Below are 46,428 nucleotides of genomic sequence, written 5' to 3'. Positions count from 1 at the left end.
TAACCTGTATTTTAAATTCCTTTGAATATTTTGTTCGTTTCATGATGTTAGCCTCCTTGACACTAAATAGTATATTATAATTAACTCTTAGTGTCTAAGTTCATTTAGGGGCTTATGTGATATGACTAAAGAAGCAAGGGGAAGAAATTTTAAGGGATTTCTTCACCATATTTCTAAAGGAAAATCTTATCAAAAAAATATTTTAAAGCTTAGGATCAAAAAGAAACTTGTACAAGTATTAGAACACAAACAAGTTAAAGCAATAATTGATGCATGTCATACCAAAAGAGATAAGTTACTTATTATGCTTATGTATGAAGGAGGACTTCGGGTTGGGGAGGTATTATCTCTTCGTATCGAAGATATTTCTCCTTGGGATAATCTGATTAATATCACACCAAGAGATCATAATGGAAACGGGGCTTATATTAAGCTTAGAAAAGAACGAACAATCGATGTTAGCAAGGAATTAATGGCTTTATATACCGATTATTTAGTTCATGAATATGGAGAAGATTTAGAGCATGATTATATATTTATAAATCTCAAAGAATCTTATTTTGGGAAACCTTTAAAATATCAAAGTGTATTAGACCTTATTAGGCGATTGGTAAAACGGACAGGGATTACCTTCACTGCCCATATGTTACGTCATACGCATGCCACTGAACTCATTAGAAGTGGATGGGATGCTGCTTACGTACAAAAAAGGTTAGGTCATGCACATGTACAAACAACACTTGATACGTACGTTCATCTTTCAGATCAAGATATGAAAGATGAATATAAAGCGTATCTACAAGGGAGAGAAAAATAGAAATGAAATTTCCAAGCGTTGCAACAAATCGAAAGCTTGTCACTAGCACAGAGATTAATAAAAAAATAGCGGATATGACTAGTGTCTTACAAGGGTTTTGGGCAGCAGATAGATGGGATATAAGAATTTGCCCACATCCTAGTGCGATAGAGTTAAGTAAGAATCCTTCGTTAAAAAATCGTTGGGTAAACTTTGATAAAGTAGAAAACATCTGGTTAAAAACAGAATTAAAATATTTTTATTATGTTCACTTAAATAATGGAACTTGGAATGCAAAATCTGTTTGGATTAGAAAAGGAACAGTGATAAGCCGAATGTTGGGATTTTTAAATTTAAAATATCCTGACATTAGATCTATAACTGACGTACCTATAAAAAAAGCTTTGACAGAATACCGTACTTACTTAGCAGAACAAGGAGTAAAAACTACGACTACAAATTACAAGCTTGATATAAATCAAAAAAAAATTCCTGTATATGCGAACTCCTACTACGTTACTAATCTTAAACAGTTTATGGAGTTCTATGAGGATTTCTATTTTGACGGCGATGAATGGGAGAAAGATGTTTGGAATCGAAGAAAACTTTCATTATCGGAAGATAAGGTAAATCCAACATCCTATGAATACACAATCAATTTCAAGGGGTTTGAAAATGATTATTTTAAAGAATTAGTTAAGCGGTATTGTAAATTAATGTTAAATACACGTAGCTTTTCTCATGTTGTTGATACAGCATCAAGATTAAAAGAGTTTTTTAATTTTATAAACAAAAATTGTAAAGGCATACGAAGGATTCATCAATTAACTAGAAAAGAAGTTGAGCAATATTTAAATGAAATTAATTTAAAAGGTTTAAAACCAAGTACGGTAACTGGACGAATATCTACTTTAGATGTTTTTTTCTCTACTATTCAAAGGTTTGAATGGAATGATTCTCCTTCTAAGATCCTTATCTTTCAAGAAGATTATCCTAAAGTGCCGAAGGCACAACCACGTTATATTGATGAACATGTACTTGAACAATTAAACGGGAAATTAGATAAATTAGAACCTTATATAGCTACTATGGTTATGGTACTTCAAGAATGCGGAATGCGTATCAGTGAACTTTGTACGTTGAAAAAAGGTAGTGTTATTACGGATAAAGAAGGGGATTGCTTCTTGAAGTATTATCAGTGGAAAATGAAAAAAGAACATATCATTCCTATATCTAAAGAAATTGCTGCATTGATACTCGTTCAGGAACAAAGGGTAGCTGATGACTTTGATAATGGCTGTGAGTATTTATTTCCAAGAAAAGACGGCTCTCCATTAAAGCAGGATACCTTTAGAGTGAAATTAAATGAATTAGCTTATGAAGAAAAGATAACGGATAATAAGGGAGAAATTTTTCGATTTCATGCTCATGCCTTTCGGCATACTGTTGGTACTAGAATGATAAACAACGGAGTGCCACAGCATATTGTTCAAAAGTTTTTAGGTCACGAATCACCAGAAATGACCGCAAGGTATGCTCATATATTTGATGAAACTCTAAAAAAAGAGTTCACAAAATTCAAGGAGACTTTGGTGACGAATAACGGCAGCATTCTGGAGTTAAGCGAAGATAATAGTGAAGCTGACAATACAGATCTTCAATGGTTTAAAAAGAATATCAATGCACAAGCTCTTCCTAACGGTTACTGTCGCTTACCAGTAATTGCAGGACCTTGTCCTCATGCTAACGCTTGTTTAACTTGTACGAATTTCTGTACAAGTAAAAGTTTTTTAAATGAACATGAGGAGCACTTAGACCGAACTAAGGAAATACTAAATAGGGCTAAACAGAATCAATGGCAGCGTCAGATTGAAACTAACGAACGTGTTAAAAATAGGTTAGAGCAGATTATTCATTCCTTAAAGGAGACGAATTAGATGACAAAAAAGAGTAATACAACTGCTATAATTCAACTTTCAAAAGAGAAGTCAGAGAAAACAAGAATTAGAGTTGAAAAGACCATATCAGAGATGGTAATTAAAAAAGAGAAAATTAACTTTAATTCTGTTTCTGAAAAAGCAAATGTTTCAAAGTCGTGGCTTTACAAAAAGAAAGACATTAGAAATAGAATTGAGACTTTAAGAGGGATGCAAATAAGAGAATTAATTCCCCGTAAACAAAGCAAAAGCCCTCGTTCAGAGGAAGTGTTAATAAGGACACTAAAAAGTCGTATAAAGGCATTAGAGGACGAAAATAAACAATTAAAAGATCAAGTTCAAAAATTATATGGGAAGTTGTTTTAAGCTAGATTATACTTCTTATTTGTCCGTAATTGGAAATCTAACTCTCTTTCATTCAAGTGTTCACTTGAATATGATTTGTAGAAAGGGTACAATATAATCAAGTGGGGACTTGAATGGAAATGGAGTGAGAAAATGAATAATAAAGATGCTTGTGAAATTTATTGTTATGACGAAGAAAAAGTTAATCGAATACAAAGAGAATTAGAGAAAGAAGATATTTCTAGTGTTGCCCAATTATTTAAAGCTATTGCGGAAGAAAATAGGGCGAAAATTACCTTTGCCTTGTTAAAAGGTGAAGAGTTATGTGTTTGTGATATAGCAAATATTATTGATGTCACGGTCGCAAATGCTTCCCACCACTTACGCACGCTTCATACGCAAGGAGTTGTTAAGTTTAGAAAAGAAGGAAGATTAGCGTTTTATTCGCTGGATGATGACCATGTTGAACAGTTATTTGTTAATGCATTAAAACATGAGAAAGAAGGAAAAGTAAATGTCTGATCAACAAGCAAAATTATCGGAACAAGAAATGAAAGCTTATCGAGTTCAGGGATTTACCTGTACAAGCTGTGCAAATATCTTTGAAAATAACGTAAAAAAATTACAAGGAGTTGAAGATGCTAAAGTAAACTTTGGGGCATCTAAAATCTATGTTCACGGAAGTACAACGATTGAGGAATTAGAAAAAGCAGGTGCTTTTGAAAATTTAAAGATTCGAGATGAAAAAGAACAAAAAATAGAACGTGAATCGTTTTGGAAACAGAAAGCAAATATTAAAGTTTATATCTCAGCTATATTGCTTGTTATGAGTTGGTTGTTGGGCGAGCAATATGGGGAAGGTCATATTCTTCCAACGATTGGTTTTGCAGCAGCCATCTTAATTGGTGGATATTCATTATTTATTAAAGGATTTAAAAATTTAAGCAGATTTAAGTTCGATATGAATACGCTAATGACTATTGCCATTCTAGGAGCCGCGGTGATTGGTCAATGGGGAGAAGGGGCAATGGTTGTTATCCTGTTCGCTATAAGCGAAGCGTTAGAGCGCTATTCAGTAGACAAGGCTAGGCAATCCATTGAATCGTTAATGGATATCGCTCCAAAAGAAGCACTAATTCGTCGTGAAAATAAAGAAATGCAAGTACACGTTGAAGATATTCTAGTGGGCGATATTATGATCGTAAAACCTGGCCAAAAGTTAGCGATGGACGGAACAGTTATTCAGGGTATATCGACATTAAATCAGGCCGCCATTACAGGAGAAAGTGTTCCAGTAACCAAAACTGTTGGTGATGAAGTCTTTGCAGGAACATTGAATGAGGAAGGATTACTAGAAGTAAAAGTAACAAAAAAGGTAGAAGATACCACGATATCAAAAATCATTCATTTGGTAGAAGAAGCCCAAGCAGAACGAGCACCTTCTCAAGCGTTTGTCGATAGATTTGCACAGTACTATACACCAGCTATTGTCGTCTTGGCTCTTTTAATCGCTGTTGTTCCCCCTTTACTATTTGGAGCTGATTGGAGCATGTGGGTCTATCAAGGCTTGGCTGTGTTAGTAGTTGGTTGTCCTTGTGCTCTAGTTGTTTCAACACCTGTTGCTGTAGTTACTGCAATAGGAAATGCAGCTAAAAATGGTGTTTTAATTAAAGGTGGCATCCACTTGGAAGAAGCAGGAGCTCTAAAAGCAATTGCTTTCGATAAAACTGGAACATTAACAAAAGGTGTTCCAGCCGTAACGGACATTATAACGTATAGTGGAAATGAAAATGAATTAATGACTATTACAGCAGCTATTGAAAAGGGATCACAGCATCCACTTGCTTCAGCAATTATGAGAAAAGCAGAAGAAAACAGTTTGGACTTTAATGGAGTATTGGTTGAAGATTTTCAATCTATTACAGGTAAAGGCGTAAAAGCAAAAGTAAATAATGAATTATATTATGTAGGTAGTCCAAATCTTTTTGAAGAAGTACATGGAAGCATTGAAAGGAATCAAGAACGACAGATTATTGAAATGCAGACGCAGGGAAAAACAGTCATGGTGTTAGGAACGGAACAAGAAATCCTTTCTCTTATTGCAGTGGCAGATGAAATAAGAGAAACATCAAAAGATGTCATCAGTAAATTGAACAGCATTGGAATTGAAACAGTGATGCTGACAGGTGATAACCAAAGGACAGCAGTAGAGATTGGAAAACAAGTCGGTGTTTCAGATATTAAAGCAGATTTGCTTCCAGAAGATAAATTGAATTTCATTAAAGAACTTCGTGGAAAGCATAAAAGTGTGGGAATGGTTGGAGATGGCGTGAATGATGCACCTGCTCTTGCAACTTCCACTGTTGGTGTGGCAATGGGTGGTGTTGGAACTGATACAGCACTAGAAACAGCTGATATTGCTTTAATGTCAGATGATTTAAGACAATTACCATATACCATTAATTTAAGCCGTAAGGCTTTGACGATTATAAAACAAAATATTACCTTCTCATTGGTAATTAAATTAGTGGCATTGCTGTTAGTTATACCTGGTTGGTTAACGCTATGGATAGCGATATTTTCCGATATGGGAGCAACATTACTTGTAACACTAAACAGTTTAAGGTTATTGAAAAGTAAAGAATAACAATTTTGTTTAAAGAGGAAAGGGATAACATTTGTTATCCCTTTAAAATTTGAATAAATTTTCTTTTCATCGTTATATTTTCGATTTGATGAGTATGCGTTGAATCCATGTAGTTAAAGTAAAAGGTTTGTTTTTATAATGTTTTTTACACATTACTATTGATATGATCCTCCAAGTAAGAAAGAAGATAAATAAGACCCCTGCTCCCCAAACGTATAACGGGTAAGAAGGTGTGTGGACAAGCCTGTTTTAGCAGCAATATAGGCAAGTGCACCCGTATATAAACCAAGGATCAAATTTCCTACCAGCATGATTCCCATAAATTGTATAAAAGTTAAACCGTTCCCTAATGAGCCCCCAGCCCACATACTTGCTGAGAAAAATGTCAACCCCAGCATGACAGCAAGCATTTTCCAAAAACCATTTCTATGTGTTTGTGGCACAGCTTGTAATGCAAATTCAGAATCTATCTTTTTCATCCTCATTCCTCCATATCATTTTTAAAAATGACTGGTACCGAAGAAATACCCTTCGATTAAAACATCGTTCTTGGAGTTGGATGATAGATGAAAAAGGCTCCTTGTCAGAAATGACAAGAAGCCTTTTTTCATAGAATAAGCATGTATTTCACACACACCTATCCATTATTGCTATCCGACGTCCTTGTCAGCCTCACGGGACTGAATTAAAGGTACCAGTATTTATTTTCTAAGTTATTATCACAAAATCAAATCCAATTGTCAATAACGAAAGGCTATATCCAGAAACTGACAAGAACAGGTGTTAAGATGGAGACGAAAATAGCGCTAAGCACCATTGCAACCGTACTTATCGATCCCTCTAATTGGCTGTTCTCCATTGCTTTAGCTGTGCCAATTGCATGAGAGGCACTTCCTATTCCAACACCACGCCCCATATAATTAGTAATTCGACTCCATTTAAAAATAACCGAACTCAACACACTTCCTCCAATTCCTGCAATCATGACAAAAATGACTGCAAGCGGCGGCGCTCCGCCAAGTGTATCTGCGATATCCATAGCTACTGGCGTTGTGACCGATTTCGGGCTAAGTGAATAAATAATCAGCTCGCCAAATCCCGCCCACTTTGCAAATAAGACCCCCGTTGATATACCTACAAACGCTCCGATCAATACGCCGATAAAAATGGGCATTGCAATTTGTTTGATAATGTTCCGCTGCACATAAAGAGGATACGCCAATGCCACAACTGCTGGACCAAGCAATTGATTGAGCCACTCTCCTCCAATCATATACGTATCATAAGGGATATGAAAGAGAAGCAAAAGCAAAATAATAATAATCGTGGCTATTAAAATAGGAAGTGTAAATGGCGATGGTACTTTTTCATTTATTTTTTTTGCCAGCATATAAATGCCAACTGTAGATAGGATAGCTAGTAAACCAATGAAAAAATTAATCATGCTTTAAATCCTTTCGATTTCCGATCCATTGACTAACTGCACCAGAGATAATCATTACAAGCACTGTACTAAGAAGCACTATTCCAATTAGACGAAGACCTTTTCCAGCGAATAAGGAAAAATAATCAATAACCCCAACAGTAACAGGAATAAACAGTAATGATAAGTTTTTGATAAGAAATTGGGCTCCTTGTTCAATCCATGTAACTTTCAATATATTTGTCAAAAGTAAAATGAATAAAAGAATCATCCCAATAACACTTCCAGGTATAAAAAGATCAAGCGTATCCTGAACCCAGTTTCCAATGAAATAAAGACAATATAAAATAATGATATGAAAGATAATTTTCCCGATATTCAACATAAATGAACACTCCAATGAAAAATGGATAAAAAGGTTATTAATACATATTAAGTATAGCATATTCACAGCTTTCGTTAATTTATAGTATATGAAACAACTTTTTAGCTTCCCCCTCATTTATTCTTTAATTTCTCTAGTCTTCCTGTCATATTTTTGTTAATCTTAAAATAGGTGCGTACAAATGAATGAATTTGTTATGAAACGTTATATTTTATTATAGAGGAGATTTAATATGCGAAACTTAGTTATTTTAGGCGGTGGGTATGGAGGCTTTAGAATATTATATAAATTACTAGACCAGGACCTCCCAGATGATATAGAAATAACAGTGATCGATAAAAACCCATATCATTCTTTAAAGACAGAATTTTACACAATAGCAGCAGGAACTGTTGCAGACAAAGAAGTTCGAATAGACTTTCCAAAAAATGATCGCGTTACATATGTATTTGGTGAAGTGAATCAGATCGATGTAGAGCAGGAGGAAATTCGATTTGCAAATTGGAGCAAAGTTGTATCCTACGATTATTTAGTTATCGCACTGGGCTGTGTTGATAACTACCACGGTGTCCCAGGTGCCCCGGAATTTACTGAAAGTGTTCAAACTTTTTCTAAAGCGAGGCTCACAGGAACGGCTATTGGTAATTTGAAAGCATATGGAAAATTAACTGTTGTTGGTGCCGGATTAAGCGGAATCGAAGTTGCTTCAGAAGTCAGGGAAAGCAGACCAGATCTGAATATACGATTACTTGACCGCGGAGGCTCTGTATTAAGGCCATTTGATCCAAAAATCCAGGCCCATGTATCCGATTGGTTTTTAAAAAACGATGTAGAAGTTCTCCATCATGCAAATGTGGAATATGTTGAAAAAGACGGCGTCTGTAATAACGGAGTATGCTACGTCAATGACGTTACCGTTTGGACAGCAGGTGTTCAGCCTCATGAATTAGCGAGAACATTGCCATTTAAAAAAGATGAACAGGAAAAACTGATTGTAAACGACTATTATCAAGTACCAGAGCAAAATAATATTTATGTAGTTGGCGATTGCGCCTCATCTGTACACTCCCCAAGTGCACAATTAGCTGGAGAGCAGGGGGAACAAATTGGTGACGTATTAGCAGCTGTTTTAAATGGCCAAAAACCAAAGAAACCAAAAGAAGTTAAATTAAAAGGAACACTTGGCTCCTTAGGCAAATCAGACGGCTTTGGCAATATGATGCAGCAACCAATGACAGGTCTTTTGCCGCGCCTAGCTAAATCAGGTGTATTATGGCTAAGCAAACGCCATTAAAGCTAAATGAAACTGCTATTTTAAAAAGCAGTTTCATTTTTATTTCCATTCAAAAGGGGTTTGCTGATATACATAGTAATTAAGCCAGTTGGAAAACAGTAAATGTGTATGAGATCGCCAGGAATTGAGCGGTCTTTCGTTTATATCATCGTTCGGAAAATAATTTTCGGGTATGTCAGCATCTAGACCTTTGCTAAGGTCACGTTCATACTCTTCAGCAAGCGTTGTCGCATCATATTCTAAATGTCCCGTAATCATAATATGCTTTGCATCCTGTGACATAATAATAAAGGCCCCCACCTCATCAGAAGCAGAAAGTAATTCTAAGTCTGGATGATTTTTAATTTCTTCTACAGAAACCGCTGTATATCTTGAATGTGGCGCCTGGAATATATCATTAAATCCGCGCACAAGCTTCACAGTAGGATCAGCTACACGATGGTTATAAATCCCAGAAATTTTTTTAGGCAATTCATATTTTCCAATTCCATAATGATAATATAAAGCCGCTTGTGCACCCCAGCAAATATGCAGAACAGAAGTTACGTTTTCTTTCGTCCATTCCATGATCTCCGCTAACTCTTCCCAGTAATTCACTTCTTCAAAAGCTAAATGCTCAATGGGAGCCCCAGTAATAATCATGCCGTCAAAACGACGATCCTTTATATCGGCAAACTTCTCATAAAACGTATCCAAATGTGATTTATCAACATTTTTAGAGCGATGTGTGGTCATGCGCAGGAACGATATATTCACCTGAAGTGGTGTATTCCCGAGTAAACGCAAAAGTTGAAGCTCTGTCTTTTCCTTCTCAGGCATCAAATTTAAAATGATGATATTAAGTGGACGAATATCCTGCGTTCTTGCTCGATCCTCATCCATTACAAAGATTTTCTCCTCTTTTAACACCTCAATGGCAGGTAATTCTTTAGATATATTTATTGGCAATGGAACACAATCTCCTTTCTATTTTTTCATCAAAAGTAAAAAAGCCTCTCCGATAAAGAAGAGACTGTATTATTTGCATTGTCATCTCCCTATCTTTCAAGTAACAAAACTTGCTAGAATTAGCACCTTGTCTGCAATAGTGCGACAGGTTGCTGAGGTGTCATTGGACTAGTTCCTTAACCTCTCTTGATAAGAATCAAAATTATTTAATTATTCAAAAGTTGATATTTATCATCATAACAGTTTTCACAAAAAAAGCAAACCATTCGACCAGCTGGTTAGTGGATTTAATGGGCATCCATAGCCTGAATGCCCATTAAAAACTAAACTAAGCGCTTAATTCGCTCATCCAAATCTGGATGTGTCGAAAATATCATCGATTTTTTGCCTTTATTATTTATTTTTAACGTAGCAATTGCAGTTTGTTCTTCTCCTTTAATCCGGTTCGAATATACTTTAAGCATTTCTAAAGCATGCCTCATTTTATCTTTTCCTGCCAAATCTGCTCCACCTTTATCAGCATGGAACTCTCGATGTCTTGAGTAGGCAAAAACAACAAGACTTCCTAAAATGGAAAATAAAATTTGAAAAACAAGAATGGCTAAAAAATGTACGATTGGAGCGATTTCTTCTCGAACAAATTGAGAAACAACATAAGCAACAATACGAGCCAAGAAAACGACAAAGGTATTTACGACCCCCTGCAATAATGTCATCGTAACCATATCGCCATTCGCTATATGAGCCACCTCATGAGCAATTACACCCTCCACTGCATCGTCATCCATTTCGTTCAACAATCCAGTAGATACAGCTACCAATGAGCGTTTTTTCGATGGACCTGTAGCAAAGGCATTTACCTCCGGTGACCCGTAAATGCCCACCTCAGGCATATGCATTAACCCTGCAGTTCTTGCAAGGCGATGTACTTTTTCCACTACTTCTCTTTCAGCGTCAGATTTAGGCGCTTCAGGATTGATCACTTGAACCCCCATCACCCGTTTTGCCATCCAGCGTGATATTGCCAGGGAAATAAAGGACCCAGTGAAACCGACAACCGCACTGAATATAAGGAGTGCACCATAATTAATACCGTTCTGGCCAATGTAATTCCAACCGCCTGTAAGAGAAAGAATAATGCTAATTGTTGTTAAAACTAATACGTTCGTTAGCAAAAAATAAAATATACGCTTCCCCATTTTCTCATTCCTTTTTTAAATTCTTACAATTATTATATAGACTCTTGTATGTATTAACAAGCTCTCCATAAATAAAATATGTAAAATATTTATCATTCATTCATCTTTTTTAAAACATTTCTTATTTTAGATAGGATTGGGAGTCGAAAGTCCTTTTCAAGCCTATTTACGATAACACTTCTTTTCAAAAATTAATAGATAATTCACAATAATACACCACTTTTTTCCTAATGTAGTTGATATAACCATACTTTACCATCCCTATTTGAATAGTTTTTCCTAGTAGATTGTACCGTTGTTGTGGTAATTCTTCTTCGTTATACTTACATAAGTTTCATCTATTTTTGTAAGTCTATAAGATTAGTATTAACAGCAGTGCAGTACAGGGGACTTATTTCTACATAGGAATGATAACTTATACTCCATTTAAAACAGCATGATGAGAAAGAATGACCCTACTTGCGGGCGAAACGATTCTTCTAGTTCTGAATATTCATATGACTTGCATATTAGATGCAAATAAAAAAATAGGAGTGATTGTATGTTCAAAAAATTGTCCTTATTAGGCATGTCTTTTATGCTTGCCTTATATCCGACGGCTGTTCTTGCAGCTGAAAAGGATAGTGAATCGGACAAGGAACAACCTAAGAGTGAACGGAATGTGGCAAACGAGAATAATGCACCGCAGGAATCAGCTGATCAAGATCAATCTGATCAGAACAAGCAAAAGAACAACAAAGATGCAGATAAGACGAAACAGAAGGATGACAAGGCTTCAAAAGCCAATGAAGGTGATAAAGAAACCGAAACAGACAAAAACAAAAAAGATGGCGATGATAATCAGAAAGACGATAACAAGCCTACATCCGATAAAAATACCGATTCTAATAAAGAACAATCCGATGAAGCAAAGCAAAATGATGATCAGAAAGCAGATAATGAAGCTGACAGTCAAACAAAGGACCAAGAAACTTCTGTAAAAAATGATAAAGAAACCGAAGAAAAAGGAAATAAGGAAAATAAAATGAATACACAAACAGAAGATGACCAAGAAGAAAATGAAAAAGAAGAAGATAATGGAAATGATGATGAGGATTTAAATCTGAAAGAAATCCATGGAACTGCAAACGGAGATATTGCTTATGATTTTAATAAAGGATATTATGTCCTACATCTGCAAGCTGGGCTTTCAAATTATACCAATACACAGGATGTAAATAAGAAGTGGGTAGCTTTTGCATTGCCAAATGGTGTTGCTATTCCGGACGTTGGAGATGTGCCAAGTGGGATTTTACCAGTACAGCTAAACGATGGAGGCACAGGAGTTGCAGTAAAAGTACCAGATGTTAAAGGAATTGGAAATCAAACAATATTTCTGGATATCCCTTTACAAGGCGTTCCAGAGGATAATGATCCAAACAACAACCTTTACCTACTGAATGTAGATGGAAATGCAGGAACGTACGAGGAAATAGGACAAATCAAAAGTCAGCGTGATATTGATTTCTCCGTGATGGACGATAACCCGCAATTAGATCTTCATGGGTCCATTGATGGAAAAGCAACTTTTAATAATGAAAAAGGCTATTATGTAATGGATGTAACTGTGAAAGCACAAAACCAAACAGATTCAAGTGTTGATGAGCTATATGCAGGATTCGAAATTCCTGAAGGGGTTAGAGTGCTAAACAATGACAATACGCCTGCTAATATTCAACCAATACAGCTAGAGGATGGATCAAATGCGGTTGCAGTAAAATTACCGAAAATAACTTCGGATGACAAGCAAGAAGTAAGTTATCAAATCCCTATAATCGGCGTTTCCGACGAAAAAATGGAAGCTTCAACAATTAACGCATATAAAATCGAAAATAACAGCTATCATCCAGTTGGACAATATGAAGGCACAATTAGCGTTGACTTTTCAGAAATGACAGAGCAATGGGAATTCGATGCAAAAAGTCAAATTGTAAAAGACTTTCCTGGTCTAGACAACAATCAGTTTGGACTAAACTTTGCCTTCAACGCAAGTAATTTAACAATTGACAATATCGATAAAGTAAAAGTTGAATTCAATGTACCTGAGGATATTACCGTTCATGAACCAGATGAGTATACACAAGGGAATGTTCCAGATGCTTTAGATGATTTTCTAAGTGACGGTGGTCTGGGTGGAGACCTTGACATCGAATGGGATGGAAACACAGCAATCATTCACCTTGATTCTATTGACGGTGCTGCTGGTTATGAAGGTTTCTTCTCAGCTATTGGAGAAAGCACAAAAGCATTAAGTGAATTGGAAGGAATCAATGTACAAGTAACGCTTTACCAAAATGGGAATGAAGTCGTAGAAGAGATCGACGTACCATTCGAAATCGTTTCTTACGAAGGGGACGGCAAAGACCCTGGTGATGGCGAAGATGACAAAGACGATGGCAACAAGCCGGGCAACGACGAAGATAAAGATAAAAATGATAAGGACGATAATAGCAACAAACCTGGTAATGATAGTAACAAACCAGGAGATGAAAAAGACCCTGGCAAAGATAAGGACGATAACAAAGACGACGGCAACAAAGATAAAGACGAAAATAACAAGAAGGATAACAACAAAAAAGACAACAATAAAACAGAGGATGACAAAAAGAAAGATGCAGATAAAATTGATTCAGATGACGAGGATGATTCGGACGAATTAACTGTAACTGAAACCAATGATTCTGGATTAGACGGAATGACATTGCCTGATACAGCGACAAATCTGTATACATGGCTTTTAACTGGCGGAGTCCTAACTGTCGCTGGTGTAGGATTATTGCTCTTTAGAAAAAAGAAGCAAACGGACAGCTAAACGATTAAAAAGCAGCTACACATACAAATTCGTATGTTGTAGCTGCTTTTTTGATGTTAAGAAATCCGCCCCCAGTCAAACTGGGGAATACTTCTATTCTTCCTTTTTACTAATATACTCATTTGGCGTGCCGCCCTCAGCATTATGATTTTTAAATTGACTCTTGCGCCCATTTCGATGTTCCCCACTATTTTCATTTTCCTTAAACTGGTTGTTTCGCTTTTTATCTTTAGTAGACAATAACATACTCCTTTCCTTAAGTTGCGATTAGTTTTTGAATAATAAGTACTTTTATTCATGGCATATCATATTTTATAAAACAAATAAAAAATCGAATTAGTGAGGAAATTGGAAAAAAACTAAGTAAATTGACGTTGGACATAATTATTTGTTTGTGAATCCAATTTTTTATACAATATGTACAATTTATAAACTTTATATTGTATAAAGTATTCGTTACACTAAATACTGACAATAAACGGAGGTGTCATACATTTGTTGAAATTTGAAAATGTTACCAAGATGTATAAAAAAGGCGTAAAAGCGGTTAATGATATCTCTTTAAGTGTAAAAGAAGGAGAGTTCATTGTTTTTATTGGCCCCAGTGGTTGCGGCAAAACAACTACAATGAAAATGATTAACCGCTTAATCGAACCGACAGAGGGCAAAATTTCCATTAACGGGGAAAATATATTAGACAAAGATCCGGTAAAACTGAGACGCGAAATTGGTTATGTTATCCAGCAAATCGGGTTGTTTCCCCACATGACCATCGAAGAAAACATTTCACTGGTGCCAAGATTGCTTAAATGGTCTGAAGCGGACCGCAAGAATCGGGCCGCTGAGCTTCTGAAGCTGGTTCATATGGATCCTTCCTATTTAAAGCGTTATCCGCATGAATTAAGTGGCGGACAGCAACAGCGAATTGGAGTACTGCGGGCCTTAGCTGCTGAACCGCCACTTATTTTAATGGACGAACCGTTTGGCGCACTTGACCCAATTACCAGAGATGGTTTGCAAGAAGAATTTAAGAAATTGCAGAAATCATTAGGCAAAACAATTGTATTTGTCACACACGACATGGATGAGGCGATTAAATTAGCCGATCGTATTGTCATTTTAAAAGATGGAGCAATTGTACAGGTAGGTACACCTGATGAGATATTACGTGAACCTGCCAATGAATTTGTTGAAGAATTCATCGGAAAAGACCGCCTCGTTCAAGCGAAACCAAATGTGCAAACAGTTGAACAAATTATGAATGCAAACCCTATCACAATAACAGCAGACAGACCCATCAAAGAGGCAATTCAAATCATGAAACATCATCGAGTTGATACCCTTCTTGTTGTAGATGATTCACGTGTATTAAAAGGTTATATTGACGTTGAAATCATTGATCATACCTTTAAAAAATCCACTTATGTTGGAGATATTATCAAATCAGATATCTTTAAAGTGAAAAGAGATACCCTTGTACGCGATACGATCCACAGTATTTTAAAACGAGGTATTAAAAACGTTCCAATCATTAATGAGAAAGACCAGCTCGTTGGTATTGTAACGAGAGCCAGTTTAGTGGATATCGTGTACGATACGATTTGGGGCGAGGAAGAAAGTCTTGCAAAAACAATTTAGGAGGTGACAAACGTGCAAAGTATCATCGAATTTTTAAATGAGAATGGCGGGGAATTGCTATTGAAAACATGGGAGCACCTCTATATATCTCTCATAGCTGTTCTCCTAGGAATCATTGTTGCAGTACCGCTTGGTATTGCCCTTACCCGAATCCCTAAAATGGCAGAAGTTATTATGCGCATCGTCAGTACAATTCAGACTTTTCCCAGTTTGGCAATTCTAGCATTTTTCGTACCGATTTTAGGCGTAGGAAAAGTACCTGCAATTGTTGCATTGTTCTTTTACTCCGTACTGCCGATTTTACGAAACACCTATACAGGTGTGAAAGATGTAGATAAAAGCTTTTTGGAAGCAGGACGCGGTATGGGAATGAATAGCTGGGAAATTATTCGCCATGTAGAGATACCATTTGCAATTCCAATCATTATGGCTGGTATCCGTTTGTCTACCGTTTATTTAATTGGATGGGCAACGCTAGCTTCTTTTATCGGAGCAGGCGGCCTTGGATCTTATATTTTCGATGGGCTAAATCTCTACTTACCAGAATTTATCATCGCAGGAGCAATCCCTTCTATGATCATGGCTGTTGTCGTTGACCAGGTATTTGCCCGCATAGAACGATGGGTTACTCCAAAAGGAATGCGAATGAAGCAACAAGCAGCCTAGAAAGGAGGAAACAAAAACGGTGATGAAATTTTACTCAAAACGCATACTCACAATCACGGCAATATTGGCACTTTTACTTAGCGGCTGTTCTTTGCCAGGTTTAAGTGGTTCTTCCAAACAAACCGTTGCTATCGGAACATTGGGTACTGCTGAATCAAAAACAATGGGATATATCATAAGTCAAATGATTAAACACTATACAGATCTGGATACAACAATTGTTAGTAACCTGGGATCATCCGTTGTGCAGCATAAGGCTATGACCGAGGGAGAAGTAGATGTTACATCCACACGATATACAGGGACAGACTTAGCCATCATCGGTCATGACCCGGTCAAAGATCCTGATAAAGCATTGGAAATCGTACAGGAGGAATTTGAAAAGCAATTTGATCAAACATGGTTCGGTTCCTATGGTTTCGCCAATTCCTATGCATTTACGGTCACAAGTGAATTAGCTGAAAAGGAAAATATTACCAAAGTGTCCGATTTGGAAAAGCTATCTTCAGAAATTAGTCTAGGAGTAGATAATGGCTGGATTAAACGAAAAGGTGACGGTTATGAAGGATTTACAGAAGAATACGGGTTCGAATTTAACCGCCTCTATCCAATGGCGATCGGTTTAGTTTATAAAGCAGTAGCCAGTGAAAAAATGGATGTTGTTTTAGCCTATACAACCGATGGGCGGATCAAAGCATATGATTTAAAGGTTTTAGAAGATGATAAACAATTTTTCCCACCTTACGATGCCTCACCAGTAGTACGTAATGATTTGCTAAAAAGGCATCCGGAGTTATCTTCTATCTTTAAAAAATTAGAAAAAACCATTACAACAGAAAAAATGCAAGAATTAAATTATGAAGTAGATGTAAAAATGAAAGAACCAGCTACAGTTGCCAGAGAGTTTTTAAAGGAACATAATTATTTTGAATAAAAAGGGGTGATCTTCGTTGGATACAATAAGCGATTTATTTACTTATTATAGTAATAATATGCCCTATGTATGGGAGCAAATTATTCGCCATGCCTTGGTTTCCTTTTATGGTGTTTTATTTGCCGCTATTGTGGCTATTCCGCTCGGCATTATTATTGCCCGCTATCATCGATTAAGCGGTTTTGTTATTTCACTTGCTAACATTATTCAGACAATACCGGCATTAGCCTTACTGGCAGTACTCATGTTAGCGATGGGACTTGGGCCAAATACAGTCGTTACCACGCTATTTCTCTATTCGCTTTTACCAATTCTCAAGAATACGTATGCAGGAATCCGCCAAGTCGATAAAACGCTGCTAGAATCAGGAAAAGCAATGGGTATGACAAAATTTCAAATTCTGCGCATGGTCGAGATTCCATTGGCTATGTCTGTCATCATGGCTGGACTTCGAACTGCTTTAGTAATTGGAATTAGTGTCGCTACAATTGGGACATTCATCGGGGCCGGAGGTTTAGGTGATATCATTATTCGAGGAACAAACGCCTCAAATGGTGCATCTATTATTCTGGCAGGAGCGATTCCAGCTGCTCTTATGGCTATTATTGCTGACTTCGGAATGGGAAAACTTGAATTTTGGCTTTCCCCTGCAAATGAAAAAGTTGCGAAGAAATGAAAAGCGTAGAAATTTTTCCTAAGAAGAAAGGGATTTATGATGAAACGTAATTATATTTTGGAAGAAAATGTAGAATGCAAACTATCCGATGGGACCATTTTACGCAGTGATGTTTATCGTCCAAATGATGATCATCGTTACCCAGTCCTTATGCTCCGTCTTCCTTATGATAAAAAAACACCGCGTTATTTTAATGAATATGTAGAAGTGCCACGAATGGTAGATGCTGGATATATTGTTATTCTTCAGGATGTACGCGGTCGCTTTGCTTCAGACGGAGCGTTTTATCCATTTGTAAACGAGAGAAAAGACGGGTATGAATCAGTGGAATGGGCTGCTTCCCTCCCCTGCTCCAATGGCAAGGTCGGCCTTTTTGGAATGTCCTACCACGGATATACACAGTTTGCAGCAGCTGCCGAAATGCCGCCTTCATTGAAGGCTATTGCTCCGGTGATGTCAATGACAGATCCATGGACTGGTATGTTACACAATGAAAACGCCTTGGTTGAGATTGGATCCTTCGCTACTTGGACACTGGAATCCATCTTGCCGAATATGCTCAAGCGACGTGGAGAAAAAAGAAATGTCCAGCAATACACCGATGATCTTCCCGATTGGATCTCTTATGCTCCCTCAAATACATGGCCACCATTAAAAGAGCTCGATCCGAATTCATTTTTCTTTGATTTCATTAATAAAAATATGAACCAAGAAATGATAGAATATATCTCTTTATACGATCATCTGCAAGAAATGAAGGTTCCTGCACTATTTATTGGCGGCTGGTTCGATTCATTACTGAAATCAACAATCAAGGCATACCAAAATTACACTGGGCCATCTATGCTTTGGATTGGTCCGTGGACACATACTGAAATGACGGGACGAGCCGGGGAATGTTACTTTGAAGACAGCGCTACCTCCATCGGGATGGATAAAATACAGGATCCAACAGAACTCCATATCCGATGGTTTGATCATTGGCTAAAAGATAAACCCCTTGCCATTGATAAATCTGTCCATTTGTACAAAATGGGACAAAAAACATGGGAGGCTCTCGATCGTTTACCTGCTTCTGTGCATGTGCAGCATTTCTATCTTGAAAGTAATGGAGATGCTCGTACACTGCATGGGGATGGACGCTTGATGATGGAGCCAACGACAATCGATTCTTTGAATAAGCTGTTGCTCGATCCTAAAAACCCAGTCCCTTCTTATGGTGGCAATTCGATTGTTGCCGGTCAGGAAGCAGGCATGTTTGATCAGCGAAAAATCCAAAGCCGAAAAGATGTCCTTGTTTATACGAGCAGACCGCTGGAAACCCCTTTAAACATCTATGGATTAGTACAAGCAGATATATGGGCATCCAGTCCGTCATCGCTCCTGGATATTTTTATTCGAGTCTCTGATGTCAATCCAGATGGAAGAGCTTATAATATCGTTGATTCTTTTCACAGAGAGGTTGTGAACAAGGATCAACCTGCACGTATCCAAATGGGTGTCAATTACACCGCTTATCAAGTAAAAGCAGGACATTCCATACGAATAGAAATCGCAGCATCGAATGCCCCACAATATGACGTGAATCAAAATAATGGACAAACATCAATCACTGCCTCAAACGGCCTTCCTGCCTATGAAACGATTTATCATAGTAAAAGATATCCTTCTAACATTATCTTACCACTGGAAAACACGTAAAATGAAAAGACGTGAGCTCAGGCAGCTTGGCGTCTTTTATCATGATGAAAAGTATTGACATTTGATAGCGGAATCTGTAATATTAACAAGAATAAGTTAATTGAATCTGTTACCTTTAAAACAGTCCTGTGAGGCTGGCAAGGAACAAGCGTATACATATGCATTTTTTGATGCATTATGATGGTTGATGTCAATCCATCTATTTATACAGCATCTTGCCGTTCATCAGGCAGGGTGCTTTTTTAATGTAAAATAATCATCCAGGGGGAGAGAAGATGGAGGCACGTGAAATTCAAGTGCATGAACGTTTACCATTTTTACAGAGTTTACCATTAAGTTTACAGCATTTATTTGCCATGTTTGGATCAACAGTACTTGTGCCTATTTTATTTGGAGTGAACCCAGCAACGATTTTGCTGATGAACGGGATCGGTACACTCATTTACCTGTTTGTTACAAAGGGAAAAATACCCGCCTATTTAGGATCAAGTTTTGCCTTTATTTCGCCGGTTACGGTAGTGTTAGGTCACTACAGCGGAATAGAGGGCTTTGGCTATGCATTAGGCGGATTCTTTATCGTCGGGGCAACACTTATCATCATTTCAATAATAGTTAAAATAGCAGGAACCTCCTGGATTGATATCATCTTTCCTCCTGCCGCGATGGGGGCCATTGTAGCGGTTATTGGGCTTGAGCTTGTGCCAACTGCAGCAGAAATGGCAGGTTTAATTAAACCGGCAGATGCAGGAGAAAATTGGGCCGCTGATTCATCTGTTTTAGCCGTTTCATTGCTCACACTTGGACTTACCATTATATTTTGGGTGACAATGCGCGGTTTCTTAAAAATCATCCCTATTTTGCTCGGAATCATTTCCGGTTATGTAATTGCCTATTTTTATGGACTCGTAGATTTTACTGCTGTACAGGAAGCAAAGTGGATCTCCATGCCGACTTATTATCAAATAAAGTTTAATCTATCGGATATATTGATTATTCTTCCTGCTGCGCTTGTTTTAATCCCGGAACATATTGGACACTTAGTCGTAACGGGAAACATTGTAAGAAAAGATCTTATCAAAGATCCAGGCCTGGACCGCTCCTTATTCGGAAACGGGATCTCAACCATGATTTCAAGTTTATTTGGTTCGACGCCAAATACAACCTACGGTGAAAATATTGGTGTGCTGGCGATTACGCGGGTTTATTCTACTTGGATTATAGGCGGGGCTGCTATACTTGCGATTATTTTATCTTTTTGCGGAAAATTGGCAGCATTAATTTCTTCTATTCCAACGCCTGTCATGGGCGGTATTTCCTTGCTCTTATTTGGAATTATTGCAGCAAGTGGAATTCGCATGCTTGTAGAAGCAAAAGTAGACTATAGCAATTCACAAAACTTAATTTTAACATGTGTTGTTCTAGGTATAGGGATTAGTGGCGCAACCATTAAACTTGGAACAGTTGACTTACAAGGAATGGGACTTGCTACAGTTGTAGCTGTTATCCTGAGCCTATTCTTCAAACTCCTTGATATACTTAAACTATCTAATGAATAAAAGATAGGGACAGTCCTCCATCGCTTTAAAGCGGTCGGAGACTGTCCTTTTTTACTCTTTTATTGATACCTACGGTGGACTTTATTTCCGTCGTAGGAATAAAGAATTTTTTTATTTTCGACATAAGTTTCGACATGAACCGTTCTACCCCACAATTGATAAATATATTGGATGACATTTTCCAAATAATGAAGATCAAGCTCTATTCCTTCATATGAATGGACCAAATAAAGTTCTCCATTACGCTGATAATCTCCGTTATCTACCGTAATATACGGAAAACCTCCATTGACTCTCATGGATATAAGCTGATCTCGCACCTGTTCATGATCTTTATCTGTAATTCGATAATCACTGCCCTGCTTTTCAAATAAATACATATCTTCCCTTTGAACCATTTCTTTTGTTAAATAATTTCGAATAAAAGAAATATCCGAATCAATCTCTCTTACTTCAAATATCTTTTCTCTGCCTGTGTTTGGTTGTATTCCCATCTTTTTCATTTCTTCCGTTGGATTATTATAGCGTTCCTCAATATCTTCAAAAATTTTTATTCCCAAGTAGTATGGATTAATCTGATGTCTTGAAGGCTGGACAACACCAGCATTTAAGGTAGCAAACTCAATGGTTTCATCCGTTGTAAGATCCATCTCCCTTAAGATTCGCTGATGCCAATAAGAAGCCCATCCTTCATTCATAATTTTTGTCTCCAGCTGTGGCCAAAAATAAAGCATTTCTTCACGCATCATGGTCAAAATATCTCTTTGCCAATCTTCCAACTCACGGCTATGCTGTTCAATAAACAATAAAAGATCTTTTTCTGGATGAGGCGGGAACTTCTTGCGCCTTCTCATCTTTGTTACTTTCTTATCCTCCGGTTTTTCATCGATACTCCATAAATCATCATAAGGTGTTTTTACACGAGATGGGGCTTCCTCTTCTTCCTCCAACTCCTCATAAGACGCTAGTGTAGGTCTTACAAGCGATGGATCTATATGCTCTTGAATGGATAAAACAGCATCCAAAAAGCGCTCTACCTCATCTTTGCCATAAATCATCTCATAATGTTCAATCCGCTCCGCTGTAGCTGTCATACTTTCTACCATATCTCGCCTTGTATTGGAAAAACGGACATTATTTTTGAAAAAGTCACAATGGGCAAGTACATGGGCTACAATGAGCTTATTTTGAATAAGGCTATTCGTATCAAGTAAAAAGGCGTAACAAGGATTGGAGTTAATAACAAGCTCATAGATTTGGCTCAAACCGAGGTCATAATGTAATTTCATTTTATAAAACTGTTTTCCGAAGCTCCAATGGGTAAATCTTGTTGGCATACCATATGCACCGAACGTATAAATAATATCAGCAGGACATATTTCATATCGCATCGGATAAAAATCAAGTCCGAATCCAGACGCAATTTCTGTAATCTCATCGATCGCACGATAAAGTGGCTTTGTGTCTGTCAATTAGTATCCCTCCAAACGTTGCTTTTTATAGTTTATGAAGCAAAAGGAGGAATAATGATAGACACTTCTTAAACAATGAAGTGTATGTTAAAAAACACTTTTTGTACCTCAATTATTTCTGTATGTTTACATCAATCAAGGAAAGTATAAGATCAGGAGGGATGAACATGAATCATCATTTTATAACCGTTGAGGAATTTAACCGATTAATCCACCAATGGACCGGACATACGATTAAAATTATGAAGCATGAACTGGATGATGTTGACGAGACATGTCTACATTTAGACCATATTTCCTATGCAACCAACACAAGAAGGATCGATGATTATGAAGCAATGCATGCACTTCATTTAAATGGAGGTGGGGCCATTCAAACAGACAAGGATCCATACACTTTGCCAGACGATCTCTATAAGATACCACTTCAGGATACGACATTATATGAGTACGACGGCTATCAATTTCTAATAAGTACGGATCGCGGCGTTTATAAAATAGAACTGGTAGAATGAACCAAGTAAGAGGCCCTTATAAAGTCAAAAAAATTCCCCAGCTAAGGGGAGATTCTAAGCCGTTGCTGTTTCTTTTCTAAAAAAGCTTTTCATTGCATGGTATACATCACGTTTTTCTTTTAGAATATAATGACGAAATTTAGGATTTTCAAATGTCTTATAGGCATTCATTAGAGTGGACCTGCGATTATACGCATTTACCTCCCCGTAGCCAAACATACTCGAAACATCCATGATCTCATTTACCAATTTGATACAGTTTGGATTATCCGATGTGATATTTTCACCGTCTGAAAAATGAAAAGGGTATATATTATAGCTGGACGGATGATATCTTTCATCGATTAGCTCTAAAGCTTTGTGATAAGCGGATGAACAGATCGTTCCACCGCTTTCTCCTTTTGAGAAAAAGGCTTCTTCTGATACGACTTTCGCTTCTGTATGATGTGCAATAAATGCAATTTCAACGGTTTCATATTTTGAACGTAAAAACTTTGTCATCCAGAAAAAGAAACTTCTCGCTATATACTTCTCAAAATTACCCATGGATGCACTCGTATCCATCATTGCTAGAACAACAGCTTTTGATTCGGGTTTAATGACGTCATTCCACGTTTTAAAGCGTAAATCATCATTATGGATAGGAGTTATTTTCGGTTTTCCCTCTTGTGCATTTCTTTTTAAAGCAGTTAAAATCGTCCGCTTTTTATCCACATTTCCCATAAGTCCTTTCTTGCGTACATCATTAAATTCCACATCATCTGTTATGATTTCTGCTTTATCCTTTTCCTGCAAATTAGGCAGCTCCAATTCTTTAAATAGAGCGTCTTCCAATTCCGCTAGTGATACTTCCGCTTCATAATAATCCTCACCTGGCTGATCTCCCGCCTTTTTTCCGCCTCCAACACCCTCTTTTCCATTTGGGTCACGAGCAACAAGATCACCGATTTCACTATCCCCATCACCTTGGCCCACATGCTTTGATTTATTATGATTATAACGTATTTTATATTCGTCTAACGAACGAATCGGAATTTTTACCTTTTCCCGACCATTCGACATGATAATACTTTCTTCACTGACTAAGTCGGGCAAATTATTTTGAATGGCATCTTTCACCTTTTCTATATGACGCTGTTGATCTTGATAGCCTTTACGATGGAGAGACCAGTTTTCCTTGGAGACGGCGAAACTACTTTTTTCTTCTTCCTGCATTCTATCCCCACCTAACTATTTTAAGAAAATTTTGTACTTTATTTATCCTATGCAAGCACAAACAAGTTATTGCATTTTTAGAGAACTTTGGGTAAAAAAATAACAAGACTCACGCGAAGATAAGTCTTGTTATTTTTTGTATCCTTTTTTAACTACCGATTGAGCAGACTTCCTACATAACGCAATAATTCATTCGCTGAAACAGAATTATAGCCATATTCATCAATTAATCTGGCAATCACTTCATTAATCTTCTTCAGCTGCGATTCATCTGGGGTTTGTGTGGATGTTGTAATCTTAACAACATCTTTTAAATCCGCAAAAAGCTTCTTTTGAATCGCTTCTCGCAAACGCTCGTGCGAATTATAGTCGAATCGTTTTCCTTTTCTGGCGAAAGCTGAGATGCGGATAAGAATTTCCTCTCGAAAAGCTCTTTTAGCATTTTCCGAAATACCAATTTGTTCCTCAATCGAACGCATTAATTTCTCATCTGGATTCATTTCCTCGCCAGTCAGCGGATCCTTTAGCTTGTTTTTATTACAAAACGCTTCCACATTATCAAGATAATTATCCATTAATGTTTTGGCAGACTCTTCATAGGAATAAACAAACGCTTTTTGAACTTCTTTCTTCGCAATTTCATCATATTCCCTTCTGGCAACTGCGATATAATTCATATACTTTTCCTTGCCTTCATCTGAAATAGACGCATGCTGATCAAGCCCCTCTTTTAGAGAACGCAAAACATCCAGTGCGTTTATCGAAGGAACTTCCTTGCGGATAATCGTTGAGGAAATCCGGTTAATGACATAGCGAGGGTCAATCCCATCCATTCCTTCTTCAGGAAACTCCTTCCTTAATTCATCTACATCAACCTGATTATATCCCTCCACACTTTCTCCATCATATAAGCGCATTTTCTTAATAAGATCAACGCCTTGTTTTTTGCTGTCATTTAGCCTTGTTAAAATGGAAAAGATAGCAGCAACTCGAAGTGCATGAGGGGCGATATGAACATGAGCCATATCACTCTCATTAATCATTTTTTGATAAATACGCTCTTCTTCACTTACTCGCAAATTATATGGAATAGGCATAACGATAATACGGGAATGCAGCGCTTCATTCTTTTTATTGGATATAAATGACCGGTATTCTGCCTCGTTCGTATGAGCAACAATGAGTTCATCGGCACTAATTAACGCAAAACGACCGGCCTTGAAATTCCCCTCCTGTGTTAAAGAAAGCAAATGCCAGAGAAACTTCTCATCACACTTCAGCATTTCCTGAAACTCCATCATTCCCCGGTTCGCCTTGTTTAACTCACCATCAAACCGATATGCACGCGGGTCCGATTCAGACCCATATTCAGCAATGGTTGAAAAATCAATACTTCCTGTTAAATCAGCAATATCCTGTGATTTGGGATCAGAAGGACTAAATGTTCCAATGCCAACTCGCCTATCCTCTGATAAAAAGATGCGCTCTACCTCAACATCTTCAATTCTCCCTCCATATTCTTTCTCAAGCCGCATGGCATTCAGCGGAGATAAGCTTCCCTCTATTCGCACCCCATATTCTTTATAGAAATCTCCCCTAAGATGATTGGGGATCAAATGAAGTGGATCTTCATGCATCGGACAACCCTTAATGGCATAAACCGCTCCTTCATCTGTTCTGGAAAACTGCTCAAGGCCGCGCTTAAGCATGGTGACTACGGTAGACTTTCCCCCACTGACTGGTCCCATTAATAATAAAATACGCTTACGAACATCCAAGCGTTTCGCCGCAGGGTGTAAATACTCTTCCACAAGTTTCTCAATCGCATCTTCTAATCCAAATATCTCTTTTCCAAAAAATTGATACATTTTTCTTCCATCTCGTTCCAACACGCCAGCATGCTTAATCATATTATAAATTCGTGAATGAGCTGTTTGTGCCACTTCTGGCCGCTCCTTCACTATATCTAAATATTCCGCGAATGTCCCTTCCCATTTTAACCGTTCTTCTTCTTCTCGGTGATTCCTAACCTTGTTCAGAATATCCATTTATATTCCCCTCCATATATGTCACGGTTTATACATCGTATGCAGGGGCAAGCCATATCATGCTGACAAAGTAATTTTACGAAAGGAGTACAGCCAGTTACTGCTCCCAGATGATTTGGCCAATCCCATGACAATCATAACCTAGAGATTGAAGCTCTTCCTTGAAATCAGCGTTATTTAAAACTTCCAATACATCGGAAATAAGCGACTGGTTCTTCCCGCTTTTCAGCATAACCAGGTCATAACTTTCATCAATCATCGGTATAAAATCGATAGCTGTTATTTTTGCGATCTGTTCAATCCCCACTCCCACGTCCGCTTTTCCATTTGCCACAGCAGAAGCGACAGCAAGATGACTCGTTTCTTCATTGTTATATCCCTTCAGCTCATCTTTAGAAATGTTATGTATTCGTAGTTGTTCATCCAAAAGGACGCGAGCCCCCGCCCCTTTTTCCCTATTGATCATTCTTATTTTATTGCTTTTGAGATCCTCCCAGCTACTTAGTTTATGCGGATTTCCCTTCGCTGTGTAAAGTCCTGCCCGCCGCTTTACGAATTGAACAACGATAAAGGAGTGGCTTACAAGGAACTTTCTTATATAAGGAATGTTATATTCGTTTGTGTCCCCGTCAAACAGGTGGGTACTGATAATATCAGCCCTCCCCTGATACATCGCAATTAAATTGTCTAAACTGCCGGCATAAGAACGAAGCGGACGATACTTGCTTGATTGCGCCTCCATTTTCTTCCCTAATATATCTAAGCTACTGTCCTGCCCGCTGATAACGATAGAGCTTGATGATTGCTGACTTTCTTTAGCAGGTGCAGCAAGTCTAGTTTCCTTCCCTCGGCTTTTATAATTCTCTAGCTCCTCCTGATCCACTCTCATTTGCCTTCCAACGCGATAGGCTTGCAACTCTCCCTTTTTTATTAAGTCATATACCGTGAGTTTGGAGACCTTAAGTAATTTTGAAATTTCCTCCGGCGTATACGATTCATTTTGCAGCATATGTTAAACACCCCTGAATATTGTTACTATTCTTATGTTATCATTTACTATTCATAGACTCCAAGTTATAATTAGATATATCTAGTTATAACTAATTATAACTTGGAGGGATACAATTGAATAAGGTAAAAATCATTTTATTCTTATTGTTGTTTGTTGTACTAGCTATCGGTTGTTCCAATAACAGTGAGAATACAGAAACAAAAAGTAATCGCACAGAATCAGAAAACAGTGAGGAAATGAATTTAACCATTTCCGCAGCGGCTAGTCTTACCGATGCACTTGATGAGATTAAATCAATCTATGAAAAGGAAAATCAAGTGAAACTCACTTTTAATTTTGGCGGATCCGGCAGCTTAGCTCAACAAATTCAACAAGGAGCTCCTGCTGATGTATTTATTTCCGCTAACCAGGACTGGATGGACACGCTTGAGGAAGAAGAGAAGATCATCGTAGATACAAGGTCGGATATAACCGGCAACAACCTCGTCTTAATTACTGGAAAATCATCAACGCTGGATTATGAAAAAGTGGAAGATATGAACGATAAAGATGTAGAGCAAATTGCAATCGGTAACCCCGAAAGTGTACCAGCAGGAAAATATACCGAACAATCCTTGAAAAACATGAAAATATGGGACAAACTCGAGGATAGCATTATATTAGCCAAAGACGTTCGTCAAGTGTTAACATATGTTGAAACTGGGAATGTCGATATTGGTTTCGTCTATGAAAGTGATGCAGAAACTTCAGACAAAATAAATAAACTCACCACCGTTGATAAGGATGTACATGATCCGATTATCTATCCTGGAGCGGTTATCGCTGATACAGAACATGAGCAAGAAGCAAAAGACTTTTTGAATTATATGGAAACTGATCAAGCCCAAGAGATCTTGGAAAAATACGGCTTTCAAAAGTAATAGGTGATTGTTTATGGATACGGTTAATTTATCGCCATTATGGTTATCTTTTAAAACCGCTGCTATCGCTACTGTTATTGTATTTATCACAGGTGTGATACTAGCCCGCATCATCGCACGCAATTCATTTCCAGGAAAGGGAATCCTCGAAGCGATCATTATGTTGCCACTTGTTCTACCTCCGACGGTTGTAGGATTTGGTTTACTTTGGCTCTTTGGTAAAAATAGTTTCCTCGGACGCCTTTTAATGGATTGGTTCGATTTTCAAGTTGTCTTTACATGGTATGCTGTGATCATTGCAGCAGTGGTTGTTTCCTTCCCATTAATGTATCAAAGTGCAGCAGCTGCATTTAAACAATATGATAAAAACGTAGAGAATGCTGCCTATACAATGGGAGCATCCAAATGGCGTGTCTTTTGGACAATCTCTTTTCCACTCGCATGGCCTGGGTTATTAGCAGGACTTGTTTTAGCCTTTGCCCGTGCATTAGGTGAGTTTGGGGCTACGCTTATGTTAGCAGGCTATATTCCTAATGTCACAGATACGATTCCATTAGCTATCTATTTTGAAGTAGAATCAGGAAATATGGAAATGGCTACGTTCTGGGTTATTCTTATTATCGCACTCGGATTCAGTGCTATTTTATGGTTAAACTGGTGGAGTAAACGAAATATGATGCGTTACTCCAGGCAGCGTAACAATGAATAAAGGGGTTTAAATCATGCTAAATGTGCATATCCGAAAAAGCCTTTTCCATTTTGAATTAGATGTGGAATTTGTTGTGAGAAATGAAATTGTTGTTTTATTTGGGGCCTCAGGGTCAGGAAAAACAACAATCCTTAACTGTATTGCCGGATTAAGCAAGGCAAACGAAGGCCTTATCTCGTTAAATGATAAAATCTTTTTTAAAGGGAAAAAATCACACGTTCCCATGCAGCAAAGAAAAATCGGCTATTTATTCCAAGATTACGCATTGTTTCCACATATGACGGTTTGGAAAAACATTTCCTACGGGATGAAATCAGAAAAATTAGCAAAAGATTTGATGGAAGAGCTAAATATCGGACATCTGATCCAGCAATATCCGCATGAAATCTCCGGAGGGGAAAAACAGCGCGTTGCTATCGCCCGTGCGCTAGCAACCGAACCACAGTTATTACTTCTAGACGAACCATTTTCAGCTCTGGATGATGAGACTCGAGCGAAAGGGCATCATGAATTAATACGCCTCCAAAAACTTTGGGGAATTCCTGTTATTATGGTTACACATAGCCATGAAGAGGCAAAAAAACTAGGTGATCGTATTATCTATATAAAGCGCGGGAAATTTCAAAGTACGAATGAAACTCAACAAAGCAAGGTATAGTCGCCTTGTTTTTTGCATTTTTATATAAAATATGTCATTTTTGAAAAGGATTTTTTGTTTTTTTCAAAATTTACGTTTATCATTAGTATAGACCCATATTTTTGGAAGGATTGCGTAACTATGTCTATGGAAACATTAATCTTCTTATTTTCTATTATGCTTATCATCGGAGTACTTACCACAAAATTTTCTAATCGTTTAGGCCTCCCTGCACTAGTTCTATTCCTATTAGTAGGTATGGGCCTCAACCAGTTTATATTCTTTGAAAATGTACATCTGACACAGCTTATTGGAATTATGGCACTGATCATCATCTTGTTTGATGGCGGTGCAAATACAAGATGGCATCATGTTCGTCCCATCCTTGCCCCAGCAGGCGTGCTGGCAACATTTGGTGTACTAATCACTTCCATAATTGTTGGGCTGGCAGCCAAGTATATTCTGGACTTTACCCTGCTTGAAGGAATGCTTTTTGGTGCTATTGTCGGCTCAACCGATGCAGCAGCTGTATTTTCTGTATTAGGCAATAAAAATATTAACAAGCGACTGACTTCTACACTCGAAGCAGAATCAGGTTCCAATGATCCAATGGCTGTTTTTTTAACGGTTGCCTTTATTGAATTGATTCAGATCCCTGAAAGTACGATTTGGTCTGCAATTGGTAGCTTCTTTTTACAAATGGGACTAGGATTGATCCTCGGTTTAGCCCTCGGGAAACTCATCGTTCTTATTATTAATAATATTAAGCTGGATACAGCTGGACTCTATCCCATTCTTGCAATGGGGATGGCTACTTCTACATATGTTATTACCGATACCGTTGGAGGAAGTGGTTTGCTTGCCGTTTATGTGATGGCTGTCTTTGTTGGTAATAGTGATTTAATGTACCGATTTACGATATTGCGTTTTAATGAAGGTTTTGCCATTATGATGCAAATTATTATGTTTATTTTGCTTGGATTGCTCGTTTTCCCAAGCCACTTGCCGGCCGTAGCCTGGGACAGTATCTTATTAACTGTTATTTTAATGTTTATCGCCCGTCCGGCTGCAGTATTTATCTGTATGCTATTCATGAAGTACAGCTTTAAAGAGAAGGTATTTATTTCTTGGTCTGGCTTAAAGGGCGCTGTTCCTATCGTGCTTGCCACCTACCCGATTATTGCTGATGTCGAAAATAGCCAATTGATTTTTAATGCTGTCTTTTTCGTCGTTTTAATTTCCGCGTTAGTTCAGGGAAGCACCTTATCCTGGCTTGCTACAAAACTCAATCTAACAGGCAATGGCGGAGCAGGAGTAAAACCAAGCCTGGAATTAATTACACTTGGACATACTGATTCTGAAATCATGGAAGTATCAATCACCGATCTCTCTCCTGCAGTAAATACTTCTTTAATTGATCTGGAATTACCAGATAATACGCTAATTATAGGGATTGTCCGTGACAAAGAGCTAATCACCCCAACAGGAAACTCTATTATCAAAAATGGAGATACATTGTATGTACTTGGCAACAAAAAAGACCGGGAAAAAGCAAAAGTCTCACTTATAGGAAAACCAAAGAAAAAAATGATGGGCATGGAATAAAGTCATCTTGCTTCCCTTCCACGCCTCCCATTTGTTTTTTCGAAAATTCCCACTTGACAATCAATAGGCAAACGCTTACATTTGTATGTAGAAGAAAATTAAAATCCATGGATATCTATGCGTTTATCGCTCTAATATCCTCCTATTTGGCAATCGGTATCATGCGTTCTGTTTAACGGAAGGAGTTTGAACCGCAGTTAGCCTCTAATTGATCAGAGGCTAACTGTGGTTTTTTTATTTTAATTCATGGTCCATTGTTATATCTTTATTATATCTCTGCATCTACGACTCAGCAGAAAAGCAACAAAAATCTTACAAGGGAGGATAAAGAATGGATGAAAAGCTAGGATTTTGGAAGTTGGGGGCATTTGGACTACAGCATGTATTAGCGATGTACGGCGGTGCAGTAGTTGTTCCTTTAATTGTTGGACCAGCAATTGGCCTCAACGAAGCAGAAGTTGCTTATTTGATTTCTGTTGATTTGTTTGCATGTGGAATTGCAACCTTTTTACAAGTAGTCGGTAATAAATTTTTTGGAATTAAAATGCCAATTGTGATGGGGGTTGCCTTTCAAGCAGTAGGACCGATGATAGCTATCGGAACCACGCAAGGAGTACCGTCCATTTTCGGTGCTATAATAGCAGCGGGTGCTATTATCATATTTTTAGCACAGTTTATGGATAAAATGATTCGTTTTTTTCCGCCAGTTGTTACCGGTACCGTTGTTGTCATTATTGGTACCTCACTTATTGGAGCAGCCATGGGCAATATTACCGGAGATCCAGATTCAGCTGGGTATGCTAGTTTAACAAACCTAACGCTGGCTACTATTACTCTTATCATTATTGTATTATTAAATCGATTTTTTGAAGGGTTTATGAAAGCAATTTCCATTTTAGCCTCTCTTGTAGCAGGTACAATTATTGCATCATTTATGGGATTAGTAGACTTCTCATCTGTTGGCGATGCTTCTTGGTTTCATATGGTAGAACCATTCCGATTCGGAGCCCCGGAATTTCACTTCAATGCAATTCTTAGTATGACGTTAGTTGGGATCGTTACGATGATGGAAGCTACAGGCGTTTATTTTGCACTTGCTGATGTTATTGAAAAAAAATTAGATGGAAGTGATATAAAGAAAGGATTACGGGCCGAAGGTTTAGCACAAATCGTCGGGGGTATTTTTCAAGCATTTCCTTATTCTACATTCTCACAAAACGTTGGTATCATCGCACTAACAGGAGTAAAACAAAGAAAAGTAGTTATTGCTTCTGGTGTTATTCTAGTAGGATTTGGCCTTTTACCTAAAATAGCTGCATTAACTTTGATTATTCCTGAACCTGTACTTGGCGGTGCAATGATTGCAATGTTTGGTATGGTGATGGCTTCGGGGATTCGTCAACTGTCTGTCGTAGACTTCAGACGTACAGAAAACTCTCTTGTTGTAGCACTTTCTATTGGACTAGGTTTGGGTGTGTCGATTGCTCCGGAAGTTTTCTCCAATGTCCCACAAGGCGTTCGGATTCTTCTCGAAAATGGAATTGTCACAGGCGGTTTTGCTGCAGTTATTCTTAATATTATATTAAATGGCGCTAAAAAACCGCAAAATGTAGGATCAGAAGCAGAACAACGTGCAGAAAGTGTAGGATAAAAAAACAATGAATCTAGTATCTAAGCAGAAAAGACCGAGTAATGAATACTCGGTCTTTTCTAGAGATATGAGAAATTTATTTTTCAAGGCCCATAATGGCTTTTGGTTCAAGATATTCTTCAATACCATAGAGTCCCCACTCACGGCCAATTCCTGATTTTTTAAAGCCGCCAAACGGAGCTCCGAAATCTTGAGGTGCATTATTAACCGTAATTTGACCAGCTCGAATTCCTAATGCAACCTTTTGAAGTGCTTCCGAATCTTCACCGACTACATAGCCAGATAAGCCGAATTCAGTATCATTTGCGATCTCGATTGCTTCATCAAGTGTATCGTAATAAATGACACATGAAACAGGACCAAAGATCTCTTCTTGAGCAATGACCATATCATTTTTAACGTCAGTAAATACCGTTGGCTTAGCAAAATAACCTTTATCTAATCCTTCCGGCTTGCCAGTACCACCTGTTAGAAGTGTTGCACCTTCACTAATACCCTTTTCAATATATCCTTGTACGGTATCCCATTGTTTTTGAGAAACGAGTGGTCCAGTAAACACTTCGCCTTGTGGATCACCTACTGGGAATTTTTTCAGATTATTTAATACAGCTTCTTCAAATTGCTCTTTTAGTTTACGCGGAACGAGCACACGTGTACCTGCAGAACATACTTGCCCTGTATTCATAGCAATATTAGAAAGTGCTGCTTTTGCTGCTTTGTTCATATCAGCATCTTCTAACACAACAACCGGTGATTTACCGCCAAGTTCAAGTGCAACTTTCTTGATTGTCTTCGCTGCTTTCTCCATAACAGTTTGTCCAACACCATCTGAACCTGTAAAGGAAACAAAGTCAATGTCAGGATGTTCACTAATGCCATTACCAATGACACTTCCAGATCCATTCACTAAGTTAAACACGCCTTTAGGAAGTCCAGCTGCTTCGAAAACTTCAGCAAGCAGCATTGCTGCAAATGGTGTCATGGAAGCAGGTTTTAAAACTACTGTGCTTCCCGCTGCAAATGCACTTGCAATTTTAGTAACTGTTTGGTTTGTCGGGAAGTTCCATGGCGTAATTAAACCACTTACACCAATTGAATCTTTCACGATGGTCGTTTTTCCGCGTTTTTCAGTAAAAGAAAAATCTTTTAATTCCTTTGCAGCTTGCTTAAAGTGAGCGTAGCCCATATTATAATGAACATTTTTAGAAATTTTACGAGGAGAACCAAGCTCTTCTGTAATAATTTCAATTAGTTCATCTTTTCGTTTTGCATACTCCTCAGCAATTTTCTCTAGTAATTCAATACGATATTCTTTCGTAGTTTGAGAGAAAGAAGGAAAAGCTGCACGTGCTGCTTTTACTGCACGGTCTAAATCTTCCTTTGTTCCCGCACTAATATGACCAATCACTTCTTCTGTCGCAGGATTAATGACTTCCATTGTTTCTGAGCCAGTTGATTCAACCCACTCACCATTAATATAATGTTTAAGATAATCACGCATAGCGATAAAACTCCTTTTCTAAAAAGTAGTATTGGTTGAAGTATTCGTGCTTTTCATATTATATTTTTGTTACGATTAATAAATGTGGCAGATCATGACAGTTAATCGCTTTCATTTACCCCAACCAAATCATTCCTGTCTAAATCATATCAAAAATTTCAAATAACGCAATAAAAACGCAATAAATAATTTTATCATACATTTGGAAAATAATGTTACTTCTATTTTAAATATAGTACCCAAAAAATAGATTGATAGCATTTATTTCGGAATTAAACCCTAAATCCTATTTTTAAGCGTATTTTCATAAACATCATAGTCTTCCTCAGAAAACAGCACCATCGCTACTTCTTTAAATTTATTTTGGTTCAGGAAGTTCCCAATTTCCCTGAGGGCTACCCTTGCCGCTAGATGTACGGGAAATCGGTATACCCCTGTTGAGATAGATGGAAAAGATATACTTTTTAACCCTCTCTCTTTGGCAAGTTTTAAAGCATTTTTATAACAATTTGCTAAAAGCTTCTCTTCATCCTCATCTTGTTTCCATACGGGCCCCACCGTATGAATGACATATTTTGCAGGTAAGTGATAGCCGCTCGTAACAACTGCTTCCCCTGCAGGTAAGTAAGCTCCATGTAATGTATCCTGACGAATTCTTTTGCATTCCTCCAGAAAACCACCACCCGCCACACGATGAATTGCACCATCTACACCTCCACCACCTAAGAGCGAACCATTGGCAGCATTGACGATTGCGTCTGTTTGCTGTTTTGTGATATCTCCCATCAGCAACTCTACATAATTACCATTCATCTCCACTCGCATACGATCACCTCCGATCGATTTCAACCTATCAATCCATACATTACTGTAAAAAGTGACTCCCCCTTTCTTTTGGAGAGCCACTTTAGCTACCCTTCTAAAATCATATGTTTTGCATGTTCGATATCCGATGTTGGCTGATGACAAGAGAAGTTTTCACAAACATAAATCGTTGTTTTTTGATCGATTTGTTTATACGCTGCTGCAAATGGCGCTATACCTGAAAAATGATCTGCCTGATCCGATACAATTGCTGTAACATTTGGCAAAAACTTCTCGTGCAGCATTTCCAGGAGCTGTTTTCTTTCCGGCGCATCTGCCGCTCCTAGGACAACAACTTCTTTTGTCGGATTTTCAGTCAGCAATAAACTTTGCATGAAATAGGCACTAGCTAGGCCATACCCATCCAAATCCTTAAAAAAGGTATAATACATTTCTTCTACTTTATCAAGATATTTAAGTTCACCCGTTAAATATCCTAAACGCATGAGCATGACTGCAGCAACACTGTTGCCTGAGGGAAGTGCACCATCATAGATTTCCTTTTCCCGGGAAATTAATACCTCACTGTCATCTCCGCTGAAATAAAAACCCCCATCTGTTTCATCCCAGAATAAACCGATCATTTGATCAGCAAGCTCTTTACCTTTTCGCAAATAATCTATGCTAAAAGATGTGTTATACAGCTCAACGTATGCCCACAGCAAAAATGCGTAATCATCGATATAGGCATTGTACTTCGTCTCACCATCCCGATAACGGGCCATTAAACGCTTTCCATGATAAAGGTTTTCTTCAATAAATTGCATCGCTTCTTTTGCCGCCTTGATCGAATGATTATCTTTGAAAACCCTTCCTGCCTTTGCAAATGCTGCGATCATTAATCCATTCCAGCTTGTTAATATCTTGTCATCCACATGTGGATAAACTCTTTCTTCGCGGGCTTCTAGAAGCTTTTCTTGCGCATCTTTTAATTTTTGCCTTAATTTTTCCTCGGTCAGTTTATTTTTCTGAGCAATTTTCCTTAAATTGTTTCTTAACAAATTCGGGATGTTTTTTCCTTCAAAATTTCCATCCGGTGTAATGTCATAGACTTTTGTATATAATTCGCCAAGTTCTTCACCAAGTACACGGAAGATTTCTTCATAGCCCCATACGTAATATTTACCTTCTACTCCTTCTGAATCGGCATCAATAGCGGAATAAAATGCATCCTCCGAACTTTTCATTTCTCTTAGAACAAAGGCAATAATCTCTTTACTTATTTTTTCATAAATCGGTTTCTTTGTAATCTGATAACACTCCGTATATGCCATTAGGAGCAGTGCATTGTCATAAAGCATTTTTTCAAAGTGCGGAACCAGCCATTCTTGATCTGTTGCATACCTTGCAAATCCGAATCCAACATGGTCGTAAATACCACCAGCAGCCATGGATTGTAATGTTACTTCAGCCATTTGCAGTGCACCACTTTTTCCTGTGAAATGATAATACCTGAGCAAAAAAAGAATATTTTGTGGCTGTGGAAATTTCGGCGCACTACCAAAGCCACCATTTGTATCATCAAAACTTTTCTTAAGCTGCTCATATGTTTCATCCACAGCTTCTTTCGTCAATCGTTCACCACTCTTTGATTGTACGGTCTGTTTCAAGGCAGCTGTCACACTGTCTGTCACTTCATCGATATGGTCTGGGTCGTTGACAAATCTAGCGTAAAGCTGTGTGAGTGCTTCTTTGATACCTGGCAGACCGTACTTACTTTCTTTTGGAAAATAGGTGCCCGCATAAAAAGGAATTTTATCCGGCGTCATAAATATCGTAAGTGGCCAGCCACCGTGACCTGTCATCATCTGACAGACTTTCATATATACAGCGTCAATATCCGGACGCTCTTCCCGGTCTACTTTGATGGAAATAAAGTTCTCATTTAAAATTGCTGCTACATCTTCGTCTTCAAATGATTCATGCGCCATCACATGACACCAATGGCAAGTCGAATAGCCAATGGAAAGAAAAATAGGCTTGTTTTCCTGCTTTGCTTTTTGAAATGCTTCTGTACTCCAAGCGTACCAATCGACAGGATTGTAGGCATGCTGAAGCAGATATGGAGATTTTTCGTTGATTAATCGATTGGGCGCATTTTGATTAGCCGGCATATGATCACTCCCTCATCTTTACTTTATATAATTATCGTACCCAATTGAGCAGGTGGGATACAAATCCTTGGGCTTATGTTGATTAGAAACAGGGACGAACTTCGTGCTAGGGAGTCCATTCATAGGTGGGTGAAGCTAAGTAATAGACGGGTCTGCAAATGCATATGCACCTGCGTAAGGTAAAGTTGATGGGTGATATGGAAGTAACTTGGGTGGGTTTAGATGGAGATTGCGCGAGTGGCAGGCGTTATTGCTCGACTTTGCATGAGGGTTGCGCGAGTGTCTTCCCCTATTGCACGACCGCCCATGGATATTGCACAAGTCGCTCTCCTTATTGCGCGTCTTCACCCGGGCACCGCGCGAGTGGATGTATATCCCAATATCACACCGTATACCTGTTAGTCTCCATTATCTACAAATATGGTCAACACTTTTGCTCCCTGATTATCAACGGGGATAAATAAGTGGGTATTCGTTCCTTTAAAATAGGCTGTGTCTCCTGTTTCCATATAATGTTTTTGACCATCGTAATGAAGATAAATGGATCCTTCCAAAATATAAATAAATTCATCTTGTGAATGGGTATATGGATCATGCCGTAAATTGGTGTCTTTTGGTGTAACATGTACAATGGTTGGTTCAATGCTGGAAAACTTGGATCTGTTTGCGAGCAATTCATATGTATAACCCATGTTCTCATTGCCTAAGCTAATCTGTCTTTTTGATTGCGGCAAGATCATAATATCTGTTTCTGGATTATCATCGAGCACCCAGGAGAGCTGGATATCAAGTGCGTCACTGATTTTTGATAATGTGGCGACAGCTGATGATGTTTGGCCGTTTTCTATTTTTGATAACAAGCTTTTGGAAATACCGCATTGATCCGCTACTTGCTGTTGTGTTTTCTTCTTTCGGAGACGTACTTGTTTTATTTTTTTACCGATACTATCTAGTTTAATGGTGCTTCTCCCCTTTCATCCTTGTGGCATTGCTTAAACATACAGGTTCTGTTTTTATTTTATTTAAAATCGGGTATAATGAATACAGAAACGCACATAGGATAGTAAATGACCGTTGGCGAAATTGCACCAACGGCCAAGTACAATAACCCTTAAAGGGGCGGCTCGCGTTTTAAGAGGGAAAATAACCACTCTAACTGCTTACCCGGCTTATAGAGTGGTTATTTTTTAGTTTGCGACAGTATTGTCACGACCAATGTCCCGAATGAGATCATCAGGAAAAGCGTTTCAAATACTGTCATGAGGCATCACCCCCTTTTCAGAAAGGGAGCGAGCCACCACCCGTAAAGCCTTATTGTACATTTCTTATGTTAACAGAAAAGTGAAACAAGAAACAGAGGAATCCATTTCCGGGTTTGTGTCAAGCTTTTCTCGGTACCCTTATAATACCAATATTTCTGGCGCTTTTTTTTACACTTTCCAACTGCCGCGCGATTGTCATCACTTGGTAGCCTGGCATTTTGAGTTACGTTCTATAAACCAAGAACCTAACACAAAATGTCAAGGGGATTAACTAAAGCTCTTAGCTAGTTTTCCAATGGCGGGTGAGAAAGATGCATACACGGCAATCGAACCTTGTTTCGCGCCGATGGACGGACGAATGGTTGATGTAGATAAGCGGACATTCGAACCACCTTTTTAATCTCTCTCTGCTTTCTTGCGCTTCGATTTCTCTAGCGCTTGTTCCATAGATATTGTTACAAATGCCATCTTAGATAAGCTAAATATCATGGAATTCTCAAGTGATTTTGTATATGAAGAACATTAGGAGGCTTGTTTCATTAAGAGTTAACTTTTCTTGATTGATTTTATCGCATAACCAATTCGTCGTATACATATAAAAGTAGTTAATCTGTTATTTAAGCCAAATTCCGTTACATTCGGGTCTTTGGCTTTTTTATATTTAATTTCACTTAATATACAACTTATTTCTTTTAAATTTCCTGTATTACCTTGCCCTAGATTCGCTGGTACTACCCCTACTTAATAGTAATCATACTAATAATGGACGAACCTTGCTTTAAAAATAATCGATAAATAATCCTCATCTATGTAAAGGTGGGGATTATTTGCTGCTTAAAATAGCGTAGAAATTCCTACAATTATCCATTCACCAAAAATTTATAAAATAATAAGTCAGCGAATTAACTATATCCATTACTGTAATGTATTAACTTTACAATTTTTTTACATTGGTTTCATATGAGGTTAATAAACTAGTTTTATAATAAAACCAATGAAAACAATAAAAAACCAATATAAACAACATAAGGTGGTATGAGGAATGGAAACTTTCAGAAAGAAAAGACTTGCTACGGTACTATTAGGTGCAAGTATGTTCGCGTTGGTGGCTTGTGGTTCAGAGGAAACAACCAATGGTTCGTCGATTGAAGATCCGAATGCTTTATCTTTAGAAAAAATTGAAGAGAAAGCAAAAGAAGAAGGTGAAGTAAATAGTGTTGGCATGCCAGATACATGGGCGAACTGGGAAGAAACATGGAAGGAAATTACGGATGAACATGGAATCAAACATACCGATACCGATATGTCGAGTGCCGAGGAAATTTCTAAGATGGAATCGGAAGGAGAAAACGCAACGGCTGATATTGGAGATGTTGGCATTTCCTTTGGCCCGATTGTAGAAGAAAAAGATATTACATTACCATATAAAACTTCCTATTGGGATGAGATTCCCGATTGGGCAAAAGATGATGATGGGGATTGGGTTGTTGGATATCAAGGAACAATTGCTTTTATAACCGATAAAGAACAAGTGAAAAATACACCAACATCATGGAAAGATTTGCTTGAAGGAGATTATCTAGTCAATATTGGCGATGTTCAAACAGGTACGCAAGATCAGATGGCAGTGCTAGCTGCGACGATTGCCTTCGGTGGAGATGAAACGAATTTACAGCCGGGACTTGATTTTTTTGCTGAAATAGCGAAACAAGGAAGATTAAGTACAGCCAAAAGTAACAATGTTGCTGGGATGGAAAAGGGAGAAATGGAGGTTGGCATTATGTGGGATTTTAATGCTTTAGGGTATGCAGATGAGGTAGATCGTGAACAATTTGAGGTTACTATACCGGAAGAAGGCTCTGTCGTCAGTGGCTATGCGACGATTATTAATAAATATTCGAAGCATCCCCACGCAGCAATGTTAGCAAGAGAATTCATTTTGAGTGATGAAGGACAAATTAATCTTGCTAAAGGTTATGCTCGTCCTATTCGCGATTCTGTTGAACTGCCGAAAGAAGTAGAAGAGAATATGGTTCCCAAAGAACAGTATGCGAATGCTGTGCCAGTAAGTGACCATGAAGCATGGGAAGAAACGGCAAAAGAATTACCAAAATTATGGCAAAGTGAGGTTCTTGTTCATGTCAAATAAGCTGATCGTTGTTGTTATTGATGGAATGCGTTATGACTTAGCAGTTGAAAATTTAGGATATATCGAGCATTTAGTTGATATCGGAAAGGCAATGAGCTGCCAAATAAAATCAGAATTGCCAAGTCTTTCCCGACCACTATATGAGGTGCTGTTAACAGGAACTCCAAGCTCTGTTAATGGAATTACATCCAATGGTTCCATCCAGTTATCGAAACAGGAGAGTCTTTTTCATTTAACGAAGAAACATGGATTAATCAACGCAACAGCTTCCTATTATTGGGTTAGTGAATTATATCATCGTGCTCCTTTTCATTTTTTAGAGGACCGTGAGCAGAGAAATCCAGAAAACGTCATTCAGTATGGGAAATTTTACTGGGAAGATCATTATCCGGACGGTCATTTATTAATGGATGGAGAAGTTTTGAGACAGCAAGTAAATCCTGATTTTTTATACATTCATTCGATGAACGTGGATGATGCAGGGCATAAGTATGGAAGTAATTCAAAGGAATATCGTGAAAAAATTTTGCAAGTGGATAATTATTTATCCGAGCTTATCCCAATTTGGCAAGCAGCAGGATATCAAATTGTTGTTACAGCTGATCACGGAATGTCGGAATGGGGGCTTCATGGTGGAACAACAGATGTAGAACGAATGGTACCTATATATGTACTTAGTGAACATGTTCAAAAGGGAAGGTTTGATCATGTTATTCCACAATTAGCATTTGCACCATTCATGTGTCAATTATTAGATATTCCAGTGTCTGAAGTGATGCAGGAGTTGCCTGAATTGGTGACAGCACTGCTGGCGAAGAAATAGTGGTCGCCTATTTCTTCTGGAAAATAAGGGAGGTATTTTCATTGTCTCGTTCAAAGGTTTATGCGTTACTTGGGCTGCTCCCGTTCGCCATATTAATTACCGGATTTTTACTGGCTCCACTTGTCAATATGATTTATCAAAGTTTCCAATCTAATGAAGGAACATTTAGTTTAGAACAATATATAAATATTTTCAGTGATCCCTTTTATCTGCAAGCCATCAAGAATAGCTTAATGATTTCCATTATTTCGGCAACGGTAGCAATTGTCATTGCAGCTATTGGAGGATATTCGATATCAAGGCTGTCTAATCGCGAAAATAAAGTAATGGTTATGATTACCAATATGACATCATACTTTGAAGGAATTCCATTAGCTTTCTCGTTTATCATCCTGTTAGGGAATAATGGATTATTTACGTTACTCTTTTCACAGCTTGGTCTAGATATTTTTAGTCAGTTCAATTTGTATTCTTGGATCGGGTTGATTGTCGTGTATATTTATTTCCAAATTCCATTTGCGATTATGCTTTTATTACCAACCTATCAAGGGTTAAAAATGGAATGGCGCTATGCTTCCAATCTGCTCGGAGGCAATTCCTTTTCCTATTGGGTTCATATTGGCATTCCAATTTTACTGCCTGGAATTATTGGGACGTATACGATTCTTTTAGCCAATTCATTAGGAGCTTATGCAACGGCTTATGCTTTGGTCGGTTCAACCTATAATTTACTGCCATTGCAAATTGGTTCATTGATTGCAGGAGATGTATTTTTACAGCCTCATTTAGCTAGTGCATTAGGTGTCGTATTGGCATTAATTATGATTGTTGCACTTTGGATTAATGGACGGGTCATGCGCAAGATTAGGAGGGATTTGGATTGATTGGGAAACGGAAACATTTATTTATTGTTATTTTATTATCTATTTATCTTTTGCTTCCATTATTAGGAACATTGCTATATTCATTAGCGGATAAATGGAGTGATAGCATCCTTCCGGAATCATGGACATTCTCATGGTATGTGATGTTGTTTCAAGATACTCGCTTTTTAGAAGCATTATCTCGTTCGATCTTTGTCATTGCTTCGTCCGTTCTAATAAGTTTAGTTGTGATGCTACTTGCCATGTTTGTAGTCGTCATTTATTTTCCAAGCAAAGAAAAATATCTTAAATTGGTTTCCATGATTCCTTATGGTGTTCCAGCAATTGTTTCTGCTATTGGATTATTAAACGTTTATTCTTCAAGTAGCATATCTATTGTTGGTACTCCGTGGATTTTAATCGGTTCGTATGCGATTATCATTATGCCATTTGTTTATCAAGGTATTCGCAATAGTCTTTATACAGTAAATGCGGTGGAACTCATCCACGCAGCTGAATTGTTAGGTGCAACGAAGATAAAGGCGGTTATCTCTGTCGTGCTTCCGAATATCATGAAAGGAATTCTCGCTGCGGCACTTCTTTCCATCGCTATGTTATTTGGTGAATTTGCTTTAGCCAATTTATTAGTTGGTGGGCAGTATGAAACACTGCAAATCTATTTATATCAGAAGTTCAGCAAAAATGGCCATTTAACAAGTGCCATCGTTATTTCGTACTATATCATTATTATGGTCGTAACTGGATTACTCATTCAATTTCAGCAACCAGGGATAAAAAAATTCCATTTCGCAAAATTACGTATCCCTAGGTTTCATAAAAGTCAGATTCAAAAAAAGAGAGTAGAAGGTGACATCCGATGAGTTATGTAAATGTAGCATCCGTAAAAAAACAATATGGAAATAAGACTGTTTTAAATAATATTTCATTTACAATTAAAAAAGGTGAATTTGTCACGTTGCTAGGGCAAAGTGGGTGTGGAAAAAGTACATTATTACGCGCAATTGCTGGAATTATTGATATCGATGACGGGTTCATTTCGGTCAACGACAAGGATATCACACACTTGCCATCGAGAAAACGAGAGATTGGAATGGTCTTTCAATCCTATGCGTTATTTCCAAATATGACAGTTTCCCAAAATATCGCCTATGGGCTGAAAATGAAAAAGATCGGAAATAAGAAAAAAGATATGAATCAAATGATTGAAATCATGGGATTAAACGGGCTAGAAAATCACTATCCACATGAACTATCAGGTGGGCAACAACAACGAGTGGCACTTGCACGGGCATTAATTTTAAAGCCCAAAATTTTATTATTGGATGAGCCATTAAGTGCCCTCGATGCAAAAATTCGTAAAACATTACAGGAAGAAATTAAACGCATCCAAAGAGAGATGAACATAACGACTATTTTTGTAACACATGACCAAAAAGAAGCGATGATGTTAAGTGATCGAATCTATGTGATGAACAAAGGTGTTATTGAGCAAGCTGGTACACCAGAGATGATTTACACAAGTCCAAAAAATAAATTTGTTGCTGGGTTTATTGGGTCTTATAATATTTTAACGAATTCGGAATGGAAACAATGTATAAATGAAAATTTTGATATTAGCACAGCCAACATCGCAATTCGTCCGGAAAGGATAACCATGAGTGCAAAGGACGCAGAAAATTTCGATCATACGGGGAATTTCACACTGGGAGGAAGAATTCGCACGAAAACGATTATGGGGAGTTTAGTTCGTTATCAAGTTGATGTAAAGGCAAAACGTATTCAAGTAGAGCAATTGTTTCAGGATGGGGAATACTTTGAAGAAGGAGATACGGTTAAACTATTAATCCCAAAAAAAGCTTGTATTACATTCGATTAAAAGGTGAGAGATGAATATGGAGACATTTCCTGAAGAGAGAAAACGATGTATTTTGAATAAATTAAAAACGTCACAAAAAGTAAAGGTCTCGGAGCTATCTGAAAAGTTCCATATATCGATGGAAACCGTACGCCGTGATTTAGCTGTATTAGAAAATGAAGGGCTAGTCAAACGGGTTTATGGCGGGGCAGTAAGCGGAACTTTTCACCACGGGGAGCCACCATTACTAAGTAGAAAAAAAGTAATGGAGGAAGAGAAAAAACGAATTGGAAAACAATCAGTACAGTTGATTCAAGATGGGTCTACGATCGTGATTGATGTAGGGACAACCGTTCTTGAATTAGCTAAGGAAATCAAATATAAAAATGATATTACGATTCTAACGAACTCACTGCCAGTCGCTAATTTGCTTTTGAAAGGATTGAAACATCAATTTTTTTCTGGTGAAGTTATTTTGCTTGGAGGCCAATTAAATCCAAAACAGCATTCCATATCAGGAAAATTAACAGAAATAGTATTGGAACAATTTAATATTGATCAGGCTTTTATTTCTGTTGGTGGAATTTCATTGCAAAATGGCTTAAGTGATTTTGATTTTAATGAATCAATGATTTCTAAAACGATGATTCGTGTTTCAAAGGAAATTATTGTGTTAGCAGATTCTTCGAAATTAGGAGTAGATGCTTTCTGTAAATTTGGTTCCTTAAACGATGTAGATGCTATTGTATCTGATGTTCCATTACCAGATTCGTGGCAAGAGAATGCATTAGTGAAAAATATAGATTGGATTTTAGCAAAATAAAGGAAGGATATCATGACTATAGATTATCATGTTCATTTAGAAGAAGGACCTTATTCAACAAACTGGATTGCCCGCAGTGCGAAGGCACTGGAATTCTTCTCACAGGATCGGGCTCATTCTTTTACATGGATGCAAGACTTACTAGAAAAATTAAATAATAGAGTAAAAGAAGGGTGCTATTCGGAAAGATGGCTTGATCTTTATTTAGAAAGAGCAAAACAGCTTGGGTTAAAGGAAGTAGGGATCGTGGATCATTTATATCGTTTTCATGATGCGCTCGATTATTATAAAAAACATATGTATCTAAAAACAGACAAATTAGGAAAAATGCAAATAAAATGGCTCAATCAAATCGCTGTTATGCCATCGATGGATCAATTTATTGCATTCATTCAATCGCAAAAGGAAAAATGGGCAAACCAAGGTGTTCATTTGAAACTTGGAATCGAAGCGGATTTTTTCCCGAATGGGGAGGAAGAGTTGAGTAAATTAATTACTGACAAACCATGGGACTATGTTATTGGATCTGTACATTTTGTAAAAGGCTGGGGTTTTGATAATCCAGATGCTGCTTATTTGTTTAAAAAAGAAAATTTGATGGATTTATACAAACTACATACTTCCTATGTTTGCCAATCGATTGAATCGCAACTATTTGATATCGTCGCACACCTAGATAATTTGAAAGTTTTCTCTTATAGACCAGACGAGCAACTGCTTAAGGATTATTATGAAACGGTTGCTTCCACATTAAAGAATAATAATGTAGCATCTGAGGTGAATACGGGGTTATCTTATCGTTACCCGATCAAAGAATCTTGTCCAAGCTTGATTTATCTTCAAACACTAGCGAACTATCATATTCCAATGACACTATCATCGGATGCCCATTATCCAGATGATTTAGGAACCAACCTTGATCAAGCGAAGGGCCAACTGAAAAAATATGGGTATGAAAATATCGTTGCCTTTTCCAACAGGAAACGGTATAACATACCTATTGTTTAAGCAAATAACCGATCCGCAAATCCTCTTGGTCCATATATCTGAACAAGCCAAAGTCTTCAAAATTAATTAACAAAAAAGTATCGATAACTGTGTAAGTGAGAGTGTGTACAGCTTTTACTTCGCAGTTTCGTTTTTAATTGGTAGAATAGCAGTTGGTAGTACATGCTTGAATTTGTTTCCAAAAATCCGCAGTTGGTTGGGTTGTCGTAATCGCTATCGGGTTACGTAGGGATACGCGCTTTCCACTCTTATCCCAGCCTTCATAAAGGATGGATAGGCTACACTTAATTAGACAGATTCGTTAAGGTCATATAAACTTGGTTCAAGAAAAGTCGGAGGAGAATCAAAAATGGCCAACAAAAGAA

At 37.8% G+C, this 46,428-nt stretch carries 39 protein-coding genes, 2 pseudogenes and 1 riboswitch; of the genes and pseudogenes, 26 read left to right on the top strand and 15 right to left on the bottom strand.

Features of this window, described 5'->3' with window-relative positions; translation table 11 throughout:
- Positions 1-124: 124 nt before the first annotated feature.
- From J2Z81_RS11865 to J2Z81_RS11845, 5 genes and pseudogenes are all read left to right on the top strand, one after another.
- Positions 125-817: pseudogene (locus J2Z81_RS11865) on the top strand (tyrosine-type recombinase/integrase); the annotation flags it as partial.
- Positions 818-819: 2 nt separating this feature from the next.
- Positions 820-2,733: a tyrosine-type recombinase/integrase gene (locus tag J2Z81_RS11860; protein WP_226371417.1), complete on the top strand. Its 1,914-nt coding sequence runs from the start codon at positions 820-822 to the stop codon at positions 2,731-2,733.
- Complete coding sequence (locus J2Z81_RS11855) at positions 2,734-3,099, top strand: DUF6262 family protein (RefSeq protein ID WP_226371416.1); 366 nt, start codon at positions 2,734-2,736, stop codon at positions 3,097-3,099.
- 132 nt (positions 3,100-3,231) lie between these two features.
- A complete protein-coding gene (locus tag J2Z81_RS11850; protein WP_015008898.1) occupies positions 3,232-3,600 on the top strand; it encodes an ArsR/SmtB family transcription factor in 369 nt (122 codons plus the stop codon).
- A complete protein-coding gene (locus J2Z81_RS11845; RefSeq protein ID WP_226371415.1) occupies positions 3,593-5,725 on the top strand; it encodes a heavy metal translocating P-type ATPase in 2,133 nt (710 codons plus the stop codon). The genes J2Z81_RS11850 and J2Z81_RS11845 overlap by 8 nt, the downstream gene beginning before the upstream one ends.
- Before the next feature lie 164 nt (positions 5,726-5,889).
- On the opposite strand, the pseudogene J2Z81_RS11840 reads toward J2Z81_RS11845, so the two are convergent.
- From J2Z81_RS11840 to J2Z81_RS11830, 3 genes and pseudogenes are all read right to left on the bottom strand, one after another.
- Positions 5,890-6,204 (bottom strand): annotated as a pseudogene (locus J2Z81_RS11840) (cytosine permease); the annotation flags it as partial.
- A gap of 275 nt (positions 6,205-6,479) precedes the next feature.
- Complete coding sequence (locus J2Z81_RS11835) at positions 6,480-7,169, bottom strand: LrgB family protein (protein WP_029270183.1); 690 nt, start codon at positions 7,167-7,169, stop codon at positions 6,480-6,482.
- On the bottom strand, positions 7,162-7,533 hold the full coding sequence (locus J2Z81_RS11830) for a CidA/LrgA family protein (protein WP_226371414.1): 372 nt from the start codon (positions 7,531-7,533) through the stop codon (positions 7,162-7,164). Before J2Z81_RS11830 ends, J2Z81_RS11835 begins: the two co-directional genes overlap by 8 nt.
- A gap of 232 nt (positions 7,534-7,765) precedes the next feature.
- Between J2Z81_RS11830 and J2Z81_RS11825 the strand changes: the two genes are divergently transcribed.
- Positions 7,766-8,827 carry an NAD(P)/FAD-dependent oxidoreductase gene (locus J2Z81_RS11825; RefSeq protein ID WP_226371413.1) on the top strand — a complete coding sequence of 354 codons (1,062 nt, stop codon included), beginning with the start codon at positions 7,766-7,768 and terminating at the stop codon, positions 8,825-8,827.
- Positions 8,828-8,866: 39 nt separating this feature from the next.
- Here the strand turns inward: J2Z81_RS11825 and metA are convergent, their stop codons facing one another.
- Both metA and htpX read right to left on the bottom strand, forming a co-directional pair.
- On the bottom strand, positions 8,867-9,775 hold the full coding sequence (gene metA, locus J2Z81_RS11820; protein WP_226371412.1) for a homoserine O-acetyltransferase MetA: 909 nt from the start codon (positions 9,773-9,775) through the stop codon (positions 8,867-8,869).
- Positions 9,776-9,861: 86 nt separating this feature from the next.
- Positions 9,862-9,971, bottom strand: a riboswitch (SAM riboswitch).
- A 127-nt stretch (positions 9,972-10,098) separates the two neighbouring features.
- Positions 10,099-10,974, bottom strand: coding sequence for a protease HtpX (htpX, locus tag J2Z81_RS11815; protein ID WP_029270175.1), 876 nt, complete (start codon positions 10,972-10,974; stop codon positions 10,099-10,101).
- A 541-nt stretch (positions 10,975-11,515) separates the two neighbouring features.
- Here htpX and J2Z81_RS11810 point away from each other — a divergent pair.
- Positions 11,516-13,825, top strand: a complete 2,310-nt coding sequence (locus tag J2Z81_RS11810) for an LPXTG cell wall anchor domain-containing protein (protein ID WP_226371411.1) — start codon at positions 11,516-11,518, stop codon at positions 13,823-13,825.
- A 93-nt stretch (positions 13,826-13,918) separates the two neighbouring features.
- Here the strand turns inward: J2Z81_RS11810 and J2Z81_RS11805 are convergent, their stop codons facing one another.
- Entirely contained in the window at positions 13,919-14,065 is a 147-nt protein-coding gene (locus tag J2Z81_RS11805; protein WP_198020907.1) for a hypothetical protein, read from the bottom strand.
- Between the two features lie 255 nt (positions 14,066-14,320).
- Between J2Z81_RS11805 and J2Z81_RS11800 the strand changes: the two genes are divergently transcribed.
- From J2Z81_RS11800 to uraA, 6 genes are all read left to right on the top strand, one after another.
- Complete coding sequence (locus J2Z81_RS11800) at positions 14,321-15,463, top strand: betaine/proline/choline family ABC transporter ATP-binding protein (protein ID WP_029267585.1); 1,143 nt, start codon at positions 14,321-14,323, stop codon at positions 15,461-15,463.
- Positions 15,464-15,475: 12 nt separating this feature from the next.
- Positions 15,476-16,129, top strand: a complete 654-nt coding sequence (locus J2Z81_RS11795; RefSeq protein ID WP_029267583.1) for an ABC transporter permease — start codon at positions 15,476-15,478, stop codon at positions 16,127-16,129.
- Positions 16,130-16,151: 22 nt separating this feature from the next.
- A complete protein-coding gene (locus tag J2Z81_RS11790) occupies positions 16,152-17,063 on the top strand; it encodes an osmoprotectant ABC transporter substrate-binding protein (RefSeq protein ID WP_029267581.1) in 912 nt (303 codons plus the stop codon).
- Positions 17,064-17,079: 16 nt separating this feature from the next.
- Positions 17,080-17,739, top strand: coding sequence for an ABC transporter permease (locus J2Z81_RS11785; protein ID WP_029267578.1), 660 nt, complete (start codon positions 17,080-17,082; stop codon positions 17,737-17,739).
- Positions 17,740-17,778: 39 nt separating this feature from the next.
- Complete coding sequence (locus J2Z81_RS11780) at positions 17,779-19,440, top strand: CocE/NonD family hydrolase (RefSeq protein WP_226981344.1); 1,662 nt, start codon at positions 17,779-17,781, stop codon at positions 19,438-19,440.
- A 275-nt stretch (positions 19,441-19,715) separates the two neighbouring features.
- Positions 19,716-20,996 carry a uracil permease gene (gene uraA / locus J2Z81_RS11775; protein WP_029267573.1) on the top strand — a complete coding sequence of 427 codons (1,281 nt, stop codon included), beginning with the start codon at positions 19,716-19,718 and terminating at the stop codon, positions 20,994-20,996.
- A 59-nt stretch (positions 20,997-21,055) separates the two neighbouring features.
- On the opposite strand, the gene J2Z81_RS11770 is transcribed toward uraA, so the two are convergent.
- Complete coding sequence (locus J2Z81_RS11770; RefSeq protein ID WP_029267572.1) at positions 21,056-22,468, bottom strand: SpoVR family protein; 1,413 nt, start codon at positions 22,466-22,468, stop codon at positions 21,056-21,058.
- A gap of 167 nt (positions 22,469-22,635) precedes the next feature.
- On the opposite strand from J2Z81_RS11770, the gene J2Z81_RS11765 reads away from it, so the two are divergent.
- Positions 22,636-22,983: a hypothetical protein gene (locus tag J2Z81_RS11765; RefSeq protein WP_226371409.1), complete on the top strand. Its 348-nt coding sequence runs from the start codon at positions 22,636-22,638 to the stop codon at positions 22,981-22,983.
- A gap of 54 nt (positions 22,984-23,037) precedes the next feature.
- Here J2Z81_RS11765 and yhbH read toward each other — a convergent pair whose 3' ends face one another.
- The 3 genes from yhbH to J2Z81_RS11750 all read right to left on the bottom strand — a co-directional run bounded on the left by yhbH (position 23,038) and on the right by J2Z81_RS11750 (position 27,255).
- Positions 23,038-24,198, bottom strand: coding sequence for a sporulation protein YhbH (yhbH, locus tag J2Z81_RS11760; protein ID WP_029267567.1), 1,161 nt, complete (start codon positions 24,196-24,198; stop codon positions 23,038-23,040).
- A 152-nt stretch (positions 24,199-24,350) separates the two neighbouring features.
- Positions 24,351-26,246 carry a PrkA family serine protein kinase gene (locus J2Z81_RS11755; RefSeq protein WP_029267565.1) on the bottom strand — a complete coding sequence of 632 codons (1,896 nt, stop codon included), beginning with the start codon at positions 26,244-26,246 and terminating at the stop codon, positions 24,351-24,353.
- A gap of 97 nt (positions 26,247-26,343) precedes the next feature.
- Entirely contained in the window at positions 26,344-27,255 is a 912-nt protein-coding gene (locus J2Z81_RS11750) for a substrate-binding domain-containing protein (RefSeq protein ID WP_029267563.1), read from the bottom strand.
- 116 nt (positions 27,256-27,371) lie between these two features.
- On the opposite strand from J2Z81_RS11750, the gene modA reads away from it, so the two are divergent.
- The 5 genes from modA (at position 27,372) to J2Z81_RS11725 (ending at position 32,780) form a co-directional block, all read left to right on the top strand.
- The gene (gene modA, locus J2Z81_RS11745; protein WP_226371408.1) at positions 27,372-28,178 is read left to right on the top strand and encodes a molybdate ABC transporter substrate-binding protein; all 807 of its coding nucleotides are present in this window, start codon (positions 27,372-27,374) and stop codon (positions 28,176-28,178) included.
- Between the two features lie 13 nt (positions 28,179-28,191).
- Complete coding sequence (gene modB, locus J2Z81_RS11740) at positions 28,192-28,887, top strand: molybdate ABC transporter permease subunit (RefSeq protein ID WP_029267559.1); 696 nt, start codon at positions 28,192-28,194, stop codon at positions 28,885-28,887.
- A 13-nt stretch (positions 28,888-28,900) separates the two neighbouring features.
- Positions 28,901-29,545 carry an ATP-binding cassette domain-containing protein gene (locus J2Z81_RS11735; protein WP_029267557.1) on the top strand — a complete coding sequence of 215 codons (645 nt, stop codon included), beginning with the start codon at positions 28,901-28,903 and terminating at the stop codon, positions 29,543-29,545.
- A gap of 120 nt (positions 29,546-29,665) precedes the next feature.
- Entirely contained in the window at positions 29,666-31,129 is a 1,464-nt protein-coding gene (locus J2Z81_RS11730; RefSeq protein WP_029267555.1) for a potassium/proton antiporter, read from the top strand.
- Between the two features lie 331 nt (positions 31,130-31,460).
- Positions 31,461-32,780, top strand: a complete 1,320-nt coding sequence (locus tag J2Z81_RS11725; protein ID WP_029267553.1) for a nucleobase:cation symporter-2 family protein — start codon at positions 31,461-31,463, stop codon at positions 32,778-32,780.
- A gap of 76 nt (positions 32,781-32,856) precedes the next feature.
- Here the strand turns inward: J2Z81_RS11725 and J2Z81_RS11720 are convergent, their stop codons facing one another.
- The 5 genes from J2Z81_RS11720 to J2Z81_RS16240 all read right to left on the bottom strand — a co-directional run bounded on the left by J2Z81_RS11720 (position 32,857) and on the right by J2Z81_RS16240 (position 38,520).
- Positions 32,857-34,281 carry an aldehyde dehydrogenase family protein gene (locus J2Z81_RS11720; RefSeq protein WP_226371407.1) on the bottom strand — a complete coding sequence of 475 codons (1,425 nt, stop codon included), beginning with the start codon at positions 34,279-34,281 and terminating at the stop codon, positions 32,857-32,859.
- Between the two features lie 279 nt (positions 34,282-34,560).
- Positions 34,561-35,106 carry an O-acetyl-ADP-ribose deacetylase gene (locus J2Z81_RS11715; protein ID WP_226371406.1) on the bottom strand — a complete coding sequence of 182 codons (546 nt, stop codon included), beginning with the start codon at positions 35,104-35,106 and terminating at the stop codon, positions 34,561-34,563.
- Positions 35,107-35,192: 86 nt separating this feature from the next.
- The gene (locus J2Z81_RS11710; protein WP_226371405.1) at positions 35,193-37,259 is read right to left on the bottom strand and encodes a thioredoxin domain-containing protein; all 2,067 of its coding nucleotides are present in this window, start codon (positions 37,257-37,259) and stop codon (positions 35,193-35,195) included.
- Positions 37,260-37,657: 398 nt separating this feature from the next.
- Positions 37,658-38,191 (bottom strand): helix-turn-helix domain-containing protein, encoded by a 534-nt coding sequence (locus J2Z81_RS16090; protein WP_226374307.1) that lies wholly within the window; start codon positions 38,189-38,191, stop codon positions 37,658-37,660.
- A gap of 248 nt (positions 38,192-38,439) precedes the next feature.
- The gene (locus tag J2Z81_RS16240; RefSeq protein WP_226374306.1) at positions 38,440-38,520 is read right to left on the bottom strand and encodes a putative holin-like toxin; all 81 of its coding nucleotides are present in this window, start codon (positions 38,518-38,520) and stop codon (positions 38,440-38,442) included.
- 1,043 nt (positions 38,521-39,563) lie between these two features.
- Here J2Z81_RS16240 and J2Z81_RS11700 point away from each other — a divergent pair.
- From J2Z81_RS11700 to J2Z81_RS11670, 7 genes are read left to right on the top strand one after another with little or no spacing between them, the layout of a single operon-like run.
- Complete coding sequence (locus tag J2Z81_RS11700) at positions 39,564-40,670, top strand: ABC transporter substrate-binding protein (protein ID WP_226371404.1); 1,107 nt, start codon at positions 39,564-39,566, stop codon at positions 40,668-40,670.
- A complete protein-coding gene (locus J2Z81_RS11695) occupies positions 40,660-41,493 on the top strand; it encodes an alkaline phosphatase family protein (RefSeq protein ID WP_029267542.1) in 834 nt (277 codons plus the stop codon). The genes J2Z81_RS11700 and J2Z81_RS11695 overlap by 11 nt, the downstream gene beginning before the upstream one ends.
- 41 nt (positions 41,494-41,534) lie before the next feature.
- Entirely contained in the window at positions 41,535-42,377 is an 843-nt protein-coding gene (locus tag J2Z81_RS11690; RefSeq protein WP_226371403.1) for an ABC transporter permease, read from the top strand.
- The gene (locus J2Z81_RS11685; protein ID WP_084179024.1) at positions 42,374-43,237 is read left to right on the top strand and encodes an ABC transporter permease; all 864 of its coding nucleotides are present in this window, start codon (positions 42,374-42,376) and stop codon (positions 43,235-43,237) included. The genes J2Z81_RS11690 and J2Z81_RS11685 overlap by 4 nt, the downstream gene beginning before the upstream one ends.
- On the top strand, positions 43,234-44,253 hold the full coding sequence (locus J2Z81_RS11680) for an ABC transporter ATP-binding protein (RefSeq protein WP_029267536.1): 1,020 nt from the start codon (positions 43,234-43,236) through the stop codon (positions 44,251-44,253). The genes J2Z81_RS11685 and J2Z81_RS11680 overlap by 4 nt, the downstream gene beginning before the upstream one ends.
- 16 nt (positions 44,254-44,269) lie before the next feature.
- Complete coding sequence (locus tag J2Z81_RS11675) at positions 44,270-45,055, top strand: DeoR/GlpR family DNA-binding transcription regulator (protein WP_226371402.1); 786 nt, start codon at positions 44,270-44,272, stop codon at positions 45,053-45,055.
- A 12-nt stretch (positions 45,056-45,067) separates the two neighbouring features.
- Entirely contained in the window at positions 45,068-46,063 is a 996-nt protein-coding gene (locus J2Z81_RS11670) for a histidinol phosphate phosphatase domain-containing protein (protein WP_029267532.1), read from the top strand.
- The last annotated feature ends 365 nt before the right edge of the window (positions 46,064-46,428 follow it).

This window comes from Virgibacillus alimentarius, from assembly GCF_017874635.1.
Classification (GTDB): domain Bacteria; phylum Bacillota; class Bacilli; order Bacillales; family Amphibacillaceae; genus Virgibacillus_B; species Virgibacillus_B alimentarius.
This window is presented reverse-complemented; position numbering and strand designations above follow the sequence as displayed.

What these genes read in the sequence shown, in the direction of transcription:
- J2Z81_RS11860 (WP_226371417.1), top strand. Translation starts at nt 820, where the DNA reads ATGAAATTTCCAAGCGTTGCAACAAATCGAAAGCTTGTCACTAGCACA.
- J2Z81_RS11855 (WP_226371416.1), top strand. Translation starts at nt 2,734, where the DNA reads ATGACAAAAAAGAGTAATACAACTGCTATAATTCAACTTTCAAAAGAG.
- J2Z81_RS11850 (WP_015008898.1), top strand. Translation starts at nt 3,232, where the DNA reads ATGAATAATAAAGATGCTTGTGAAATTTATTGTTATGACGAAGAAAAA.
- J2Z81_RS11845 (WP_226371415.1), top strand. Translation starts at nt 3,593, where the DNA reads ATGTCTGATCAACAAGCAAAATTATCGGAACAAGAAATGAAAGCTTAT.
- J2Z81_RS11835 (WP_029270183.1), bottom strand. Translation starts at nt 7,169, where the DNA reads ATGATTAATTTTTTCATTGGTTTACTAGCTATCCTATCTACAGTTGGC.
- J2Z81_RS11830 (WP_226371414.1), bottom strand. Translation starts at nt 7,533, where the DNA reads ATGTTGAATATCGGGAAAATTATCTTTCATATCATTATTTTATATTGT.
- J2Z81_RS11825 (WP_226371413.1), top strand. Translation starts at nt 7,766, where the DNA reads ATGCGAAACTTAGTTATTTTAGGCGGTGGGTATGGAGGCTTTAGAATA.
- htpX (WP_029270175.1), bottom strand. Translation starts at nt 10,974, where the DNA reads ATGGGGAAGCGTATATTTTATTTTTTGCTAACGAACGTATTAGTTTTA.
- J2Z81_RS11810 (WP_226371411.1), top strand. Translation starts at nt 11,516, where the DNA reads ATGTTCAAAAAATTGTCCTTATTAGGCATGTCTTTTATGCTTGCCTTA.
- J2Z81_RS11790 (WP_029267581.1), top strand. Translation starts at nt 16,152, where the DNA reads ATGAAATTTTACTCAAAACGCATACTCACAATCACGGCAATATTGGCA.
- J2Z81_RS11780 (WP_226981344.1), top strand. Translation starts at nt 17,779, where the DNA reads ATGAAACGTAATTATATTTTGGAAGAAAATGTAGAATGCAAACTATCC.
- uraA (WP_029267573.1), top strand. Translation starts at nt 19,716, where the DNA reads ATGGAGGCACGTGAAATTCAAGTGCATGAACGTTTACCATTTTTACAG.
- J2Z81_RS11765 (WP_226371409.1), top strand. Translation starts at nt 22,636, where the DNA reads ATGAATCATCATTTTATAACCGTTGAGGAATTTAACCGATTAATCCAC.
- yhbH (WP_029267567.1), bottom strand. Translation starts at nt 24,198, where the DNA reads ATGCAGGAAGAAGAAAAAAGTAGTTTCGCCGTCTCCAAGGAAAACTGG.
- J2Z81_RS11755 (WP_029267565.1), bottom strand. Translation starts at nt 26,246, where the DNA reads ATGGATATTCTGAACAAGGTTAGGAATCACCGAGAAGAAGAAGAACGG.
- J2Z81_RS11750 (WP_029267563.1), bottom strand. Translation starts at nt 27,255, where the DNA reads ATGCTGCAAAATGAATCGTATACGCCGGAGGAAATTTCAAAATTACTT.
- modB (WP_029267559.1), top strand. Translation starts at nt 28,192, where the DNA reads ATGGATACGGTTAATTTATCGCCATTATGGTTATCTTTTAAAACCGCT.
- J2Z81_RS11735 (WP_029267557.1), top strand. Translation starts at nt 28,901, where the DNA reads ATGCTAAATGTGCATATCCGAAAAAGCCTTTTCCATTTTGAATTAGAT.
- J2Z81_RS11730 (WP_029267555.1), top strand. Translation starts at nt 29,666, where the DNA reads ATGTCTATGGAAACATTAATCTTCTTATTTTCTATTATGCTTATCATC.
- J2Z81_RS11725 (WP_029267553.1), top strand. Translation starts at nt 31,461, where the DNA reads ATGGATGAAAAGCTAGGATTTTGGAAGTTGGGGGCATTTGGACTACAG.
- J2Z81_RS11720 (WP_226371407.1), bottom strand. Translation starts at nt 34,281, where the DNA reads ATGCGTGATTATCTTAAACATTATATTAATGGTGAGTGGGTTGAATCA.
- J2Z81_RS11715 (WP_226371406.1), bottom strand. Translation starts at nt 35,106, where the DNA reads ATGCGAGTGGAGATGAATGGTAATTATGTAGAGTTGCTGATGGGAGAT.
- J2Z81_RS11710 (WP_226371405.1), bottom strand. Translation starts at nt 37,259, where the DNA reads ATGCCGGCTAATCAAAATGCGCCCAATCGATTAATCAACGAAAAATCT.
- J2Z81_RS16240 (WP_226374306.1), bottom strand. Translation starts at nt 38,520, where the DNA reads ATGACAGTATTTGAAACGCTTTTCCTGATGATCTCATTCGGGACATTG.
- J2Z81_RS11700 (WP_226371404.1), top strand. Translation starts at nt 39,564, where the DNA reads ATGGAAACTTTCAGAAAGAAAAGACTTGCTACGGTACTATTAGGTGCA.
- J2Z81_RS11695 (WP_029267542.1), top strand. Translation starts at nt 40,660, where the DNA reads ATGTCAAATAAGCTGATCGTTGTTGTTATTGATGGAATGCGTTATGAC.
- J2Z81_RS11680 (WP_029267536.1), top strand. Translation starts at nt 43,234, where the DNA reads ATGAGTTATGTAAATGTAGCATCCGTAAAAAAACAATATGGAAATAAG.
- J2Z81_RS11675 (WP_226371402.1), top strand. Translation starts at nt 44,270, where the DNA reads ATGGAGACATTTCCTGAAGAGAGAAAACGATGTATTTTGAATAAATTA.
- J2Z81_RS11670 (WP_029267532.1), top strand. Translation starts at nt 45,068, where the DNA reads ATGACTATAGATTATCATGTTCATTTAGAAGAAGGACCTTATTCAACA.